This window comes from Streptomyces sp. NPDC037013 (assembly GCF_055607265.1).
This window is the reverse complement of record NZ_JBVJRV010000007.1, coordinates 397,414-452,233: the sequence shown is the minus strand read 5'-3', so window position 1 is coordinate 452,233 and position 54,820 is coordinate 397,414. Positions and strand designations below refer to the sequence as shown.

Here is a 54,820-nt window from a genome sequence, read left to right as displayed (position 1 = left end):
AGTACCGGTTCTGCGCGACCACCGCCACCAAGCGGAAGGTCACCGAGGCGCTGGTCAAGAAGCATGCCGGGGAGCAGACCCTCGTCATCGGGCAGTACATCGACCAGCTCGACGAGCTCGGCGAGCACCTGGACGCGCCAGTCATCAAGGGCGAGACGACCAACGCGCAGCGCGAGAAGCTCTTCGACGCCTTCCGGCAGGGCGAGATCTCCGTCCTCGTCGTGTCGAAGGTCGCGAACTTCTCCATCGACCTGCCCGAGGCCACCGTCGCCATCCAGGTCTCCGGCACGTTCGGCTCCCGGCAGGAGGAGGCCCAGCGGCTCGGGCGGGTGCTGCGGCCCAAGGCCGACGGGCACGAGGCGCGGTTCTACTCCGTCGTCGCGCGGGACACCATCGACCAGGACTTCGCCGCCCACCGGCAGCGGTTCCTCGCCGAGCAGGGGTACGCGTACCGGATCGTTGACGCGGACGAGCTGCTGGCCGGGTAGTACCGGCGGGCGCGGGCCGCGGCGCGGGCGGCGCGACGCACCTGCCCAGCAGGGGCAGCACCGCGAGGGCGAGCAGCGGGTACGGCGCCGCCGGTGCCTGCTGCCACCACGGCAGCCGGAGATCGAGGTCGCCGTGGTGCGGGAGCAGCCAGAAGGACCGGGCCGCGAAAACGAGGGCCACGGCGGCGGCTGCGCGCATCCTGCCCCCGGCGATCAGCACGGCGATGAGGGGGACGCACCACACCCAGTGGTGGGACCAGCTGATGGGGGAGATCAGCAGGGCCGTGAACGCGGTCAGGAGCACGGCGGCCGGCTCCCCCGAGGCGCGCCGGACCAGCAGGAGACCTGCGGCGGCGGTGAGCGCGGCGGGCACCGCCCATGCCGCGCCCGGCGCCGTCTCGTGCAGGACGCGGGCGATCAGGCCCTGCAGCGACTGGTTGTCGACGATCCACGCCTTGCCCACCCGGCCCGTCTCGAAGAGCCGCCGGGTGAAGAACTCGACGCTGGCCGAGGGCAGGACGAGCGCGCCGAACAGCACGGTCCCGGTGAACGAGACGAGCGCGGTGACCGCCTCGCGGACATGGCCGCGCACGAAGAGGTGTGCGATGAAGACGGCCGGGGTCAGCTTGATGCCGGCCGCGACGCCGACCGCGAAACCCTTGCCGACCGCGCCGGGCGGGCGGGTGAGGTCCCACAGGACCAGGCAGGCCAGCGCGAGGTTGATCTGCCCGAACAGGACGGTCTGGAAGACGGGTTCGAGCCAGAGGGCGAGAGCCGTGGCGGCGCAGAGGAGCGGCGCGCGGGTGCGCAGGCCCGCGAGCCGGCAGGAGAGGTGGACCAGCAGGGCGAGGAGGGCGATGTTGCCGGTCAGGAAGACGGCCTTCAGCGCGCCGAGGGGGAGCCACGTCGTCGGTACGAAGAGGATCGCGGCGAACGGCGGGTAGGTGGCGGGCAGTTGCCACTCGGTGACCGTGAACCCGTACAGATCACTTCCGTTGGCGACGGCCGCGCCCTCGGCCCGGTAGACCAGCGTGTCGGCCATCGGGACGTGCCGGAGGGCGCAGAGGGCGGCGAGCGCGGCGACGGAGACCGCGAGCAGGACGCCTGCTGCCGGAAGTGAGGGTGCGGTCACGGTCCGTGTTTTCACGGGCGTGAGACTAGTGGAACGCGACCGGCTGGAGACGCCGCCCTGCCGGGGCTCCGGTCAGGGGCGGGGTGCGCCGCCGGGGGCGGTCAGCGGCGTCGTACGCCGGCTTCCTCCGCGTACTCGCCGAGGACGACGACGCCGAACGCGGCGCCCACGAAGGCCTTGGCGGCGCGCAGGGCGCCGCCCACGCGGTGCGGGTGGGAGGTGTCGTGGGATCCGGTGGCGGAGCCCGTGGAGGAGGGGGCGGACGCGGGGGTGAAGGTTGCTGCGCTCATGTCTCCATGGTGGTTTCCGGGGGCCCGCCGCGCATCGGCCTGTGGTGCAGGCCGCCTCTCACCCTCCGGTGCCCCTTAAGGGTTGATCCCCTACACCTTGAGTCGGAGACCGCCGGGCGGAAGGTGGAGGCCCGCTTCGGGCCCGACCGGGCGCGCCCGGGGGTGGGGAGGCGGTACCGTCGGAGGCGCTGGGCACAACCGCGGCGCGTCGAACGCAGCCGCCCCGGAGGGGACTTCGTGGGGATCGAGAGCGATCAGCTGGTCTACGACTATCTGAGCCGGGTCGGAGACCTGGCACAGCAGCGGCAGTTGTCCTCCGGCGACCGGATGAGACTCGTCTCCGACCTGCGCGACCGCATCGACCGCGGCCGGTCCGGTGCCGCCGACAGCCCCGCGTCCGTGCGCCGCATCCTCGCCCGCCTCGGCACCCCGGAGGAGGTCGTCGAAGCGGCGGGCGGTACGACGGGCGGTCCCAAGGGCGGCACCACGGGCGGCGCACCGAACGGGCCGGGCCGGCCGGAGGCGCCAGGAGCGGCGGGGGCCCCAGGAGCGGCGGAGGCGGCAGGTCTACGGAGCGAGTCGGCGGAGCCGGGCCCGGGCCCCTCCCGCCCCGCCGTGCCGGTGCAGCGGAACCACCGCTCCCGGCCGCGCCCCCGCCCCCGCCCCCACGGGGAGTCCGGCGAGAGCCGCGATCCCGGCACGGAGAGCGGGCCGGGTCGGCTGCGGCGCATCGTGCCCCGGCCCCGCCGCGCCGCCCCCGAGCCCCCCGCCCCGGTGGAGTCCGACGGGCCCTCGCCGCCGCACCTCGCGGGCACCGACGAACTGGGCCCGAGCGGTTCCGAACCCGACTGGTGGCGGGTGGACAGCACCCCGTTCGGCGTCGCCGACACCGTCCCCGGCTTCGTCGGCGGCGTGGAGATCCCCGAGATACTCAAACCCCCGCCCTCTCCCGACGACGCCCGCGCCCGCCTCACCAAGCGGAACCCCGCGGCGGCCGACGAGGACGAGGACGCCGAGTACGCGTACGACGACGAGGAGGAAGTCGACGGGGAAGGGGAGGAGGACGCGGCCGGGGGCCGGCGGCGCCGGTGGTGGCCGCGCGGAGCCCGGGCCGGCGCGGGGCCCGCGTTCAGGAATCCGCTGCTCCTGCTCGCCGCCGCGCTCCTCACCGTCGGTGCGGTCCTCGGCAACCTCCTTGCCCTGGGCGTCGGCTGGCTCATCGCCTACGCCTCGCGCAGGCTCACGCGCGCCGAGGCGAAGTTCGCCGCGCTGGGGCTTCCGGGGCTCGCGGTGGCCGCCGGGGTCGGCTGGCTGTGGGGGCGTACCGACGGGCGGTGGGGCGAGCCGATCGCGGACGGCCACATGAGCGACGCCATGGCCGAGACGTGGCCGTGGGTGGTGCGTGGCGCGGCCGTCGCCTCCGCGCTCTTCCTGCTGTGGAGGTCGCAGCGGCAACGGCCTTGAGGGGCGGGTGTGTTGCCCGCTACTTCTTCGTGAGGTCGGCGCGGATCTCGTCCAGGATCTTGCCGGCCGCGGTGTAGCCGATGCCCTGGATCCACAGCTCGTCGTCGACGGTGTGGACGTTGCCCGACTTCACCGCCCGCATGTTCTTCCACAGGCCGCTGCCCACGGTCTGCGTCTCCTTGGACTTCTTCGGATCGCCGTACGTGGAGCGGAAGATGACGTCCGTGTCGGCGAGGTCGATCTTCTCGGGGGACAGGTCGTAGGAGAAGGCGTCCTTCGCCTTCGCGGAGATGGGGGCGCGGCCGAGGCCGACGTCCTTGAGGATCGTGGCGATGTAGCTCTGGTCGCCGTAGAGGCGGATGTCGGCGCCCTCCATGAAGCGCAGGACGTTGACCTTGATCCGGGCGGCCTTGCCGGGGCCGCCGATGGCCCCGGTGACCTCCTTGGTGTGGGCCGTGTAGTCGGCGACGACCTTTCGCGCCTCGGCCTGCCTGCCCAACGCCCGTGCGTGGACCTGGAAGTTCGCCTTCCAGGGGAAGCCGGTCGTCTCCGTCATGACGGTGGGCGCGATGGCCTTGAGCTGGTCGTACTTGGCGGCGTGCCGGATCTTGGAGGTGAGGATGAGGTCGGGCTTGAGGGCGGCGATGGCCTCCATGTTGGGGTTCATCATCTCGCCGACGTCCTTGATGCCGCTGACCTTCCCCGCGGGCAGGTAGTCCGGGAAGCCGGACTCGGCCTCGACGTGGGTGGAGCCGACGGGCCGCACGCCGAGCGAGAGCGCCGAGTCCAGTTCGGCGGTGTCGAGGACGACGACCCGCTCGGGATGTTCGGGCACGCGCACATCGCCCATGGCCGTCCTGACGGTACGGGTTTTCCCGGCGGCCCCGGAACCTTCGGGGTCCGACGAGCCGCACGCGGCGAGCGCGAGCGCGCCGGTCAGGGCCAGCGTGCCGGTGACGAGCGTGCGGCGGCTCAGCGGGGAGCGGGAGGAGGTCCGGGAGGAGGTCATGAGGACGCCTTTCACGAGGCCTTCGGGGGGCGGGTGCGGCTCGGTGCAGGTGCGACTCGGTGCGGTGAGGCTCAGGTGCGGCTGGCGGGGCGGGTGGTCGCGGACCAGGGCGCCCCGGGGACGACCAGGGGGGAGCCGGTCACCGGGTCCGGTACGACCACGCAGTCCAGGCCGAAGACCTCGCGCACGAGCTCCTCGGTGACCGTCTTGGCGGGGGCGCCCTCGGCGACGACCTCGCCCGCCTTCATGGCGACGAGGTGGTCGGCGTAGCGGGCGGCCTGGTTGAGGTCGTGCAGGACGACGACGACCGTGCGGCCGCGGTCGTGGTTCAACTGGCGTACCAGGTCGAGGACTTCCACCTGGTGGGCGATGTCCAGGTAGGTGGTGGGTTCGTCCAGGAGCAGCAGGCCGGTGTCCTGGGCGAGGGCCATGGCGATCCACACGCGCTGGCGCTGGCCGCCGGAGAGCTCGTCGACGGGGCGTTCGGCGAGCGCGGTGACGTCGGTGCGTTCCATCGCCTCGGTCACCGCCTTCTCGTCCTCGTCGGACCACTGCTGCCACCAGCGCTGGTGCGGCTGGCGGCCGCGGGCGACGAGGTCGGCGACGGTGATCGCCTCGGGGGCGACGGGTGTCTGCGGGAGCAGCCCGATCTGCTGGGCGACCTTCTTGGTGGGGAGCGTGGCGAGGGATTCGCCGTCGAGGAGGACGGCGCCGCTCCTGGGCCTGAGGAGCCGGCCGAGGGCCCGCAGCGTCGTGGACTTGCCGCAGGCGTTGGGGCCGACGATCACCGTGACCTTGCCGTCGGGTATCGCCAGGTCGAGGCCGTCGACGACGGTGCGGTCCTCGTAGGCGAGGGTCAGCTCGCGCGCCGAAAGGCGGGTCACGACGTGCCTCCATTGCGGACGGAACGGCTCCGGACGATGAGCCGGATCAGGTACGGGGCGCCGACCGCCGCCGTCAGGACGCCCACCGGGAGTTCGGTGGGCGAGAAGAGGCGCCGGGCGAGCAGGTCGGCGAGGACGACGGTCAGCGCCCCGATGAGCGCCGAGCAGAGCAGCGGGATCTGCGCGGTGCGGGTGAGCCTGCGGGCGACCTGCGGGGCGAGGAGCGCCACGAAGTCGACGGGGCCGGCGGCGCCGGTGGCCACGGAGGCGAGGGCGACGCCGAGCAGGACGAGGCCGAGCCGTACGCGTCCCAGGCGCGTGCCGAGGGCCGTCGCCGTGTCGTCGTCCAGGGTGACCGCGCGCTGGGCGCGGGCCGCCCACAGGACGCCGGGGAGCAGCACGAGCAGGGCCAGGCCGAGCGGTTCGGCCTCGGCCCGGCCGCGGCCGTTGAGGGAGCCCGTCATCCAGATCTGGGCCTGCTGGGCGACGAGGTGGTCGCCCTTGGTCATGAAGAGCGTCGTCACCGAGCGCAGGGCGATGGCGAAACCGATGCCGATCAGGACGAACCGGGTGGCGTGCAGGCCGCCGCGCCACGCGAAGACGTACACGAGCGCGGCGGCGGCGACTCCGCCGAGCACGGACAGATAGGGCAGGACGGTGTACGAGGTGACCCCGAAGGTCATCGCGCCGACGGTGAGCGCGCTCGCGCCCTGGCTGATGCCGATGAGGTCGGGGCTGGCGAGGGGGTTGCGGGCCACGGTCTGGATGAGCGCGCCCGCCACCCCGAACGCGGCGCCGGCCAGCATGCCCACCACCATGCGGGGTGCGCGCAGCGTGCCCACGACCAGCTCGTCGGGGGAGGGTTGCCCGAAGACGACCTTGAGGGCTTCGGCGGGCGGCACGAAGGACTCGCCGACGCAGAGGTAGGAGAGGCAGGCCGCGGCGAGCAGCAGGGTGAGGGCGGCCGCCACGGCGGCGGACCGCCGGTGCAGGAGGAAGGCGGCGCGGCGCACGCGCAGCACCGCGTATCCGGTGGGGCGCACGCGGGGCCCGGCGCCGGCCCGGGAACGGGACGCGGGGGCCGCCGTGTTCATGCGGCAACCGCCTTCCGGCGTACGAGCGTCACGAGGAAGGGCACCCCGATGAGCGCGGTCATCACCCCGGCGGGTACTTCGCCGGGCGGGAAGACGATCCGCCCGACCGTGTCGGAGACGAGCAGCATGACCGGGCCGATGAGGGCCGCCAGCGGCAGCAGCCAGCGGTGGTCGGTGCCGATGAGAGCCCGGGCGATGTGCGGGACGGCCAGGCCGATGAAGGCGATGGGGCCGGCGGCGGCCACGCCCGCCCCGGTGAGGACGGTCGCGCCGAGCCCGCCGACGATCCGTACCAGCGCGACGTTCTGGCCGAGCCCCTTCGCGACGTCCTCGCCGAGCGCCAGCGCGTCCAGGCCGCGGGCGACCGCGAGGACCAGCACGAGGCCGGCGAGGAGGAAGGGCCAGGTCCGGCCGATGATCCCGGCGTCGCGGCCGGAGAGGGAACCCACCTGCCAGAACCGGAACTCGTCGAGCGCGGCGGCGCGGGTGGTGAGGACCGCGGTCGTCACGGAGACGAGCAGCGCGTTGACCGCGGCGCCGCCGAGGGCGAGCTTCACGGGGGTGGCGCCGCCGCGGCCGCCGGAGGCGATGGCGTGGACGGCGACCGCCGCGAGGCCGGCGCCGGCCAACGCCCACCAGACGTAACCGGTCAGCGTGTGCACCCCGGCGAAGGCGATGGCGAGGACGACGCCGACGGATGCGCCCTGGCTGATGCCGAGGATGCCGGGGTCGGCGATGGGGTTGCGGGTCATGCCCTGGAGGACGGTGCCTGCCAGGGCGAGCGAGGCGCCGACCAGCACGCCGGTCACGGTCCGCGGCACCCGCATCTCGCGGACCACCCCGGCCGAGTCGCCGGCCCCGCCGTGCAGCAGCGCGTCGAGGACGACGGAGGGCGCGATGGCGCGGGCACCGACGGCGAGGCTGAACAGGACGGCGAGCAGCAGGGCCGCGACGGCCGCCGTCAGCACGGCGGCACGTCGGACGGGCACACGCATCGGCTGAGCTCGTTTCACGTGGACGGCAGGAACGCGTGGAGCATGACGCGGCTCGGTAAGGCGAGGCTAAGTCTAGGTGCGGGCCGGGGGGTCGCCCTCGGCAGAATGGCCCCATGAGCTCACACACGCTGACCGTCGGCTTCGACCTCGACATGACCCTGATCGACTCGCGGCCCGGCATCAAGGCCGCCTATCAGGCGCTTTCCGCGGAGACGGGGACGTATGTCGATGCCGACCTGGCGGTGACGCGGCTCGGCCCGCCCCTGGAGGAGGAACTGCGGAACTGGTTTCCGGAGGAGAAGATCCAGGAGACCGGCGACCGCTACCGTGAGATCTACACCACACACGCCATCGAGCCGACCCTCGCGATGGCCGGCGCCCGCGAGGCCGTCGCGGCCGTCCACGCGCACGGCGGCCGCGCGATCGTGGTGACCGCCAAGCACGAGCCCAACGCCAAGCTCCACCTCTCGCACCTCGGCATCCAGGCCGACGCCGTCATCGGCTGGCTGTGGGCGGAGGCGAAGGCGCAGGCGCTGCGCGAACACGGCGCCGCGGTGTACGTCGGGGACCACACCGGGGACGTACGCGGCGCGCGTACGGCGGGCGCGCTCTCCGTGGCGGTGGCGACCGGGCCGTGCGACGCAGCGGAACTGCGCGCGGCGGGCGCGGACGTGGTCCTCGGCGGCCTCGGGGAGTTCCCGGCCTGGCTCGACGCGTACGTGGCGCGGGGCGCCGCCGGGTAGGGCCCTCAGGTGGTCCCGGTCGACCTGGCCCGCCGCCGCTGGAAGGCGATGCCGCGCAGCACGCCGGCCGCGGCGATGAGGAATCCGACGCCCATCAGCATGCACACCGCGTACGCGAGGGACGGAAACGGGTCGGTGCCCAGGAACAGGGGGGCGACGGTGACCATGGTGGCCACGGCCCCGACGAAGAAGACGATTGCTCCGGTCCGGACCAGTCCATCGCCCGGCCCGGCGGAATTCGCTTGGGTTTTGTCACGCACCCGACCAGGGTAGTTCCCAGCGCGAAGGAACAATCCGGGGACGTCTTGTCACCGGCCCCCGGACCAATAGGCTTGGTTCCGGCGGGTCGGGCGACCCGCTGTAGTGCTATCCAGAGCCGTTTTCGCGCCGTCGTACCGGACGGGCGGAGCCGGCATAGACGAGTACGACGAGTACGAGGACGAGGACTTCACGTGCCTACCGGCAAGGTCAAGTGGTTCAACAGCGAGAAAGGCTTCGGCTTTCTCTCCCGCGACGACGGCGGCGACGTCTTCGTGCACTCCTCAGTACTGCCCGCCGGCGTCGACACACTCAAGCCCGGCCAGCGCGTGGAATTCGGCGTGGTCGCGGGACAACGCGGTGACCAGGCCCTTTCGGTGACCCTTCTCGACCCGACCCCGTCGGTGGCGGCCGCCCAGCGCCGCAAGCCGGACGAACTGGCGTCGATCGTGCAGGACCTGACGACGCTTCTGGAGAACATCACGCCCATGCTGGAGAAGGGCCGCTACCCCGACAAGGCGTCCGGAGCGAAGATCGCGGGGCTGCTGCGGGCGGTCGCGGACCAGCTGGACGTGTAGGACCGCGGACGTATAGGACCGCCTGGACGCAGCGGACCACGGGGCGCGCGGTGGCGGCCGGCCGAGACAGGGCCCGGCCGGCCGCTCGTCCCGCTCACGTCCCGTTCACGTCCCGCGCGATTCCCCTCAGGGAAACGCCAGAGCGTCCGGGCCGAGGGGCGGTACGAGTCCCTCGGCCGCGGCGCGCGTCAGCAGACCGCGGACGGCCGCGTAACCGTCCTCGCCGAGATCCGCCGTGAACTCGTTGACGTACAGCCCGATGTGCTGGTCCGCGACGGCCGGGTCCATCTCCTGCGCGTGCTCCAGGACGTACGGGCGGGAGGCCTCCGGGTCGTCCCACGCCATGCGGACCGAGGCCCGGGTGGCGTCCGCGAGCGAGCGCAGCGCCTCGGCGCCCAGCGACCGCTTCGCGATGATCGCGCCGAGCGGGATCGGCAGGCCCGTCGTGGCCTCCCAGTGCTCGCCCATGTCGGCGAGGCGGTGCAGTCCGTAGTTCTGGTACGTGAAGCGCGCCTCGTGGATGACCAGGCCCGCGTCGACCTTGCCGTCGCGCACCGCGGGCATGATCTGGTCGAAGGGCAGCACGACGATCTCGCCGACGCCGCCGTCGGCCAGCGTGTCCGCCGCCCAGAGCCGGAAGAGCAGGTAGGCCGTCGACTTCTCGCTGGGCACGGCGACGGTCCGGCCGGTCAGGTCGACGCCCGGCTCCCGGGTGAGGACCAGCGGCCCGCAGCCCCGGCCGAGGGCGCCGCCGCAGGGCAGCAGCGCGTACGAGTCCAGGACGTACGGCAGCACGGCGTACGACACCTTCAGGACGTCGAGGTCCGGATCCGTCGGGATCGAGGGCGCGGGCGAGGGGGAGGACAGGGCCTGGGATGCCGTGGAGTGCGCGGCCGCCGCGCGCTCGGCGATGCCGTTGGTGATGTCGATGTCCGCGAACGTGACGTCGAGTGCGGGCGCGCCCGGCACCCGGCCGTGCGCCCAGGCGTCGAAGACGAACGTGTCGTTGGGGCAGGGCGAGTACGCGATGCGCAGCGGGCGGTCCAGGGGGGCCGCCGGGGACTCAGTCGGATGGGATGCCATGTGTGTTCCAACTCCTCAGTACCGGCGCGCACTTCCCGAACGCGTCGCTCAGCGCGGCCAGCGCGTCACCGATCCGCCAGGCGGCGCGGTCGCGCGGGCCGACGGGATTGGAGACCGCGCGGATCTCCAGGACGGGCACGCCGTGCAGCGCGGCCGCCTCGGCGACCCCGAAACCCTCCATCGCCTCGGCCAGGGCGCCCGGGTGGCGCAGCCGCAGCCCGGCGGCGCGCTCGGCGGAGCCGGTCACGGTGGAGACGGTCAGGACGGTGCCGGTCGCGGCGCCACAGGCCTCTGCCACCTCCCGTACGAGGGAACGCGGCGGACGGTGGGTGACGGCGCCGAAGCCCAGCTCGGTGACGGGCGTGAAGCCGTCGGGGGTCTCGGCGCCCAGGTCGGCGACGGTGATCTCGTCGGCGACGACGAGCGAGCCGAGCGGGGCGTGCGGGGCGAAGCCGCCGCCGATCCCGGCCGAGACGACCAGGGCGTAGGGGCGGGCCGCGGCATCGGCACGGGCGAGTGCGGTCGCCGTGCCCGCCGCGGCCGCGGCCGGGCCCACGCCGACCGCGATGACATCGGCGTCGAGGCCGGCCTCCGCCAGCGCCCGGGCCACCGGGTCACGTTCGGCGGGGACCGCGGTGGCGACGAGGACGCGGGCGGCGGCGGGCCGGGCTGGGGTTACGGGCGAGGAGGACGTGGTCAGGAGTCCTTCTCGAACTTGAACGACCACAGGCCGGTCGCCTTCGACCCGGAGCCCTTGCCGCCCTCGAGGAGGCTGACGGTCGACTTGCTGCCGCCACCGCCGTACTGCTGGTTGAAGAAGACGCTGCCCGGGATCACCACGTACGTCTTCTTGCTGGCCTCGGTCAGCGGCTGACCGTTCATCAGCAGCGTCCAGCCCTTCTCGGCCATCTCCGGGTCGACGCCGAAGCGGACCTTCTCGTCGGGGTCGATCTTGACCGTCTTGACGTCCTTGTCCTGGAGGCAGGGCTTCAGCTGCGACTGCTTCAGCTCCTTGCCGTCGTTGTAGCAGGAGGCTTCGGTGTGCACCGAGTCGCTGCCGACCGTCACGGTGGCCAGCGGGGTCGGCTTGTCACAGGCCGAGAGGACGAGGAGTCCGGCGGAGACGGCGCCAAGGGCGGCCACGGTGCGGCGGCGGCGCGCCGCGCTGTTCACATTCGCGGCTCCGCCGCGGAGCAGGGAGGTCATGGCGGAAGGCTATCGGGCGCGCCGGGGGGTGCTGTTACGCGGGGGTCGCGGGCGTGCCGTGGGGGGGAGGGGGGTGGGGCTTGGGGGGTGCGTGTGGGGGGCGTGTGTGGGGGTGCGTGTGTGGGCCGAGCGTCCTGGGGGTGGTCGCGGGTCGGGGTGGGGGTCACACCACTCTGGTGCGGCGGGGGCCGCCACCGACGGGCCGGGCGTCCTGTGGGCGGCCGTGGGTCGGGGTGCGGGTCACACCACTTTGGTGTGGCGGGGGCTGCCACCGACAGGCCGGGCGTTCTGTGGGTGGCCGTGGGTCGGGTGGGGTCACATCACTCTGGTGCGGTGGAGGTCGCCGTGGCGGGCGGGGGTCACACCACCCGGGTGCGGCGGGGGCTGCCCCGGCGGGCGGAGGTGAGGAGGCCGCGTACGGTCGAGAGCCAGCCGATGGCGACGATCCCGGCCGCCACCGACAGGCCGAGCGTCCCCACCAGCGGCAGCGCGATGCCGATGCCGCCGCCGATCACCCACGCCATCTGCAGCAGCGTCTCGGAACGGGCGAACGCGGAGGTGCGGACCTCCTCCGGGACGTCCCGCTGGAGCAGCGCGTCCAGGGACAGCTTCGAGAGGGCCTGCGCGAAGCCCGCGCACGCGCCGAGACAGGCGACGCCCACCGCGCCGAAGAACAGCGCCGACATGACCGCCACGCCCAGCACCACCGCGACGACGGTCACGATGATGAGCTCCGGCGCCCGGGACTTCAGCCAGGCGCCCACGGCCGTGCCCAGCGCGTTGCCCGCCCCGGCCGAGACGCCCACTATGCCGAGCGAGACCGCCGCGCTCTGGCCCGCGAGCGGATGCTCGCGCAGCAGGAACGCCAGGAAGAAGATGAGGAAGCCGGAGAGACAGCGCAGCGCCGCGTTGGCGGCCAGGGCGTGGGTCACGGCCGGGCCCACCGTACGCAGCCCCATGCGCTTCTTGCGGCTGTCGTCGGCCGCCTGGGCGCGGGCGTGCAGGTGCAGGTGCTCCTCGTCGGCGGCGAGCAGCGCCTTGCTCTCGCCCTTCGAGGAGTCGACCTTCGGCGGCAGCGAGAACGACAGGAACATGCCGGAAACGAAGATCACGAAGGCGCCGTACAGGGGCCAGCGCGGCCCGAGCGCCTGTAGCCCCGCCCCGATAGGCGCCGCGACGGCGGTCGCCAGCAGGCCGCCCAGGGTGACGCGAGAGTTCGCCTTGACGAGGGAGAAACCGAGCGGCAGCAGCCGCGGCACCACGGCACTTCTGACCACGCCGTACGCCTTGGAGGCGACCAGCACGCCGAGCGCGGCCGGATACAGCTCCACGCTGCCCGTCACGACGGCACCCGACAGGACCAGGGCGAGCAGGGCGCGGGCCAGCATCGCACCGGCCATCGCGGCGCGGCGGCCGTGCGGAAGCCGGTCGAGGAGCGGCCCGATGACGGGGGCGAGAAGCGTGAACGGCGCCATGGTGATGGCGAGGTAGAGCGCGACCCGGCCGCGCGCCTCGTCGGTCGGCACCGAGAAGAACACGGTGGAGGCGAGCGCGACGGTGATCATCACGTCGCCGGCGCCGTTGACCGCGTGCAGCTCGATCAGCTTGCCGAGCCCCGACTCGCCCGCTCCATGGGCATGGGTGGCCTTGCGGATGCCGCGGGCCGTACCGGTGAACGGGAGGTGCAGGGCGCGCCCCAGCGCACGCGCGGTCCGCCTCGCCGGGCCCGGCGAGACGGTTCCTACGGACATCGACCTTGTGGGGGCCACTCCGTCATAGTGCCCTGTTGGGGCGCTGCTAGTGCGAATACTGGCTGTGAGCCGTGGCGTGGGGATTTGTGGCCCGGCACGGCGGCTCTCCCCACCCACCCACCGGTTTGCCCCGCGCCGCGGGGTGGGGGTGGGTCGGACTACCTGGGGCCACCGGGAAGCCCCTGCCCCGCCCACCCGCCCGTTGCCCTGCGCCGCCCTGTTCCGCCGCTGCGCGGCGGGTCTCCCCACCCGCCCACCCGTTTGCCCCGCGCCGCGGGGCGGGGGTAGGTCGGACTGCCTGGGGCCCCGGGTAACCCTCCCTGTCCCGCCTACCCGCCTGCCGGGGTTGCCCTGCGCCGCAGGTGGGGGCGGTGGTTGCTTGGTTGTCTCGGTCGGGAGGCCGATATGGGCGGGTGGGTGGGGAAAACGCCGCGTAGCGGCGACGGGTGGGGGTTGGGTGCTGGGGGAGTGGTGGGGCGGGTGGGTGGGGAGTACGCCGCGTAGCGGCGGCGCGCCGCCGGTTCCGTGCCGGGGGCGTGGGCTCGCCGGGGACGTGACCGCGTGGCGCGCGGATTGGGCCCCGGCACGGAACCACCGGTGGGGCCTCGCAGCGGGATCGCCGGGGGCGTGAGCGCGTGGCGCGCGGATGTGGGCTCCGGCACGGAACGGGCGGCGCGGCCTCGCAGTGGGCTCGCCGGGGACGTGACCGCGTGGCGCGCGGATTGGGCCCCGCCACGGAACCACCGGTGAGGCCTCGCGCAGGGCCGCCCCCACGGGCCCGGAAGGGCCCGAAAGCGCTCGGAGCGGCACGTTCCGAGTACGTCTCGGGGCGCGGCGACGTACGTCGGTGTAGGCCCAGGGGCCAGGAGAAGGTAGCGTGCGTAGCGCGCCTGCGGCGGTTGTTCTTGGCCGCGCGCCTCTCGGTCATCCCGCAGAATGGGTGACGTAGGCGCGCCCCAGAACGTCGGGCGCGGACGTTGACGCGGCCCTCTGGTCCGCTCCGTCCGTACCCCCGCGTAAGGGTGGCGCACTCGTGAGACGGCGTAGGAGAGAAGCGATACTTGTGAGCGCAGCGACAACGCGAAGCCGTACCCCGCGCACCCCGCGTACCCCGGACCGCCTGTGCGCCGAGGCGGTCGGCCTGGCACGTGCCGCGGCCGAGGAGGCCGCCGCGCCCGGTGTGGTCGGTGAGCATGTCGAGGTCGTCGTGGAGGGCGACCGCGTCGTCACACACCTCTTCGAGTGCAAGGAATTCGGCTACCGCGGCTGGCGCTGGGCGGTGACGGTCGCCCGCGCCTCGCGGGCCAAGTTCGTCACGCTCGACGAGACGGTGCTGCTGCCGGGCCCGGACGCTCTCCTCGCCCCGGAGTGGGTGCCGTGGAGCGAGCGCCTGCGCCCGGGCGACATGGGCCCGGGTGACCTGCTGCCCACGGACGCCGAGGATCTGCGCCTGGAGCCCGGTTTCACGGGTGAAGAGGAGCCGCCGCCGAACTCCGTCGTGTCGGAGGAGATGGCCGAGCTCGTCGAGGCGGAGGACGCCGAGGTCACGACCGGGACGCCGGCCGAACTGCCGGTCGTGCCCGCCCGCGGCTCGATCGCCGCGGTCGCCGACGAACTGGGCATGCGGCGGGCGAGGGTCCTCTCCCGTTACGGCCTGCATGTCGCCGCGGACCGCTGGGACGAGGCACACGGCGCGAAGACCGCGATGGCGCAGGCGGCGCCCGCGGCGTGCGTCAGCTGCGGCTTCCTCGTACGGATCGGTGGCTCGCTCGGACAGGCGTTCGGCATCTGCGCCAATGAGTTCGGGCCCGCGGACGGCCAGGTGGTCTCGCTGTCGTACGGGTGCGGTGGGCACTCGGAGGCGGCGGTCATGCCGAAGCCGCCGAGGCCGGCGCCGCCGGTCCTGGACGAGACGCGGGTGGACGTACTGCCGCTGCGTCCGGCGGCGGATTCCGGTTCGGTGAGCGTGGAGGACCCGAGCGAGGACCTCGGCCACTCGTAGTTCCGGCGGCGGATGGCGGGGCTGGTCGGACACCCACGGAGCCCGGCGTACCGGCGCGCCCACACATCGGCGCGACCGCGCCCGGCACAGCTCTCCGCCCTAGGCAGAACACCTTGCCCGCCGCCGAGCCCGGCACCGCTTGGTCTTGGACGTACTGCCGCTGCGTCCCGTGGCGGATTCCGGTCAGGTGGGCGTGGAGGGCTGATCGAGCACCCACGCAGTCCGGCGTACCGGCGTGCCCACGCATCGGCGTGCCGGTGCGACCGAGTCACCGCGCCCGGCACCGCTCTCCGCCTCGGCAGAACACATGGCCCGGGCACAAACGGGCACGCCACCTGCCGGAACGTTCCCGCCCCGTCCCCCAACCACCCGTCATGCCGAAGCCGCCGAGCCCGACTCCGCCGGTCTTGGACGCACTGCTGCTGCGTCCCGCGGCGGATTCCGGTCAGGTGGGCGTGGAGGGCTGGTCGGACACCCACGGAGCCCGGCGTACCGGCGTGCCCACGCATCGGCGTGCCGGTGCGACCGCCTCACTGCCTCACTGCCTCACCGCCTCACCGCGCCCGCCACCCCCCTCCGCCCCCGGCAGAACACCTTCCCCGGGCACAAGCAGCCACGGCACGTGCACCCCGCCCCCGTCCCCGGCCCCACCCCCTGTCCCCGGCCCCACCCCTTGTCCCCGTCCCCGGCCCCACCCCCAACCCCACCCCAACCCCGTCCACCCCCCCCTCCCCCTCCGCGATACCGTTCGCCGCGGGGGAAAGTCCCAGATCGCGTGGGCCGACGCAGAGGAGAGACGACCGTGAGCAAGACCGTGCGGCCGGCAGCCGAAGGTACTGATCCGTTCGGCACCGCCCGGCTGCGGCGCGGGGTTCTCGACGCGTGGGCGGCGGCCCCGGCGCGGTTCCGTGAGGACGCGAACGCCGAAGAGGACCTCGCCCTCGGCGGTTACCGCGACCGCCTCGTCGTGGAGCTCGCCCAGAACGCCTCCGACGCCGCCGCCCGCGCGGGCGTGCCGGGACGGCTGGCGCTGACCCTGCGCGGCGGCGTCCTCGCCGCGGCCAACAGCGGCGCCCCCCTCGATGCCGCGGGCGTCGAGTCCCTCTCCACCCTCCGCGCCTCCGCCAAGCGGCAGGACACCGGCGACGAGACGACGAGCGAAGCGGGAGAGGGTGGCGCGCGCGTCGCCGATGCCGGCAGTGTCGGCCGCTTCGGCGTCGGCTTCGCCGCCGTTCTCGCCGTCAGTGACGAGCCCGCCGTCGTCGGACGCACCGGCGGTGTCCGCTGGTCGCTCTCCGAGGCCCGCGAACTCGCCGCCGAGACCGCCCGGTTCAGCCCGGGTCTCGGGGACGAGATCCGGCGCAGGGACGGTCACGTCCCGCTCCTGCGGCTGCCCCTCGCCGCCGAGGGTTCCGCCCCGGAGGGGTACGACACCGTCGTCATCCTGCCGTTGCGCGACGCCGCCGCCGAGGACCTGGTGGCCCGGCTGCTCGACGACGTCGACGATGCGTTGCTCCTCGCCCTGCCCGGCCTGGAGGAAGTCCGCATCGAGACCGCGGACGGGACGGCGCGCACGCTGCGGCGCCGCGTCGAGGACCCGTACACCGTGGTCGAGGACAGCCGTGACGGCACGACGCGCTGGCGCACCGCCACGGCGCGCGGGCCGCTGGACGCCGCCCTTCTGAAGGGGCGGCCGGTCGAGGAGCGGCTGCGGCCGCACTGGTCCGTGACCTGGGCCGTGCCGGTGGGGCGCGACGGCGGTCCCGAGCGGCCCCGCACCACCCCGGTCGTGCACGCGCCGACGCCGAGCGACGAGCCGCTTGGCGTACCGGCGTTGCTCATCGCGTCGTTCCCGCTGGACACCGCGCGGCGGCATGCCGCGCCGGGGCCGTTGACGGATTTCCTGGTGGAGCGGGCGGCGGACGCGTACGCGGAACTGCTGGCCGCGTGGCGGCCGGTGACCGAGGACATCATCGGGCTCGTGCCGGGACCGCTGGGCCAGAGCGAGCTGGACGGCGCGCTGCGCCAGGGCATCCTGGCGCGGCTGCCCCGTACCGCCTTCCTGCCGCCCGCCCTGCCCCGGCCCGAGGGCGGCGAGGACGAGCTGCCCGAGGCGCTGCGGCCGCGGGACGCGGAGGTCGTGGAGGGTGCCGGGGCCGACACGGTCCGGGTCCTTGCCGAGGTGCTGCCGAGTCTGCTGCCCGCGGGGCTGGAGCGCCGTGCGGAGCTGCGCACCCTCGGGGTGGCGCGGGTGCCGCTGACCGAGGCGATCGACCGGCTGGCGGGGCTCGATCGGGAGCCGGGCTGGTGGCGGCGGTTGTACGACACGCTGGCCGGCGTGGACCCGGACCGGTTGTCCGGACTGCCGGTGCCGCTCGCCGGTACGGGCATGGGGGCGGGTACGGGAGCGGGAGCGGGTACGGGTGTTGCCGGGGCTCCTGCGGGCACCTCCGCGGATTCCGCCCCTGCCCTGCCCCCGGACCTGGGTCCGGACTTGGACCCGGCCCCCCATCTCGACCTGGACGGCCCCTTCCGTTCCGGTCCCTTCGGGTCCGGGTCCGGGTCCGGGTCCTCCGGCGTGCGGACGACCATCGGGCCGCGGCAGGTCCTGCTGCCAGGACCCGACGGCGGCATGGGCGGCTCCGATCCCGCCGTGCTGGCCCGCCTCGGCCTGAAGATCGCCCATCCGGAGGCCGTCCACCCGCTCCTGGAGAAGCTCGGCGCGCTGCCCGCCACGCCCCGGGCCGTCCTCACCACGCCGCAGGTCCGTGCCGCCGTGGCCGCCTCCCTCGACGACGACACCTGGGACGAAGAGGCGCCGGACGCCGAGGAGTTGGCTGAGGTCGTCCTCGCGCTGGTGCGGGAGGCGAATCTCGCGCCCGGCGACGAACCGTGGCTCGGCGCGCTGGCGCTGCCCGACGAGGAGGGCGAGCTCGCCCCGGCCGGTGAACTCGTCCTGCCGGGCAGTGACTTCGCCCGGATCATGCGCGAGGACGAACTGGCGCGGGTCGACCAGGAGTTGGCCGACCGGTGGGGCGAGCAGCCGCTGGCCGCCTGTGGGGTGCTCGCCACCTTCGCCCTGGTGCGCGCCACGGACGTGGTGCTCGACCCCGACGAACTGGAGCCGCGCGAGGGCGACTTCGCCGAGCCGGACGACGCGGGCCTGCTGGACGCCGTGGACGTGTGGTGCGAGGACGTGCTCGACCGGCTGCCTGAGACCCCGGTGCCGCCGGTGGCGACGGAGATCGTGGCGGTACGGGATCTCGACCTGGTCGACGACGACTGCTGGCCGCAGGCTCTTGCGATGCTGTCGCGGCCGCCGCTGCGGGACGCGCTGACCCAGCCCGTGCGGGTACTGCTGCCGGACGGCACGACGGAGACCGTCCGTTCGTACACGGCGTGGTGGCTGCGCGGGCACCCGGTGCTGGACGGGCGACGCCCGGCCGGGCTGCGGGCGGCGGGCGGCGATCCGCTCCTGGCCGGCCTGTACGACGCGGCGGACGCGTCCGGGTTCGGCGACGAACAGGTGCTGCGCGCGCTCGGCGTACGTACGTCCGTCGCCGCGCTGCTGGAGGAGCCGGGCGGGGCGGCCGAGCTGCTCGACCGGCTCGCGGACCCGGAGCGGCCCGTCACGCCCGCGCAACTGCACGCCCTGTACGGGGCGCTGGCCGATCTCGACCCCGAGCAGGTGACGCTCCCGGACGAGCTGCGCGCGGTGGTCGACGGCGAGGTGGTGGTGGTCGACGCGGCGGACGCGGTGGTCGCCGACGCGCCTGACCTGCTGCCGCTGGCCGGTGGGGTGGCGCTGCTGCCCGTGGAGCCGCGCAAGGCGGGCGATCTGGCCGAGCTGTTCCAGGTGCGGCGGCTGAGCGAGACGGCGGCCGTGGAGCCTTCGGGCGAGGGCGTCGAGCATGCGGTGCCGGAGTCGGTGCGGAGCCTGCTCGGGGAGGGGACTCCGGAGACGTACGTCGAGTACGACGAGCTGGTTGCGGGCGGTGTGGAGCTGGACTGGCGCCGCACCCCGGACGGGGCCGTGCACGCGGCGACCCTGGAGGGTGTCGCCGCGGGTCTCGCCTGGGCGGCGGGGCAGTGGCCGCGCCGTTTCGAGGTGGCGGCGCTCCTCGAAGACCCGTCCCGGACGGCGGAACTGGCCCGGGACCGCTGGTTCGACTGACCCCCTCACGGAGTGCAGGGTTCCGCTCCGCCGCCATCCGGGGGCGGGCCGGGGCGGAACCCAGCATTCCGTAAGCCGGTCACATTTTCTTCACTTGTCGTACAACCACGCGCCCCTGTCACGGGTCTGATCTTGCGAGTCAACAGACTCCTAGATCACTGGGACCCCGCGTGACGGCGTGCAACGCACCGCGGGCCCCCTTCTCCACTTGGGGAAACACATGCGCATCCGTGCCACCGTGGCCGCACTGTCCGGCACCCTGGCCCTTTCCGCACTCGCCGTCCCGGCCGCCCAGGCCGTCGACGGCCCGGCCGCCCCGAAGCTGGCCGCCGCTGTCGCCGAGGTCGCCAAGGGCGCCGACGCCCGCGCCGATGTGGGCGACACCAAGGTCACCAAGGTCTCCGTCAACGGCGGCAAGGACGTGACGCTCGGCACCACCGAGAAGAAGAAGTTCACCCTCTCCGTCACCGCGACCGACCCGTCGGGCATCGCGGCCGGCAGCGCCTTCCTCTGGCACGGCCCGGACAAGGACCACGCCGACGCCGTCCTCACCCCGGACGACTTCGTGGGCAAGTGCGTGGTCGTGAACGAGACCACCTCGACCTGCACCGTCACCATCGTCGCCGACCCGAAGATCGACCTCTTCGCGAACACCGCGGCCGGCGGCGGCTGGAAGGTCTACGCCTCCGTGTCGGGCAACGAGGGGGGCGAGGCCGACGTCGACGGCTTCCCGGCCGACGCCCGCGTCCTGCGCGCCGCCAAGCTCACCACCAACGCCTCCCCGGAGCCCGTCAAGAAGGGCAAGACCATCACGGTCACCGGCGCCCTGACGCGCGCCAACTGGGAGACCTCGAAGTACGCCGGCTACACCAAGCAGGACGTGAAGCTGCAGTACAAGAAGAAGGGTGCCAGCAGCTACACCACCCTGAAGACCATCAAGTCCGACACCAAGGGCAACCTGAAGACCACGGTGACGGCCTCGGCCGACGGCTACTACCGTTACGTCTTCGCGGGCACGTCCACGACCCCGTCCGTGACCTCCACGGCTGACTTCATCGACGTCCGGTAGCCGGCCGCCCCGCTAGGCGGGGAAGCGGCGGTCCACCCAGCGGTAGACGAACTCGACGGCCAGTGAGGCCACCGCCGCGATCGCGACCGCCGCCCACGGCATCGTCGTGCCCACCAGCTTCAGCTGGAAGAAGTCCTGGAGCCAGGGCACGGTCAGCACGAGCAGGAAGCCGAGACCCATCGCGCCGATCAGGCCGACCCGCCACCACGTGTAGGGGCGGGCGATGATGGCGAGGACCCACATGGCGATCAGGAACAGCGCCAGGGTCGCCGCACTGGTCTCGGCTTCCCGCGCGCCCGCGCCGTCGTAGTGGTGCCGGGCCAGGATGTACGTCAGGAAGGTCGCGACCCCCGCGATCACCCCGCCCGGGATCGCGTACCGCATGACTCTGCGGACGAAGTGCGGTTTCGCGCGCTCCTTGTTGGGGGCGAGCGCGAGGAAGAACGCCGGGACGCCGATGGTGAGCGTGGAGAGCAGCGTCAGGTGGCGCGGCAGGAAGAGGTACTCGACCTGTGAGCAGACCACAAGCAGCGCGATGATCACCGAGTAGACGGTCTTCACCAGGAACAGCGTGGCGACGCGCGTGATGTTGCCGATGACGCGGCGGCCCTCGGCGACCACCGAGGGCAGCGTCGCGAAGCTGTTGTTGAGCAGCACGATCTGGGCGACCGCCCGGGTGGCCTCCGAGCCCGAGCCCATGGAGACGCCGATGTCGGCGTCCTTGAGGGCGAGGACGTCGTTGACGCCGTCGCCCGTCATCGCGACCGTGTGGCCGTGCGACTGCAGGGCGCCCACCATGTCGCGCTTCTGCTGCGGGGTGACGCGGCCGAAGACCGTGTGGTCGTCGAGCGCCTGCGCCATTCCGTCCCGTTCGGTGGGCAGCTTGCGGGCGTCGACCGTGTTGTCGGCGCCGGGCAGGCCGAGTTTGCCGGCGACCGCGCCGACCGAGACGGCGTTGTCACCGGAGATGACCTTGGCGGCGACGTCCTGCTCCTCGAAGTAGCGCAGGGTGTCGGCGGCGTCGGGGCGCAGCCGCTGTTCGAGGACGATCAGGGCGGTGGCCTCGGCGCCGGCGGCCGGGTCCGGGGCGTCGAGGTCGCCGGAGGCGCGGGCCAGCAGCAGGACGCGCAGGCCCTGCTGGTTGAGCTCCTCGATCTCGGTGAGGGACGGGTCGCCGTCGGGCAGCAGCACGTCGGGCGCGCCGAGCAGCCAGGTCGAGTCGGTGCCGTCGCCCTCGCTGAAGGAGGCGCCGCTGTACTTGCGGGCCGAGGAGAAGGGGAGCGACTCGGTGCAGCGCCACTCGTCGCTGTCGGGGTAGGCGTCGATGATCGCCTGGAGCGAGGCGTTGGGGCGCGGGTCGGATTCGCCGAGGGCGCCGAGGACCTTGCGTACGTACGTCTCGTCGCCGCCGTTCAGGGGGCGCAGCTCGGTGACGTCCATGCCGCCCTCGGTGAGGGTGCCGGTCTTGTCGAGGCAGACCGTGTCGACGCGGGCGAGCCCCTCGATGGCGGGGAGTTCCTGTACGAGGCACTGCTGGCGGCCGAGGCGGATCACGCCGATCGCGAAGGCCACGGAGGTGAGGAGGACGAGCCCCTCGGGGATCATGGGGACGATGCCGCCCACGGTGTAGGCGATGGACTCCTTGAAGTTGTCGTCCTTGACGACGAGCTGGGAGATGACCAGGCCGATGGAGGTCGGGATCATCAGCCACGTCACGTACTTGAGGATCGTGGAGATGCCGGAGCGCAGCTCGGAGTGGACGAGCGTGAAGCGGCTCGCCTCCTCGGCGAGCTGGGCGGCATACGCCTCGCGGCCGACCCTGGTCGCGGTGAAGGCGCCGCCGCCGGCGACCACGAAGGAGCCCGACATCATCTTGTCGCCGGGTTTCTTGACGACGGGGTCGGCCTCGCCGGTCAGGAGGGACTCGTCGATCTCCAGGCTGTCGGTCTCGACGGCCTCGCCGTCGACGGGGATCTTGTCGCCGGGGCCGAGCTCGACGAGGTCGCCGAGGACGATCTCGGAGGTGGAGATCTCGGTGGCCTCGCCGTCGCGCCGGACGGTGGGCTTGGCCTCGCCGATGACGGCGAGGGAGTCCAGGGTCTTCTTGGCGCGCCACTCCTGGATGATGCCGATGCCGGTGTTGGCGACGATCACGAAGCCGAAGAGGCTGTCCTGGATCGGCGCGACGAAGAGCATGATCACCCAGAGCACGCCGATGATGGCGTTGAAGCGGGTGAAGACGTTGGCCCGGACGATCTCGCCCAGCGAGCGGGAGCTGCGCACCGGTACGTCGTTGACCTCGCCGCGGGCGACCCGCTCGGCGACTTCCGCCGCGCTCAGGCCGGTGGCCCGGCCGGTGTCACGGCCCGTGGGGGGCGGCACCGGGTGGACCGGGTCGAGTTCGGCGCCCGCGTCGATATGCGTCATGCATTCGACGGTAAGGGTGGTTGTGGGGCTTCACCCCTTGAATGTCCAGAAGATCCGACCACGGTAGGAGGCGTCCCCTCCCGTGGTCGTACGGATCGGGGGCGCCGCCCGGGCGGTTCTACTGCGGCTGGGAGGCCTTGGCGCGCTTGATGGCCGCGTCGCGGCCCCGCACGTACCAGATGCCGATGAGGCCGAGGCCGCCGCCGGCCAGGCAGGTCCACACCCACCAGGTGGTGCCGCGGTCGTCGAACCAGCCGTAGAACGGGAGCTGGACGAGGAAGAGGACGAACCAGAGGATCGTGCCGCCCGTGATGGTGGCGACGACGGGGCCCTCCAGGGGCTCCGGCGCCTCGTGCTTGGGGGTCCACTTCGCCATGGGTACAGCTTACGAGGCGGCCGCCCCGGCTCGTACACCCGTTGCCCCCCAAGGGTCTACGCGCGGAGATAGCGATTTCTCTCTCATGTATTCATACTGAAACGGCTCGTTAATGGCCGATTGCTTTCGTATGAAATCACAAGTCGATCAATTGTCCTGGTCGACCAGACGCCATTGCTGAACGGTCTTCCCCATCTCTGAGTCCACGAGGTTCCGCATGCCTTCCTCGGCCACTGCCCCGGTCGACGCCAGCAAAGAGCCGCCGCAGCCCCCGAAGAACGGGCTCGACGGCTTCTTCAGGATTTCCGAGCGGGGCTCGACCCTGGCCAGGGAAGTCCGCGGCGGCTTCGCCACCTTCTTCGCGATGGCCTACATCGTCGTGCTGAACCCGATCATCCTGGGCAGCGCGAAGGACATGTACGGGCATCAGCTCGACAACAAGCAGCTGGTCACCGCGACCGTGCTGACCGCGGCCCTCACCACGCTCCTGATGGGCGTCATCGGCAACGTCCCGATCGCGCTCGCCGCCGGCCTCGGCGTCAACACCGTCGTCGCGCTCCAGCTCGCGCCCCGCATGTCGTGGCCCGACGCGATGGGCATGGTCGTCCTCGCCGGCTTCGTGGTGATGCTGCTCGTCGCCACCGGCCTGCGCGAACGCGTGATGAGCGCCGTGCCGCTCGGCCTGCGCAAGGGCATCGCGATCGGCATCGGCCTCTTCATCATGCTGATCGGCCTCGTCGACTCCGGCTTCGTCTCGCGCATGCCGGACGTCGCGCACACCACCGTGCCGCTCCAGCTCGGCGGCGACGGCCACCTCAACGGCTGGCCCGTCCTGGTCTTCGCGCTCGGCGTGCTGCTCACCCTGGCGCTGCTCGTCCGCAAGGTGCCGGGCGCCATCCTCATCAGCATCGTCGTCATGACCGTCGTCGCGATGATCATCAACGCCGTCGCGGAGGTCCCCTCCTGGGGGCTGACCACCCCGGAGTGGCCCGGCAACCCCGTCTCGTCGCCGGACTTCGGGCTCGTCGGCCAGATCAGCCTCTTCGGCGGTTTCCACAAGGTCGGCGTCCTCACCGGCGTGCTCTTCGTCTTCACCGTGCTGCTGTCGTGCTTCTTCGACGCGATGGGCACGATCATGGGCGTCGGCGACGAGGCCGGCCTGACCGACGCCGACGGCAACATGCCCGGCATCAGCAAGGTGCTCTTCGTCGACGGCATCGCGGTCGCCGCGGGCGGCGCCTCGTCCTCCTCCGCCACCACCTGTTTCGTGGAGTCCACGGCGGGCGTCGGCGAAGGGGCCCGCACGGGCTTCGCCAACGTCGTCACGGGCGGCCTCTTCGCCGTCGCGCTCTTCCTCACGCCGCTCGCCACGATGGTCCCGTCCCAGGCCGCCACGCCCGCGCTGCTCGCGGTGGGCTTCCTGATCCTCTCCGGCTCCATCCGGCAGATCGACTGGGCGGACCACACGATCGCCATCCCGGCGTTCGTGACGATGCTGATGATGCCGTTCACGTACTCGATCACCAATGGCATCGGCATGGGCTTCATCACCTTCACCGTGCTGCGGCTGGTGGCCGGGCGGGGCCGTGAGGTGCCGGTCGCGATGTACGCGGTGTCGGCGGTCTTCGCCTTCTACTACCTGATGCCGGCGCTGAACCTCACCTGAGGCGCGGGCCCGGGGCGGTCACGCCGCCCCGTAGAACTTCTCTGTCTCCGCGACGGACGTCTTGAACCGTTCGTCGAAGTCGTCGCGAATGAGCGTCCGGACCACATAGTCCTGGACGCTCATTCCTCTTTTGGCCGCGTGCTGGCGGAGCCGTTCGAGCAGCTCACCGTCTATGCGCAGGCTGAGCACTGGCGATCCCATGCGTGACAGGGTCCACGCGGCCCGGCGGCCGGTGCGTCACTTTCTGGCACCGCCTCACTCGTTCGGGTGAGGAAATGGTTCGGGGGTGGCCCTCTGGGATACCGGGTGGTCTTTAGCCAGGGTAATGAGTTACGCTAACAAACATGCCGGACCTCTCCCATGGTGACGACGCCGTCGCCGTGAACGCCTTGCGCTCCGCTGTGATGCGCCTGTCCCGTCGACTCAAGCACCAGCGGGTCGACGAGTCGCTGAGCCCGACCGAGATGTCGGTGCTCGGCACCCTCGCCCGCTGCGGCTCCGCCACCCCGGGCGAGCTCGCCCGCAAGGAGCACGTGCAGCCGCCGTCGATGACCCGCATCGTCGCCCTGCTGGAGGCGAAGGGCCTGGTCCGGCTCGAGCCGCACCCCGAGGACCGTCGCCAGAAGGTGGTGACCCAGACCGAGACCGCCGAGGCCATGCTCGAAGAGAGCCGCCGCAAGCGGAACGCCTGGCTCGCCTCACTGACCGAGAGCCTCGACGACGACGAGTGGGCCCGGCTGCGTGCCGCCGCCCCCGTACTGGAGAAGCTCGCACACCTGTAGTCCCGCGGCATCCCGCGGGCACTCCCGCCGCCCGCGGGAGCCATCCGCACGCCAAGGAGGCGAACCTACTTTGAGTACGGGATCCGGAGCAGACTCCGCCCCCGCACCAACCGCCCTCGACACCCCTGCCCACCCCCGCAAGACCTCGATGTTCAGCTCGCTGAAGATCCGCAACTACCGGCTCTTCGCGACCGGAGCCGTCGTCTCGAACACCGGCACCTGGATGGCCCGCATCACCCAGGACTGGCTGGTCCTGAGCCTGACGGGATCCTCCGCGGCCGTCGGCATCACCACGGCCATGCAGTTCCTGCCGATGCTGCTCCTCGGCCTGTACGGCGGCGTCATCGCCGACCGCTTCGCCAAGCGGAACCTGCTCTTCTTCACCCAGGGCGCGATGAGCCTCAGCGGGCTCTTCCTCGCCGCCCTCACGCTCAGCGGCCACGTCCAGGTCTGGCACGTCTACGTCGCGGCCTTCTTCACCGGCCTCGTGACCGTCGTCGACAACCCGACGCGGCAGTCCTTCGTCTCCGAGATGGTCGGCCCCGACCAGGTCCGCAACGCGGTCTCGCTGAACTCCGCCAACTTCCAGTCCGCCCGCCTCATCGGCCCCGCCGTGGCGAGCGCGCTGACCGCCGCCGTCGGACCGGGCTGGGCGTTCCTCGCCAACGGCCTCTCCTTCCTCGCGCCGCTCACCGGCCTGATGCTGATGCGCACGAGCGAGCTGCACCACACGCCGCGCAAGCCGCGCGGCAAGGGGCAGCTCAGGGAGGGCCTGAACTACGTCTCGAAGAACCCCGAACTGATCTGGCCGATCGTCCTCGTCGGCTTCATCGGCACCTTCGGCTTCAACTTCCCGATCTGGCTGAGCGCCTTCGCGGACGACATCTTCCACGGCGGCGTGGGGATGTACGGGCTCTTCAACACCCTCATGGCGATCGGCTCACTGGCCGGCGCGCTGCTCGCGGCCCGCCGCGGCACGTCGCGGCTGCGGCTGCTCGCCGGGGCGGCCATCGCCTTCGGCGTGCTGCAGATGGCGGCCGCCTTCGCGCCCGAGCTGTGGATGTTCGTCGCGCTGATCGTGCCGATCGGCATCCTCGGCCTGACGGTGAACGTCACCGCCAACTCCTCGGTCCAGATGGCCACGGATCCGGAGATGCGGGGCCGTGTGATGTCCCTGTTCATGATGGTCTTCACCGGCGGCACCCCGCTCGGCGGCCCGCTCTTCGGCTGGCTCGCCGACGCCTACGGCGTCCGGGTCAGCATGGCCGCCGGCGGCCTCGTCTGCGCGCTCGCCGCGGTCGGCGTCGGCCTGATGCTGGCCCGCGCGGCGAACCTGCGCCTCAAGGTGGACCTGCGCCGCGGCCACCGGCACGTGCAGTTCGTCCCGCGAGAGCGGGAACTGGCCACCGCGGCGTAACGCCGGCCGACCGCCGCCACGACGGGCGTGAGCCAACGCGTGAGGGTGACGTCCGTCCTCTGGTGCCGGTGAGCGGCGACGCGATGGGGTGCGCCCTGCTCGGGCGGAGCCGGAGCTCGGGGTGGGGAGTCGGCCCCCCCGACGACAACGCGGCAGAGGGTGGCGTCCGTCGTTCGGTGCCGGTGGGCGGCGGCCGGTGCGTGCGGCCGCGAGGTGCCGGTGAGCGGCGACGCGATGGGGTGCGCCCTGCTCGGGCGGAGCCGGGAGCTCGGGGTGGGGAGTCGGCCCCCCGACGGCAACGCGGCAGAGGGTGGCGTCCGTCCTTCGGTGCCGGTGAGCGGTGGCCGGTGCGTGCCCCCGCTCGGGCGGAGCCGAGAGGTCGGGGGAGTCGGCCCCCGACGACAACGCGGCAGATGTGCGTGCCGGACCCCGCGCCCCGCGCCAGGACCCGCCGGGGGCGGGCGACTAGCGTCGACGGTCATGAGACTCTTCGCCGCCCTCCTCCCGTCCGAGCCGGCCGCCTCCGAACTGGGCGCCGCCGCGCACGCGTTGCGGCGGTTGCCCGGCGCGGACGCGCTGCGCTGGACGGAGCGCGACAGCTGGCACTTCACGCTCGCGTTCATGGCGGAGGTCGACGAGGGCGCCGTGCCGGACCTCGCCGCCCGCCTGGAGCGGGCCGCGCGCCGCACGCCGCCCTTCGCGCTCGCCCTGCGCGGCGGCGGGCACTTCGGTGACCGGGCGCTGTGGGCGGGGGCGACCGGGGACGTGGCCGCGCTGCGGCTGCTCGCCGGGCGGGCGGACGCGGCGGCCCGCAAGGCGGGGATCGCGATGGAGGAGGGGCACCGCCCCTACCGGCCGCACCTGACGCTGGCGCGGGGGAGCGGCGCGACGCCGCTCGGGCCGTTCGCCGACGCGCTCGGCTCCTTCGAAGGCACCGCCTGGACCGTACGGGAGCTCACCCTCGTCCGCAGCACCCTGCCGCGCAGCGGGGTGCCGGGGGAGCGGCCCCGGTACGAGGCGGTCGGGCGCTGGTCACTGGGAGGCGGCTCGGGGGAGCCGGGCCGGGCCGGTTAACCTCGACGTGTGGACCCGAAAACCAGAAACCGGATCATGGCCGGCGTGCTCGTGCTGATGTTCGTCGTGGTGGCGGTGGCGGCCGCGGTCGGCAACTAGAGCCTGCCGGCCCGCCGCCCCGCGGCCACCAGGCCGAGGATCTCCTCGGTGTGGCCCCCGCCGACGCTCCGACCGGAGCGTGTGGGTCAGTCGCGCGCGAAGTCCGTGGTCGTGAGGGTGAGGCCGATGAAGGTGTGGGTCAGGTCGATCTCCTGACCGAAGTCGACCTTCGTCTCGACGCGATAGTCGCCGTCCTTGGGCTGGGTGTAGAGATGGCATTGGCCCTGGTAGGGGTCGACGACGAGATAGACGGCGACTTCGGCGGTGGCGTACCCGGTCTTCTTGGGGCCGTAGTCATTCGCCCCCGTGCTGCGGGAGATCACTTCGGCGACGAATTCGACGTCGTGGCAGAGAAAGCCGCCCTGCCTCGTGCGTTCGGCGTCTTCGGCGATCAGTGCCACGTCACTGCAGAAGGCGTTGAGCTCACCCGGGTAGTCGATGCGCACGTCCGACAGCACGCGCCGGCGCGGATACTTGGCCCTCAGCTGTTCGACGATGCCCAGGGTGATGTCCCAATGGTTGGCGCGCTGTGGCGTCATGTGCACGGCCCCCTCGACGATGTCGATCTTGTATCCCTCGAGGAAGGGCCCGTGCTCCAGCGTCTCGAACATCTCGTCCAAGCGCGTGGTGTTGTCGTCGGCCATGGCGATCCTGTCGGTCTCTGCGACGGTCATCGTGGCGCTCCTCCCCGGCCGCCCCCGGTCGAGTACGGCCGCGCGGTACAACGATACGCACGGAGCCGCGGTCACGTCCGGTCACGAGCCGCCCAGCCACCCCGCCACCCTGCCGCGTCGAGCCGGGGCGGTGGGTCAGTCGTGGGGGAAGTCGTCCGTCTTCAGGGCGAGGTCGATGACGGTGCCGGTCAGGTCGATCTCGTCGCCGAAGTCGGACCTCGACTCCGTGCGGTACTCGCCGTCCTTGGGGTCGGTGTAGACGTGGCAGCGGGCCTGGTAGGGGTCGGCGATGAGGTAGACCGGCACCTCTGCCCGCGCGTACGCGGCCTTCTTCGGGCCGTAGTCGTTCAGGCCGGTGCCCCGCGAGACGACCTCGGCGACGAACTCGACGTCCTGGTGGCGCCAGCGGCCTTTCTCGTCCGGCTCCGCGCCGTCCTTCAGCTTCGCGAGGTCGGGGCAGAATCCGTTCTGGTCTCCGGGGAAGTCGATGCGTACGTCCGTCATCACCAGGGTGTCCCGACCGAACCGGTCGTCCACGGCGTAGAGCACCCTCCGGATGATCTGCCAGTGCACGTTCCGCCGCGGCACCATGAAGACGGCCCCCTCGACGACCTCTGCCTTGATTCCCTCGGGGACCATCCGCTCGATGAGCTCGAACCATCGGTCCAAGTCCCATTCGGCGTTGTCGTCGGCCATGGCGATCCTGTCGGTCTCTGCGACGGTCATCGTGGCGCTCCTCCCGGGCCGCCCCCGGTCGAGTACGGCCGCGCGGTACAACGATACGCACGGAGCCGCGGTCACGTCCGGTCACGAGCCGCCCAGCCACCCCGCCGCGTCGAGCCGGAACGCCTCCGGTGAGACGACCGTGCGCAGCCCCGCCTCCAGGTCGCCGAGGCGCCGGGCGCCGAGGGACGACGCCCACTCCGCCCGCAGCTCGTCGAAGATCGCCGCCGAGCGCCGGAGCGCGTCGAGCCCGCGCGGGGTGAGGCGGACCAGTTTGCGGCGGGCGTCGCCCGGGTCGTCGGTGCGGGCCGCGTAGCCGACGGCGATGAGGCGGTCCACCGTCTTGCCCGCCGCCTGCTTGGAGACGCCGAGGCGCCGCCCCACCTCGCTGGCCGTGGCGCCGCCGGCGCCGATGGCCTGCATCGCGAAGCCGTGGACGGGGCGCATGTCCGGGTGCCCCTGGCGGGCGAGTTCGGCGTGCAGGCGGTCGATCAGCGTGCGGAACCCCGCGAAGAGGAGCAGCGGGAGTTCGTACCCCGGCGTGTCCGCGGGCACTGACCCCTTGCCGTCATCGACAACCTGGTTTACCTTCTCATCGTCAACCATGTTGTCCATTTTAGGGCCGCGCAGGCCCACAGGGGGTACGCCATGTTCGCCGTCCACACACCCGAAACCGCACCGCCCGCCTCCCGCCCCGCCATGGCGAAGACCGCGGCCGCCTTCGGCAAGGTGCCGGACGCGGTGGCGCGCCTCGCCGAGTCGCCGGAACTCCTCAACGGCTTCCTGGAGTTGAGCGCCTCCTTCGAGCGCTCCACGCTGGAACCCCTCGCCCGCGAGACCGTCATCATGACGATCGCCGTCCGCAACGACTGCCACATCTGTGTGGCCCTGCACACGGGCAAGCTGCGGGCGCTGGGCGCGGGCCCGGACCTGGTCGCCGCGCTGCGCGAGCAGCGCGCGCTGCCCGACGAACGCCTCGAAGCGGTGCGGGCGTTCACGCTGGAGGTCCTCGCCACGGCCGGTGGCGTCGGCGACGAGGAACTGGCGGCGTTCCTCGCGTACGGCTACACCGAGCGCAACGCCCTCGAAGTCGTCCTGGGCATCGGCACGTACACGCTGTCGACGCTGGCGAACCGGCTCACCCGGGCCGTGTGAGGGGTCACCTGGGCGGGGTGATCGCGTGCGCCAGGAAGGCGGTCCAGGCGGCGGGGGCGACGCGGAGGGTGGGGCCGGTTCGGGGGGCGTTCTTCGAGTCGCGGATGTGGATGGCGGTGGGGGATTGGGCGACCTCTATGCATTCGTTGCCCTGGCTGCCGCTGTAACTCGACTTGTGCCAGTCGAGGGCTACCTCCAGGCATTCGCCGCCCTGGCCGCTGCTGTGGCTGCTTTTGAACCAGTTCAAGGTCGTGCTCATAGCGTGCGTGCCACCTCATCAATCAACTTCGCTGACTCAACGGGGCTGAGAGCCTGGGCTCGCAGGATCCCATATCGAGCGAACATGTGGCCCAGCTCGGGCTGTTGGTCGACGAAGTAGCCGTTACTCGGCCCCTCGACGTAAGCGAGCTGGCGGTTGTCACCTGTCTCCAGGAGGATCATGGGGCCGTCCAACCCAGCATGGTCCTCTCGGTCGGTCGGCATCACTTGGATCGAGATGTTGCGCCGCGTCCCCAGCTCGGCGAGGTGGCCCAGCTGCTCCTTGAGCGTCTGCTTGCCGCCGAGCGGGCGGCTGAGTGTGTGCTCCTCCAGGACGAAACCGGTGATCGGCGCGGGCCTACGGTGCAGAACCTTTTGACGGTCCAGGCGGGCAGCGAGCCTGATCCCGATTTCGTCGTCCTCCAGAGGCGGGCATTGGACCTCGAAGGTAGCCAGTGCATACGCCTCCGTTTGCAACAGCCCTGGAATTACGTGATTCGCGTACATGTAGATCGCGATGGCATGCGCCTCCAGGTCCACATAGTCCTCGAACCACGTCGGGTACCGGCGCACCTGCAACTCAATGCCCGCTGCAAGAAGTGCACCTTGTGCACCCAGAACCTCATCCGCGATCTCGACGAGGTTCCCCTTGGGCGGGCGCTCTCCCCGCTCCACCATCGCCACTTGCGACTTGGAGTACCCCACATGATTGCCGAGGCTCTCCTGAGTCATCCCGGCCCGTTCGCGGAAGAACCGCAGCAACGCCCCGAACATCTCCAGGTTCCCCGAACCACGTTCACCGGAGTGCACAACATCCTCCCCAAGTGCACGGCCCCGCACGTCCCTTGCGCAGCCCTGGTCACAGTATGTGAGCAGCCGTAAGCATTTTCCGCATGAACCGGGAAACCTCATCACTCAGGGTCCACGACTGGATCCCCGCGGCGGGCCACGCCCTGCGGCACGCCGGGATCCACTTCGACGCGGTCCGCGTCGGCGGCGTCCTCGGCGAGCTGACCACGTACGAGCTGCAGCAGTTCACCGACTTCCGCGCGGGGCCCGTCATCCGCGAGGCGACCGGCGGGCGTTACTTCTACTTCCTGCTGGCCCCGTGCACGGCCGCCGCGTACGACTGGCCGGCCGGAACACGCCCCCTGAGCCGGGACGCGGGGGGCCTCGCCTACGTGGGCGTGCCCGCGCTCGACGGCTACACGTGGCCGCTTGACTGGCAGTCGTATCCGACGGCCAAGGACCCGTTCGTGGACGGGGCGTTGCTCTACGAAGCGGTGAGGCGGGCGGGGCGCTGAGCGTAGGGGCCGCCGATGCCCCAGGCCTGGGAGAGGGCGTCCGCGAAGGCCGACGCCAGCTTGTGCTCGCCGCTCGCGTTCGGGTGCGTGCCGTCGTACGTGTCGACGTGGATGTCGTACGACGGCGGGCGCGAGGCGAGGAGCAGCGGGGAGCGCGACGTGTCCAGGTCGGCGACGGCCTTGCCGAGGAGTTCGTTGAAGCGGGCGACCTCGGCGGCGAAGGGGGCGTCGGACTCGGCCCGGATGTTCGGTATGACGGGGAGCAGGACCATCCGGACGCCGGGGTTCGCCGTGCGGGCGGCGGTGACGAAGGCGTGGACGTTGGCCGCGGTCTGTTCCGCGTTGGTGTAGAAGCCCAGGTCGATCAGGCCGAGGGAGATGAGGAGGACGTCGGCGGGGTCGCGGGTGAGCGCCCCCGCGATCCGCGGGGCCATGTGCAGCCAGCCCTCGCCCCACCCGGCCAGGTGCCGGCGCGGGAAGTCGGGGGACGCGTCGGCGTAGTCGTGGGAGAGGGGCTCGCCCGCCGCCTTGTCGTAGAGGGCGGTGCGCGGGCCGACCACGGCGGTGCCCTCGGGGCCGAGGGTGGCGCACAGGTGCTGCCACATGCGGAAACGCCAGGTGAGTTCCCCGGCGCTTCCGATCGTCATCGAGTCGCCGATGAACATGAACCTGAGCATCCGGTCATCATCGCGGATCAGGGGCGCCGCCTGCGATGTGAGGCTGAGCACGCCGCCCGCGCGGGCGGATGGCACGCTTGGGCCCATGCGTTCGCTTCGGGCTGTTCCGTCTGTTCTCGCCGGTGCCGTGCTGGCCTTCGCCGTCGCCGTGCCCGCCGCGGCCGACGACCACGACGGGTTCACCATCAAGGACCCACGGATCGTCGAGTCCAGTGGCCTGGCCGCGTCCCGCGCCCACCCGGGCATCTACTGGACGCACAACGACCAGGACAAGGGCGCCTTCCTCTACGCGGTCGACTCGAAAACCGGTGAGACGGTCGCCACCGTCACGATGACCGGCGTGGGCGCGCCGCGCGACGTCGAGGCGATCTCGGTCGGCAGCGACGGGAACATCTACGTCGGCGACATCGGCGACAACCTCAACGGCACCTGGAAGAACGTCTGGATCTACAAGCTGCCCGAGCCGAAGACGCTGAAGGACCAGTCCATCCGCGCCACCCAGTACGTCGTGAAGTACGCCGACGGGGCGCGGGACGCGGAGGCGCTCATGGTGCACCCGAAGACCGGGCGGATCTACATCGTGAGCAAGAACGAGGACGGCGGCGGCCTGTACGAGAGTCCCGAGCGGATGTCGGCCTCGGGCACGAACGTCTTCCGGCGGGTCGCCGAGATCGACCTGTGGGTGACCGACGGCGCCTTCTCGCCGGACGGCGAACAGCTCGCCCTGCGCGGGTACTTCGGGGGCGTCTGGTACGAGTGGCGGGGCGACGGCGAGAAGCCGCGACGCAAGGGCCGGCTGAGCGTGCCGCTGCAGCGCCAGGGCGAGTCCCTCACGTACACGACCGACGGCACGACCCTGATGTACGGCTCCGAGGGCGTGCACAGCGAGGTGGAGCCCGTGGAGGCGCCCGGCGGGGGTGGCGGCAAGGGCTCCTCGTCGGACAACGGGGGCACGGCCCGCGAGGGCGACGATCCCTTCCTCTCCGGGAGCCTCAAGACGGGCGCCATCGTCGTCGGGGGCGTCCTGCTCGTCGTGTTCGGCCTGAAGCGTCTGGGGCGGCGCGGCGGCAGGTGACGGGGAGGGGTCGGCGGTCTCAGGTGCGGGCGCGCCGGGCCACCAGCACGTCCAGGCCGTCCAGGAGGCGTTGCAGGCCGAACTCGAAGTGGTCGAACTCCCCGCCGAAGGCGTCCTCGGAGAGGCGGGCGAGGGTCGGGTAGCGGCCGCTGGCCATGGCCTTCTCCAGGGCGGGCCGCTGCGCCGCCCAGAACGCCTCGTCGCTCACGCCGGTGTTCCGCGCCGCCTCGTCCCCGTGCACCTGGGTGCGGGCGACCCCGGTGACGTACCCCTCCGTCATGACGATCACGCTGATCAGTTCGGGGTCGGTCAGGCCCATCGACTTGATCCGGGACAGGGTGCGGTCGAGGCCCGCGACCGAGCCGGGGCCGAGCACGGGGCGGGCCGGGTTGACGTGCAGCAGCCAGGGGTGGCGGCGGTAGAGGACGAGGGTCTCGCGGGCGTACTCCTCGATGCCCTCGCGCCAGCCGCCGGTCCATGAGCCGTCGTCCGGGGGCGGCGCGTAGACGCGGTCGAGCATCAGGTCGACCAGTTCGTCCTTGCCGGGGACGTAGCGGTAGAGGGACATCGTGCCGGTGCCCAGCTCGGTGGCGAGGCGGCGCATCGAGAGCGCCGCGAGCCCTTCGGCGTCCGCGAGGCGGACCGCCTCGGTGACGATGCGGTCCAGGGTGAGCCCCGGCTTGGGGCCCCTGGTCGGGCGCCCGCCCTCGCCCCACAGCAGCTCCAGGCTCCGGATGATGTCGCTGCCGCCGTGCCGGTCGTCGCCGTTGGTGCTCGTCATGGCTCTCACCTTAATCGCCCGCCGGAAAACTGAGTACGGTGTACCCGAGCCAACTGGGTACGGTGTACTCTCTTCTGGGTACGGCGTACCCAGAGAGATGGGACAGCGATGAACGGCAACGCGAACGGCAACGCGAACGGCTTCGCGGTACGGGCCGAAGGGCTCCAGAAGCGCTACGGGGAGAAGTACGCCCTCAACGGCTTCGACCTGCACGTCGAACAGGGCACGGTGCACGGACTGCTCGGACCCAACGGCGCGGGCAAGACCACCGCCGTACGGATCCTCTCCACCCTCCTGCGCCTCGACGGCGGCCGCGCCGAGGTGGCCGGCGCCGACGTGGCGCGCGAACCGGCCCTCGTCCGCAGCCGCATCGGCCTCACGGGGCAGTACGCGGCGGTCGACGAGGTGCTCACCGGGCGGCAGAACCTGGAGATGTTCGGCCGCCTCTTCCACCTCGGCCGCAGGCGGGCGGCCCGGCGCGCCCAGGAGCTCCTGGAACAGTTCCACCTGGAGGAGGCGGCGGGGAACGGCGCCGGGCAGTACAGCGGAGGGATGCGGCGCAGGCTCGACCTCGCCGCCTCGATGATCCTCGCGCCCGCCGTCCTCTTCCTCGACGAGCCGACCACCGGCCTCGACCCGCGCAGCCGCCAGGAGGTGTGGGACGCCGTCCGCGACCTGGTCGCGGGCGGCACCACCGTGCTGCTCACCACCCAGTACCTGGAGGAGGCCGACCGGCTCGCCTCCCGCATCACCGTCATCGACCGGGGGCGGGCCATCGCCGACGACACCCCCGACGGCCTGAAGAACACGGTGGGCGGCAGCCACCTCGACGTCGTCGTGCGCGACCCGGCCGACCTGCCCGCCGCCGCCAAGACCGTGGCGCGTGTCTGCGAGGGCGAACCGGTCACCTTCGACCTGGAGCGGCGCGTGCAGGCCTCGGTGACCGACCGGGTCGGCGCCCTGACGGAGGTGGCCCGCACCCTGCGGGACGAGGGCGTCGCGGTCGAGGACATCGGACTGCGCAGGCCGAGCCTGGACGACGTGTTCCTGCGGCTCACCGGCGAGACCCACGCCACGGAGACCTACGCCACGGAGACCCACGCGACGGAGGCCGCCGCATGAGCGCCACTCTCACCACCGGCACCGGCACCGGGCCGCGGGCGCACGGGCGGCTCTTCTGGGCCCTCGCCGACTGCTGGAACGTCACGCGCCGCTACCTCACCCACTTCCGGCGCCAGCCCGTCAACATCGCCTGGCAGCTGGGCTTCCCCATCATCAGCGTGCTGCTGTACGGCTTCGTGTTCGGCGAGGCGATGAAGGTGCCCGGCGGCGGCGAGGACGGCGACTACAAGCAGTTCCTGATGCCCGGCATGTTCGTGATGACCATGGCCTTCGGGTTCACGAACACCGCGATGGGCGTCGTCACGGACTCGACGAAGGGCGTCATCGACCGCTTCCGCTCGATGCCGATGGCCCCCTCCGCGGTGGCGTCGGGGCGCGGCCTCGCCGACCTCATCGTCGCCTGCGCGGAGCTGACCATCCTCGCGCTGACCGCGCTCGCCATCGGCTGGCGCTCCAGCGCGGGCCCGGCCGACACCCTGCTCGCCTTCGGGCTGCTGCTGTTCCTGCGGTTCAGCCTCATCTGGGTCGGCGTCTACCTCGGCCTGGTCGTGCCGACCCCGGAGGCGGCGGGCGGCCTCTACGCGGTGGCCTTCCCGCTCACGATGATCTCCAGCATCTACGTGGCGCCGTCCCTGATGCCGGACTGGCTCGCCCCGGTCGCCGCCTGGAACCCCGTCTCCTCGACGGGCACGGCCGCCCGCGAACTCTTCGGCAACCCCGGCGCGGACGGCGGCAGCTGGGTCGAACAGCACGCCGTGCTGATGGCGCTGGTCTGGCCGGTGGTGATCTCGCTGGTGTTCCTGCCGCTGGCGGCCCGGAGGTTCAGGGGTTTGAGCCGTTAGGGACGCATGGAACCGCGCGACCGGCCACGGCAAACCCGTGGCTGGTCGCGCGGGGCATCCTCAGAGCTTGTCGATGACGTAGTCGATGCACTTGGTCAGCGCCTCGATGTCCGCCGGGTCGATTGCCGGGAACATCGCCACGCGCAGCTGGTTGCGGCCCAGCTTGCGGTACGGCTCGGTGTCGACGATCCCGTTGGCCCGCAGCGCCTTGGCGACCGCGGACGCGTCGATCTCGTCGGCGAAGTCGATCGTGCCGATGACCTGCGAGCGCTTCGCCGGGTCGGTGACGAACGGCGTCGCGTACTTGGACTCCTCGGCCCAGCCGTACAGCGTGCGCGAGGACGCGGCGGTGCGGCCGGTCGTGAACTCCAGGCCGCCCTGCGAGTTCATCCAGTCCAGCTGCTCGGCGAGGAGGAAGAGCGTGGCGAGCGCCGGGGTGTTGTACGTCTGGTTCTTGCGGGAGTTGTCGATCGCCGTGGGGAGCGAGAAGAACTCCGGGATGTGCCGGCCGGAGGCGTGGATCCGCTCGGCGCGCTCGATCGCGGCCGGGGAGAACGCGGCGAGCCACAGGCCGCCGTCCGAGGCGAACGACTTCTGCGGGGCGAAGTAGTAGACGTCCGTCTCGGCGATGTCGACGGGCAGGCCGCCCGCGCCGGACGTGGCGTCCACCAGGACGAGGGAGCCGGCGTCGGCGCCCTCGACCCGCTTGACCGGCGCCGCGACGCCGGTGGAGGTCTCGTTGTGGGTGAAGGCGTAGACGTCGACGCCCGCCTCCGCCTTCGGGTCGGGGTGCGTGCCCGGCTCGCTCGCGATCACGGTCGGCTCGGCCAGCCACGGGGCGAGCTTCGACGCCTTCGCGAACTTGGAGGAGAACTCGCCGAAGTTGAGGTGCTGCGACTTGTTCTCGATCAGGCCGTGCGTCGCCACGTCCCAGAACGCGGTGGAGCCGCCGTTGCCGAGGATCACCTCGTACCCCTCGGGGAGGGAGAAGAGGTCCTTGATGCCCTCGCGCACGCGGCCGACCAGGTTCTTGACCGGGGCCTGCCGGTGGGAGGTGCCGAGGAGGGAGGTGCCGGTGGCGGCCAGGGCGTCCAGCGCCTCCGTACGCACCTTGGAGGGGCCCGCGCCGAAACGGCCGTCGGCGGGCTTCATGTCAGCGGGAATCTGGATCTCAGCCACGAAGGGGAGCCTAGCGGCTCGGGGCGCGGCGTCTTGGTGGTGTCCGTCGGCTGAGATCCTCGGTCACCCGGGGTGGACGTCTCGGGGCTCCGCCCCGGGCCCCGCTCCTCAAACGCCGGAGGGGCTGGATTTCCCGCCGGAGGGGCTCAGGATCACCGGCAGTTCGTACAGGTCGTTCTGTGTCACCACCGGCTTGTTGCGCAGGGCCGTGGGCGGGACCGCTAGCGCCAGGTCAGGGAAGCGCGCGTACAGCGCGGGGAGCGCCACGCCCGCCTCCAGGCGGGAGAGGGCGGCACCGGGGCAGACGTGGGGGCCGTGGCCGAACGAGATGTGGCGGTTGGGGGACGTGCGCGTGATGTCGAAGTCACCCGCCGTGGGGCCGTGGGCCCGCTCGTCGCGGCCTATCGCGCCGTACGAGACGATCAGCGCGTCACCCTCGCGGATCACCTTGTCGCCGACGGGCACGTCCTCGGTGGCGAAGCGGATCAGGACGTGCGAGGTGGGCGTGGAGTAGCGCAGGGTCTCCTCGATCACCGCGTCCCAGCCGGCCTCGCCGGAGCGGACGAGCGCCAGCTGGCCGGGGTGCGCGCAGAGGTTGACGACGGCGTTGACGATGAGGGAGATCGTCGTCTCGTGGCCCGCCGCGATCATCAGCTGGAGGGTGGAGACGATCTCCTCGTCGGTGAGGCGGTCGCCGTCCTCGGAGGCGAGGATCAGCGCGCTCGTCAGATCGTCGCCCGGCTCCGCGCGGCGGGCCGCGACGACCCGGCCCATCATCTGCGCCAGCTCCGTGAGGGTCGCCACCACCTCCTGCGGCGGGGTCTGCGTGGAGAAGAACTTGTCGAAGAGGACCTTCAGCCGCGGGTGGTCCGCCTCGTCGACACCCATCAGGTCGGAGATGACGTACATCGGGAGCGGATACGCGAACTCCGCCTTCAGGTCGACCACGTGGGAGCCGTCCGCGGGCAGCTTGTCGAGGAGGGCCTCGGTCAGCTCGGTGATCCGCTCCCGCATGCGCTCCACCCGCCGCGGCGTCAGCGCCTGCGCGACCAGCGTGCGCATCCTGCGGTGGTCCTCGCCGTCGACCGTCAGCATGGAGCGGCCGGGGTTGGCGAGGCCGATCAGCGGCCAGTCGGCGGGGATCTCGCCGCGCCGCCAGGCGCCCCAGGCCCCGATGTCCTTCACCAGCCGCCGGTCGGTGAGGAGCCGCCGGGCCTCGGCGTGGTGCGTGACCGCCCACACCGGGACACCGCCCGGCAGCTCCGCCTCCGCGAGCGGGCCCGCCGCGCGCAGCCGGGCGCTCTCGCCGTCGAGGTCGGTGACGAACGGGTCCAGGGCGATGCGCGTCATCTGGGCTCTCCAAACGCTGAGGTCGGGGTCGGGGTGAAGGTCACCGGCAGATCCGTCAGGCCGCGCAGCCAGGGCGAGGGGCGGCGGGTCAGGGCGTCGGCGGAGACCGCGAGGTCGAGGTCGGGCAGGCGGTCGAGGAGCACCTCGATGCCGGTCCGCGCGATGACCTCGGCGACCTCCTGGGCGGGGAAGGGGCAGCGGTGCTCGCCGTGGCCGAAGGAGAAGTGGGCGCTGTTGCCGCCGGTCAGCGCCGTGCCGTCGGTGCGGACCTGTGGGTCGGAGTTGGCGGCGGCGAGACCGAGGAGGAGCAGGTCGCCCGCGCCGATGTGGCGCCCGCCGAGCCGGGTGTCGCGGGAGGCCCAGCGCCCGGCGACGTTCTGGGTGGGCGTGTCCTCCCACAGGACCTCGTTCATGGCCTCGGCGACGCTGTGCCGGCCGCCGAAGAGGGAGGCGGCGAACCGGTCGTCGGTGAGCATCAGGCGCAGCGAGTTGCCGATCCAGTCCGCGGTCGGCTGGTGGCCCGCGGCCATCATCACCATCAGGTCCTGGGCGATCTCCTCGTCGCCGAACGCCTCGTCGCCGTCGGCGAGTTGGGTCTCCAGCATGTACGAGGCGACGTCGGGGCCCGGCTCCGCGTGTTTGTCCGCGATGAGCCGCATCATCGAACCGGCCAGGTGCTGCTGGCCCGCGAGCGCCCGCTCCCGGCCGTCGATCATGTCGTTCATGGCGGTGACGAGGCCGGGGCCCTGCTCGTCGGGGAAGCCGTAGATGCGGGCGAGGACGCGGACCGGGAGCAGCATCGCGTACTCGGCGATGATCTCCGTGGTGCCCTTGCCGCAGAAGCGGTCGATGAGCTCGTCGGCGAACTGCTCGGCGTGCGCCCGCAGTTCGAAGGGGTCGATGGCCTCAAGCGCGTGGGCGATCATCGCGGCGCGCCGGGTATGCCGCTCGCCGACGGTGTAGAGGATCGAGGGCTGCCGGTGGCCGATCATCGGGAGCAGCGGCCAGTCGGCGGGGATCTGCGGCCACTGGTTCCACAGCTCGGAGTCGCGGCTGTACAGCACCGGGTCGCCGGTGACCTGGTGCAGTTCGCGGTAGCCGAGGACGAGCCAGGCCGGTATGCCGCCGTCGAGCAGCACGGGCGCGACGGGTCCGTGGTCGCGCCGCATCTCCCGGTAGAGCTGGGCGGGTTCGGTGCTGAACCGCGGTCCGGAGAGCGGGACGGGGCCGGCGGCGGTGGCGTCGGCGCCGGTAACGGGGCAGGTCACTGGGGGGTCTCCCGGGAGGCGTTCCGCTGGGCCGCGTACAGCGACCTGAGGTGTTCGACGAGTGTGATCAGCACGTCCTTGCTGGACTCCCGGGACCGGGCGTCGCAGTCGACGAGCGGCACACCGGGGTCCAGGTCGAGCGCCTCGCGCAGCTGCTCGGGGGTGTGCGCGGGGCCGCCGAAGTCGTTGCGGGCGACGATGAACGGCGTGCCGTGGTGCTCCAGGCGGTCGATCGCGTACCAGGAGTCCTCCAGGCGGCGGGTGTCGACGAGGACGACCGCGCCGAGCGTGCCGGAGAAGAGGCGGTCCCACAGGAACCAGAAGCGCTCCTGGCCGGGGGCGCCGAAGAGGTACAGGATGTTGTGCGCGTCCAGGGTGATGCGGCCGAAGTCGAAGGCGACGGTCGTGGACGTCTTGGCGCGCAGCCCGTCGAGGCCGCCGGTCTCGTCGATGCCGCGCCCGGCCTGCGTCATCGTCTCCTCGGTGTTGAGGGGACGGATCTCGCTGACGGAGCGGACGAGGGTGGTCTTGCCGACGCCGAAGCCCCCGACCACGACGATCTTCAGACCGTTGTCGGCGGTGGCGGTCAGCTCCCGGCGCGCGGACGTACGTCCGGATGTCTGCGTACGTTCAGAGGTTGCGGAGTCCAACGAGCACCTGCTCCAGGATGTCGGGGTCGGGAACGCTGTGGCCGGCGGCGGCCGCGCGCGGGTGGCGGGCGCTGATCCGGCCCGCGTCGAGCAGGTCGGAGAGCAGGATGCGGGTGATGCTCACCGGCAGGCCGAGCTCGGCCGCGACCTCGACGACCGCGGTGGGCAGCCCGCACATCCGCAGGATGGCGGTGTGCTCGGACTGCATGCCGGGGACCGGATCGGACTCGGCGACGACGAGGGTCACCAGGTCGAAGGGGGTGTCGGGCGCCGACCGGCTGCGTCCCTGGGTGAGGGTGTACAGCCGGTCGGGGGTGTCGTCCCGGCCGGGGCGGCTCATGAGGCGGGCAGGGTGCCGGGGCCGCCGTCCGTGCGGGGCGCGGCGCGCAGGTGCTCACCGAGCTGCTCGACCAGCTCGCTCATGGTGTGCCCGACGAGCCCGGCGTCGGCGTCCTCGTCGGCGATGACCGCAAGGTGGGCGCCCTCGCCCGCCTCGACGATGAAGAGGATGCCGCCGTAGAACTCGGCCATCGCGGAGCGGACCCCGCCGCTGCCGTCGCCGAACTCGGCGGAGGCGCCGTGCGAGAGGGACTGGATGCCGGCGGCTATCGCGGCGAGCTGGTCGGCCTGGTCGACGGAGAGCTCGGGGGTGCGGCACAGCTTCAGGCCGTCCCTGGAGAGCACGAGGGCGTGGCGGGCGCCGGGGGTGCGCTCGAGGAGCCCTACGAGCAGCCAGGTGAGCTTTTCGTCGGTGGTGCTGCCGGGGTTGGTGCCGGTGGTCATCGGGGGGTGTCGCCTTCCGGGTGCGGGGGAGTTGCGGTGGCGTCCGGGGCCTCGGCCGGACCGGAGGGGTCCGGCGCGGCGGGCCGGACGGCCTGGCGGAAGCTGCTGAAGCGGGCCGCGGTGCCCGCGGCGGTGCGCGGCCGGATCCGGGTCTCGCCCGTGTCGCTGTCGGCGCGGGCCCGCTCGGCGGCGGCGAGGGTGCGGCCGCGGGGGCGCTTGGGCAGCGGGGCCTCGGAGGGGGCGGGGGCCGTCTGCCCGGGGTTGGGTGCCGTTTCCCTGGTGCCGGGGGCCGACTGCCCGGTGCCGGCTGCTGATCCGTGGGCGGGCAGCGGGTCGCGGTCGATGTGGTCGAGTCCGGCCGGCGGGGCGTCGGAGGTGTCCGGGGCGGTGAGGGCGGGGGCCGGGGTGCGGGTGGCCGCCGTCAGGGCGGGGGCGGCGGCCGGGCGGGGTGCCGCGTCCGAGGGGCGGGAGAGCAGCTCCTGGGGTATCAGCAGGAGCACGCCCGTGCCGCCGCGCGCCGAAGGGCGGAACGAGACCGTCAGACCGTGCTTGCGGGCCAGCCTGCCGACGACCGCGAGCCCGAGCCGGGTGCCGGAGAGGCCGCCGAGCCCCTGCGCCTCGCCGGAGACGGCGTGCTCGGCGCGGCGCTGCTGCACCGGCCCCATCACCAGGCCGCTGTCCTCGACGGAGATGATGACACCGGCCGCGACCTCCTCGATGTAGACGTGGACTTCGGAGGTGGGCGGGGAGAAGTTCGTGGCGTTGTCGAGGAGTTCGGCGAGGGCGTGCATGACGCCCTCGGCGGCGTGGCCCGCGACCGCGACCTCGCTGGCGGAGTGCAGGCGCACCCGCTGGTAGCCGCCGATGCGGCCCATCGCGCCGCGCAGGATGGACTCCATGATGATGGGCCTGGCCCAGCGGCGGCCCGAGCGGGCGCCGGTGAGGACGGCCACGGAGTCGGCGATGCGGCCGGCCTGCGCGGTGCGGTGGTCGAGGTGGAGGAGGTCGGTGAGGACGTCCTCGTCGGCGTGCCTGCCCTCCATCTCGCGCAGGTCGGCGAGCATGCCGGTGGCCAGCGCCTGCATGCGGCCCGCCGCGTTGGCGCAGGCGGCGAGGGCGGCGGCGCGCTCGGACTCGGCGCGGCGGGCGCGCACGGTCAGTTCGGTCCGCTCGCGGGCGAAGTACTCGGTGAGCGCGGTGCGCTCACGGGCGGCCTCCTCGGCGCGGGCGGCCTGCTCGCGCGCGAGGCGTTCGGTCTCCTGCCGGGCGGCCTCGGCGGCGCGGCGCAGCAGGGAGTTGGCGCGTACGGCGTGGAAGGCGACCGTCACGGCGGCGGTCAGCGCGACGGCGGCGGCACCGGAGCCCCAGGCCAGCGGGGGCCGGGCGGAGGCGGGCGCGAGGGCGACGGCCGCTCCGGTGAGCGCGGCGGTGAGCACGGCACAGGCCAGCAGGACAAGGGCGGTCGGACGCAGCGGAGGGCGCTCCGTCCCGGGTCGCGCTAGGGGGGTTTGCGCGGTCATCAATCGGGGTCCTCGGTCGGAAGCGACACACTCTGCTCAAGCTCTGCTCAAGTGGAGATCACTATAGGAGAGTTGTCGACCGAGTTGGGAATCTTCCCGTCCGGACCATGAAATAACGGGTGGGGCGGGGTGGCCGCATGGGGCCGGTGCGGGGGCATGCTGGACGGCATGAGCGATCTCCACGGTGACCTCGGCGGCCCCGTACGCAACCGGCGGGAGCAGGAGCCGGCCGACGACCCGGAGGGTCTCGCGCGGGACCTGCGCGCCGCCGTCCGCGGCGAGGTGGACCTCTCCGTCACCGCGCGGGCCCTGCACACCATGGACGCCTCCAACTACCGCCGGGTGCCCGCCGCCGTGGTCGCCCCGCGCGACGCCGACGATGTCGCCGCGGCCCTCGCGGTCTGCCGCGAACGCGGCGTGCCGCTCGTGCCGCGCGGCGCCGGCACCTCGATCGCCGGACAGGCCACCGGAACCGGCGTCGTCCTGGACTTCACCCGGCACATGAACGCCCTCGTCTCCCTCGACCCCGCGACGCGTACGGCCGTCGTCCAGCCGGGCCTCGTCCTCGACGACCTGCGCGCGGCCGCCGCCCCGCACGGCCTCACCTTCGGCCCCGACCCCTCCACCCACAGCCGCTGCACCCTCGGCGGCATGATCGGCAACAACTCCTGCGGCGCGCACTCGGTGGCCTGGGGCACGACCGCCGACAACGTCGCGGCCCTCACGGTCCTCGACGGCCCCGGCGAACTCCGCCGCATCGCCCGTGGCTGGGACGGCGCCCCCGCCGCCCTGCGCCCCCTGGTCGACGGCGACCTGGCGCTGCTGCGCACCGGCTTCCCCGAACTCCCGCGCCGCATCTCCGGATACGCCCTGGACGCGCTGCTCCCCGAACGCGACCCCGACCTCGCCCGCGCCTTCTGCGGTTCGGAGGGCACCCTCGGCGTCGTCACCGAAGCGGTCGTACGTCTCGTCGACGCGCCCCGCGTCCGCGCACTCGCCGTCCTCGGGTACGCCGACGAGAGCGCGGCGGCCGAGGCCGCGGCCGGACTGCTGCCGTACGGCCCCCTGACGGTCGAAGGCATGGCCGCCGACCTCGTGAGGGGCGCCGGCGGCCTGCCCAGGGGCGGCGCGTGGCTCTTCGTGGAGACCGGCGGCGCGACCCCTGCCGAGGCCCGCGCGCACGCCGACACGATCGTGCGGGCCGCCGCGGGGGAGACCGTGGACGCCCTCGTCGTCGACGACCCGGCCGGGCAGCGCGCGCTGTGGCGGGTGCGCGAGGACGCCAGCGGCACGGCGACCCGCATGCCGGACGGCACGGAGGCCTGGCCCGGCTGGGAGGACTGCGCGGTGCCGCCCGCCCGCCTCGGCGCCTATCTGCGGGAGTTCAGGGCGCTGCTGGCCGGCCACGGACTGCGCGGCACCCCCTACGGGCACTTCGGGGACGGCTGCATCCACGTCCGCGTCGACTTCGACCTCCTCGGCCGCGAGGGCATCGCCCGCTTCCGCCGCTTCTCCGAGGAGCTCGCCGACCTGGTCGTCGCGCACGGCGGCTCACTCTCCGGCGAACACGGCGACGGCCAGGCCCGCGCGGAACTCCTGCCCAAGATGTACGGACCGGAGCTGGTCTCCCTCTTCGAGCGCGTCAAGGACGTCTGGGACCCGGCGGGCCTGCTCAACCCGGGCATGCTGGTGCGGCCCGCGCCCCTCGACGCGGACCTGCGGTTCGCGCCGCTGCCCCGCGAGCCCGTCGACGTCGCCTTCGGCTACCCGCACGACGGCGGCGACTTCACGGCCGCCGTCCGGCGGTGCGTCGGCGTCGCCAAATGCCGTACGAAGACGCCCGCTTCACCGGCGGGCGTGATGTGCCCGTCCTTCCGCGTCACCGGCGAGGAGGAGCACTCCACGCGCGGCCGCGCCCACCTGCTGCACGAGATGCTCGCCGGCGAGGTGGTCACCGACGGCTGGCGCTCCACCGAGGTCAAGGACGCGCTCGACCTCTGCCTGTCCTGCAAGGGCTGCCGCTCGGACTGCCCGGTCGGCGTCGACATGGCCACGTACAAGGCGGAGTTCCTGCACCACCACTACCAGGGCCGGCGCAGGCCCGCCGCCCACTACTCGATGGGATGGCTGCCGCGCTGGCTGCGGGCGGTCGCGGCGACGCGCACCGCCCGCCTCGTCAACTCCCTTGCCCGTGTGAGCCCGTTGGCGGCGGCCGCCAAGCAGCTCGGCGGGATCGCGCCGGAGCGTGCTCTCCCGGAGGTGGCGCCCCGCACGTTCCGGCAGTGGTGGCGCGGGCGGGACGGGCGGCGGTCCGGGGCCGGCGCGCACGTCGTGCTCTGGCCCGACACCTTCACCGACCACCTCGCGCCCTCCGTGGGGCGGGCCGCGGTGGCGGTCCTGGAGGACGCCGGGCTCACCGTCACGGTGCCGCCGCCCGGGGTGTGCTGCGGCCTGACGTACGTCTCCACCGGCCAGCTCGACCGCGCCCGTACCGTCCTGCGCGCCACTCTGGACCGCGTGGAACCCCTGCTCGACGCCGGGACACCGGTCGTCGTCCTGGAGCCGAGCTGCGCCGCCGCCCTCCGGTCGGACCTCACCGAACTGCTCAGCGACGACCCGCGCGCGGCCCGGCTCGGCGCGGCGGTCCGCACGTTCGCGCAGGCCCTGGAGGAACTGGCCCCGCACTGGCGGCCACCGCACGTCGGCCGCCCGGTCACCGGCCAGACCCACTGCCACCAGCACGCCGTCCTCGGCGACGCGGCGGAGCAGCGGCTGCGGGAGAAGGCGGGCCTGACGGGCGAGTTGAGCGGCGGCTGCTGCGGGCTCGCCGGGAACTTCGGCTTCGAGAAGGGCCATTACGAGGTCTCGAAGGCCTGTGCCGAGGAGCAGCTGCTGCCCTCCGTGGCGGCGGCGGGCGAGGACGCGGTGGTCCTGGCGGACGGCTTCTCCTGCCGGACCCAGCTCGACCAGTTGGCGGGGGTGCGGGGGCGGCATTTAGCGGAGGTGTTGGCGGAGGGGCTTGGGGAGGGGCGCGGCGAAGGGGTCGGTGGCGGGTCGGCGGGACGTAGGTCCGGGACGTAAGTCTGGGACGTGAGTCTCTGGCATCGGTGACTTTCGCGGGTGGGGGCGAGGGGCCCGGTCCGGCAGGATCGAGGTGGTCCTTGATCATCTGTCGAGGCGTCAGCTGCCTTGCGCAAGCGGGAAGTCTGGTGTGCCGTCGTGCCGGAAGAGCCGGGGAAGTCCGTGGGGTCGGGGGAACCCGAGGGGTCGGAGGGGTCAGGAGGGCGGGGAGGGGCGCAAGAGGCGGTCTCGTCCGGCCCGCCGGTCGCGCCGTCCCCAGCGGGGCGTCCTGAACTGGTCATGCGCGACCGTCGCGGCTCCATCCCCATGGGCCTGCTCTTCCGCGACGACACGGCCGAGCTGCCCAAGCCGCCGAAGTCCCCGACCAGGAACGGCCGTCCGGAGGCCCGGGGTGTGGAGGCCCGGCCCAAGGGCCAAGCGCGGCCGGAGGGGCTCCAGCCAGGAAAACGACCCCCCGTGGCCGCACCGGCGCGGCGGGCGCCCGCTCCGCCCCGGCCCGACCGGGGCGGGACGGAACGGCGCGGGCCCGCCTGCTCCGGATGGTGGGCGCTGCTCGTGGCGGCGCTCGCCGTCGCCGGGGCGGGCGCGCTGATCTGGTCCGGGGGGCTGCTCCCCGCCCGGATCGGCGCGGTCCTTCGCGTGCCCGAGCACCCCCGCACGGGGCTCGACGCCCCCCGCTGGGCGGCCGTCGGCGGCTGCGGCACCCTCGTTCTCCTCGCCCTCGGCGGCCTCACCCGGGGCCGGGTGGGCACCGCGTGGGTCCTGTCGCGCTTCGGCAGGTACCGGGGCACCGTGCGCCGCACCGGACTCCTGTGGATCAGCCCGTTGACGCCGCGCAGGCGCGTGGACGTACGGCTGCGGCACTGGCGCGGTGAGCCGATGGCCGCCGTCGACGCGCGGGGCGTCGAACTGCGGGTGGTCGTCCTGGTGGTGTGGCAGGTCAAGGACACGGCGCGGGCGCTCCTCGCCGTCGACGACCACACCGCGTACCTGCGCGAACAGGTGGAGGCGGTGACCGCCGACGTGATGTCGCGGCTGCCGGCCGACTCCTTCCACGAGCCCGCGGACGGCACACCGACCCTGCGGGACGCCGGTGCCGTCGGCGACGCGCTGACGAGGGAGCTTGCGGCGGAGTGCCGGGCCGTCGGCATCGAGGTGTTCTCGGCCCGGCCCACGCGCCTTGAGTACGCGCCGGAGATGGCCGCCGCGATGCGGCGCCGCCGGCTCGCCGCCCTCGACGCCGAGCACCGGGACGGCGTGCTGGCGTCGGTGCTCGACGCGGTGGACGACACCGTCCGCGGACTCACCGAGAAAGGACTGGTCGCACTCGACGACTACGAACGGAAGGCGCTGGTCAAGGACTTGACGGTGGCCTTCTGCACGGCGCGCGGAAGCGCCGTCGACACCCACTGAACCGTACGCAAGGAGAGGGCCGGAGTGCAGACACCCCGATTCAGCGAAGAAGTGCCCGACGACTGCGCCTGCGGACACTGCGCCGGGCCACCCGCCCCGGGCGCCGCGGGCCCCGCCGGGCGGGGGCGGTGCGGCGGCGTGCGCGGAGCCGTGGCGGCCGCCGTCGGCGCGGCCGTCCTGGTGGGCGCGGCCGCCGGCACCGCGTCGGCCGAACCCGCGCCGAGCCGCGCGGGCTGGGACGGCAGCCGGTACTGGTACAAGGACGCCACCGGCTGGTGGCGCTGGACCGCGCACCGCGACAAGTACCTGGCGCGCGGCGGCAAGGGGTCCGTGGCCCCGCCGGGCAAGGCCGTGACCCGGTCCGCCCGCCGGTCCGCCGGGGCCGAGCCGGTCTTCCGGGGCCGGCAGGGCTGGGACGCCGGCGACCGCGTGTACTGGTACCAGCGGGCGGGTCACTGGTACTGGACCAGCCACAAGGACAAGTACGAGCGGCGCACCGGCCGTTCCGCGAAACCGGCACCGGCACCGGCGCCCGCGCCGGGCGGGTCGGCCAGAGGTACGGGCTCGGGTACAGGCACAGGAACCGGCACCGGCACGCCGACCCGGTACGGCACCGAGGCCGCCATCTCGTACGCCATGCGGCACCTCGGCGACCCGTACGTCTGGGGCGGCAACGGCCCGCACGGGTGGGACTGCTCGGGTCTGGTCATGGCCGCCTACCGGAGCGCGGGCATCACGCTGCCGCGCGTGGCCGACGCGCAGTACCGCGCCGCCGCACCGATCACGCGGGACCAACTCCGCCGCGGCGACCTCGTGTTCTGGAGCGGCGACGGCACCCCGTCAGGCATCCACCACGTGGCGATCTACCTGGGCGGCGGCACGTACCTGGAGGCGCCGCGGCCCGGCAAGACCGTCCGTGTCTCGTCCTTCGACCGGTACCGTCCGAACCTGTACGGGCGGGTCCGCTAGGAGAGCCCCTGGCGCGCGGCGAGGCGTTCCATCAGGGCCGCGCTGCGCGCCAGCACCTCCCGCTCGTCCTCGGTGAGTTCGCCCTCGATGGCCAGGGCGAGCCAGCCGGCCCGGCGGCCGCGCTCCGCCTCCAGCGCGGCCCGCCCGGCGTCCGAGAGGTCGATCAGGGACTTGCGGCCGTCCGTGGGGTGGGCCCTGCGGGTGACCAGGCCCTGGTCGAGGAGGAGGCCGACCGCGCGGGCCATCGACTGCGGGCGTACACGCTGATCGGCCGCGAGGTCGCTGGTCGTCATGGCGCCGTCGCGGTCGAGCACGCCGAGCACGGCGACCTGGCCGTGCGGGATGACGTCCTCGCGCTGTACGCGCCGGGTCAGTTTGCCCATCGCGGTACGCAGGTCGGCGGCGACGGCGGCGGCTTCCGGGGTGGGCATAGGGCACTTTAACCCGGAAACGCCGCTGCACAGCGGCACTGAACAGCGCATCTGAACAGCAGTCCTGAACAGCAGTCCTGAACAGCACGACTGAACAGCGGCGCTTAACAGCAAGGCTGTATAGTTTTCGGCGTCGGGCCGAGCGCCAGCGTCGTCGCAGCCGTGGCCCGGCAGTGACAAGGGAAGGAACTCCCATGCCCGCACGCACCCGTGAGGCCACCGCTCTCCGTGCCGTCACCGCTCGCGCCGTCCTGGACAGCCGCGGCAACCCCACCGTCGAGGTCGACGTCCTCCTCGCCGACGGATCCCTGGGCCGCGCCGTCGTCCCCTCCGGCGCCTCCACCGGCGCCCGCGAGGCGGTGGAGCTGCGCGACGGCGACCCCCGGCGCTGGCACGGCAAGGGCGTCGACCGGGCGGTGGCCCACGTGAACGGCGAGATCGCGGACGCCGTCACCGGCCGCGACGCCGACGACCAGGCCGGCCTCGACGCCGCGCTGACCGCGCTCGACGGCACGCCCACCAAGGCGCGGCTCGGCGCCAACGCCCTGCTCGGGGTCTCCCTCGCCACCGCCAAGGCCGCCGCCCGCTCGCACCGGCAGCCGCTCTACCGCCACCTCGGCGGCGCCGACGCGCGGGTGCTGCCCGTGCCGATGATGAACATCGTCAACGGCGGCGCCCACGCCGACAATCCGCTGGACTTCCAGGAGTTCATGATCGCGCCGGTGGGCGCGGAGACCTTCGCGGAAGCCGTCCGGATGGGCTCCGAGGTCTTCCACACGCTCCGCCGCGACCTGCTGGCCGCGGGGCACTCCACTGCCGTCGGCGACGAGGGCGGCTTCGCGCCCGCGCTCCGTACGGCCGAGGAGGCGCTCGACTTCGTGATGGCCGCGATCGAACGTGCCGGGTACCGGCCCGGCGCGGACATCGGTCTCGTCATGGACCCGGCGTCGTCCGAGTTCTACCGGGACGGCGCGTACGTGTACGAGGGGGAGGGCGTCCGGCGCACCCCCGCCGAGCAGGTCGACTACCTCGCCGCGCTGATCGACGCCTACCCGGTCGTCTCGGTGGAGGACCCGATGGCCGAGGACGACCTCGACGGGTGGCGCGCGCTGACGGCGCGGGTCGGGGCCCGCTGCCAGCTGACCGGGGACGACGTGTTCTGCACCGACGAGGCGCTGGTGCGGGAGGGCATCCGTACCGGCGTGGGGAACGCGGTCCTGGTCAAGGTCAACCAGATCGGGACGCTGACCGAGGCGCTCGGGACGGTGGGCGCCGCGCGGGCGGCCGGCTGGGCGGCGGTCATCTCCCACCGCTCCGGCGAGACGGAGGACACGACCATCGCGGACCTGGCCGTCGCCACCGGGTGCGGGCAGATCAAGACCGGCTCCCTCTCGCGGTCGGACCGCACGGCCAAGTACAACCGACTCATCCGCATCGAGGAGGAGCTGGGTAAGTCGGCGGTGTACGGCCGCGCGAGCGCCTAGGGCGTGGCCGCAGGGGCGCGTCGTTCGGCCGAAGGGCGTGGCCCGCGGTGTCTGGGCCCGCGGTGTCTGGTGCGTGCGATCGCAAGGCGGAGTGTCGCCCTCGTACCGGACGTACTCGGGCGGGCCCGACAACGCGGCGAGCGCGCGTGCCAGGCGTCGCGGGCCAGACGCGACTTCGCGGACGCCTAGGACCCGTCAGGCCGCCGCGCCGCGCCGTCCGCGGTGACCTCGTGCGCCAGTGCCACCAGCGCCGCGACGGCCGGGTGGCGCGAGGGGGAGTCCCGCCAGGCCAGGACCACCAGGAGTGGCGGGGCGTCGGTGAGGGGGCGGTAGGCGACCGCGGGGTGCCGGTGCAGGCCGGGCGTCGCCGCGGTCGTGACGCCCACCGCGCGGTCCGCGGCGATCGCCGCGAGCCAGTCGTCGGTGTTGGCGACGGTGATCGTGGAGGTGGGCCGCGCGCCGGGCGGCCACAGGTCGAGCGTGGTGGTGCCGGAGACCGGGTTGAGCGCGATCGTGTGGTGCGCCAGGTCCGCGAGGGTGAGGGCGGCACGGTCCGCGAGGGGGCTGTCGGCGGGCACGGCGGCCACCCGGTCCTCCGTGCCGAGAACTTCGGTGACCAGGCCCGGCGCGTCGACCGGCCCGCGCAGCAGCGCGACGTCGACCGCGCCGCGGACCAGCCCCGCCGTGCGGTCGTCGATGCGCAGGAGCTCCAGCGGTACGTCGGGGTGGGCCGCGCGCCAGCGGCGCAGCAGCGGTGTGGTGGAGGGGCCCGCCGCCGCCCAGGCGTGCCCGAGGCGCAGCGGCCGCCGCACCGAGCGCCCGGCGTCCAGCGCGTCCTCGAACGCGGCGACGGCGGCCGCCGCCCTGTCCCGGAACGCGTGCCCCGCCGCGGTGAGCGTCAAATGGTGCGTAGAGCGGTCCACGAGCCGCACGCCGAGCGCGTCCTCCAGGGCGGCGAGCGTGCGGGAGGCGGCGGGCTGGGTGACGTGCAGCCGGGCGGCGGCGCGGGTGACGCTGCCTTCCTCGGCGACGGCGAGGAAGCAGCGCAGATGGCGCACCTCGACGGAGCCGGTGCCGCCGCCGCGGTCGCTCATACCGGTCGGATCAGTCATGTCCGCGGAGCATAACGACAGCACAAGCGGCATTTCACAAGCCGTGCCGGGCGCCGTAGCTTCGATATGTGGACGTGGGTTGCGTACAGCAGCGAAACGGCAGCACAATCCTGTTCCAGTGCACTACCTTAGACGGTGGAGTCCAGGAAAGTGGACTACCGGACTACCGGCGGGTGCGGCACCGCCTCACCGCTCCAACGCCTCCCCCGTACCACCGCATCGCCGCACCACCGCGTCACCGCATCAGGAAAGGCTCGCCCGTGAAGGTCTCCCGCAGCGATCAGGCAGCGTCCACGGCTCCGGCCGTCCCCGGGGCGGGGGTGACCCCGGAGGCGGAGGTGACCCCCGAGACGCGGCAGCCCGGCGTCCGCGGGCGGTTCGGCGCGCTGGGCCCGGTCGGGCTCGTCCTCGCGGGCGGGATATCCGTGCAGTTCGGCGGCGCCGTCGCCGTCAGCGTGATGCCGAGGGTCGGGGCGGTCGGCATCGTGGCGCTGCGGCTCGTCTTCGCCGCGCTCGTGCTGCTCGTCGTGTGCCGGCCGAAGGTGCGCGGCCACTCCCGCGCCGACTGGGGCACGGTCGTCGCCTTCGGCATCGCCATGGCCGGGATGAACGGCCTCTTCTACCAGGCGGTGGCCCGCATCCCCATGGGTCCCGCCGTCACCCTTGAGGTCCTCGGGCCGCTGGCGCTCTCCGTCCTCGCCTCGCGCCGCGCCGTCAACCTGATCTGGGCGGGGCTCGCGCTCTGCGGCGTCTTCCTGCTCGGCGGCGGGGGCGGCCTCGACGGTCTCGACCCGGCCGGTATCGCCTACGCGCTCGGCGCCGGCGCGATGTGGGCGACGTACATCCTCTTCAGCGCACGCACCGGACGGCGCTTCCCGCAGGCCGACGGCCTCGCCCTCGCCATGGCCGTCGCGGCGGTGCTCTTCCTGCCGCTCGGGATCGTGGGGGCCGGGGCGAAGCTGGTCGACCCGGTCACGCTGGCGCTCGGCGCGGCCGTCGCGCTGATGTCGTCCGTCCTGCCGTACACCCTCGAACTCCTCGCGCTGCGGCGGCTGCCCGCGCACACCTTCGCGATCCTGATGAGTCTGGAACCGGCCATCGCCTCGGTCGCCGGGTTCCTCGTCCTGAGCCAGGCCCTGTCCGTCTCCGAGGCGCTGGCCATCGCCCTGGTCATCGCGGCGAGCATGGGCGCGGTGCGGACCCAGGTGGGGCGGGGCCGCCGGGGTCGCGCGGAGGACGCCGCCACCGGGCCGACCGTGGGGGCCTCCGGAGCTGTGGCACCGTCCGCAGCCGTCGAGTCGTCCGCAGCCGTCGAGCCGTCCGCATCCGTGGAGCCGTCCGGAAAGTAATGCAAGCACGCTTGATTGTTTCTCCGAGCGCTGCCATGCTCCCAGGCACCCCCCTCGGCCCCCTGCGAGCGGGGGAGACCACAGTCGTGCCCCGAGGGGAGCGTTCCGTGCCCGATGCCCTGCCCGTGCTCGACGACCTGCGCGCCGAGAGCGAGGAACTCGACCGCCTGGTCGCGGAGGTGAGCCGGGAACGGTGGTCGCTGGCGACCCCCGCGCCCGGCTGGACCGTCGCCCACCAGATCGCCCACCTCGCCTGGACCGACCGCGCCGCCCTGCTCGCCGCCACGGACCCGGACGCCTTCGCCGCCGAGGCCGAGAAGGCGGCGGCGGCCCCCGACTCCTTCGTGGACGACGGAGCCGAGGAGGGCGCCGCGCTGCCGCCCGCCGAACTCCTCGCCCGCTGGCGCACCGGCCGCGACGCCCTGTGGCAGGCCCTGAGCGCGGCCCCCGCGGGCACCCGCCTGCCCTGGTACGGGCCGCCGATGGCCGTCCCCTCCATGGCGACGGCACGGCTCATGGAGACCTGGGCGCACGGCCAGGACATCGCGGACGCGCTCGGTGTGCGCCGCGCCCCGACCGGCCGGCTGCGGCATGTGGCGCGGATCGGCGTGCGGACGCGTGACTTCTCCTTCGCCGTACGGGGACTCGGCGCCCCGCAGGAGGAGTTCCGGGTCGAGCTGACCGCGCCCGGCACGGACGAGGTGTGGGCGTACGGGCCCGAGGACGCCGCCCAGCGTGTGGCCGGCCCCGGCCTCGACTTCTGCCTGCTCGTCACCCGGCGCGCCCACCGCGCCGACCTCGCCCTGCGCGCCGAGGGCCCCGACGCCGACCGCTGGCTGGACATCGCGCAGGCCTTCGCCGGGCCGCCCGGCACCGGACGGCCGCCGAAGGGGGGCGCGGCATGACACCGCCCGGCGCGACACCGCCGCCCCTGCGGATCGGCAACGCCTCCGGCTTCTACGGCGACCGCTTCGACGCGATGCGCGAGATGCTCACCGGCGGCCCCCTCGACGTCCTCACCGGCGACTACCTCGCCGAGCTGACCATGCTCATCCTCGGCCGCGACCGGCTCAAGGACCCCGCCAAGGGCTATGCCAAGACCTTCCTGCGGCAGCTGGAGGAGTGCCTCGGCCTCGCCCGCGAGCGGGGCGTCCGCATCGTCGCCAACGCGGGCGGCCTCAACCCGGCCGGACTCGCCGACGCCGTACGGGAACTGGCCGGGCGGCTCGGCCTCGGCGAGACGCGGGTCGCGCACGTCGAGGGCGACGACCTCGGCGCCCGCTTCCCCGGCGCGCTCACCGCCAACGCCTACCTCGGCGGCGCCGGCATCGCCGCCTGCCTGACCGCCGGGGCCGACGTCGTCGTCACCGGCCGCGTCACCGACGCCGCTCTGGTCACCGGGCCCGCCGCCGCGCACTTCGGCTGGGGGCCCGAGGAGTACGACCGGCTCGCCGGCGCCGTCGTCGCCGGGCACGTCCTGGAGTGCGGCACGCAGGCCACCGGCGGCAACTACGCCTTCTTCACCGGGCACGGCAGGGGGCCGGACGCGGTGCGCCGGC

Annotated in this window: 52 protein-coding genes and 1 pseudogene (2 of these 53 running past the window's edge); 23 read left to right on the top strand and 30 right to left on the bottom strand. The window is 73.1% G+C overall.

Annotation, left to right across the window (positions count from 1 at the left end; genetic code table 11):
• Positions 1–488, top strand: partial view of a DNA repair helicase XPB gene (locus ACZ7DY_RS27435; RefSeq protein WP_471139484.1) — the end only. It extends 1,153 nt beyond the left edge of the window; only the last 488 of its 1,641 coding nucleotides appear in the window; the start codon falls outside the window, past its left edge; it ends in the stop codon at positions 486–488.
• A gap of 55 nt (positions 489–543) precedes the next feature.
• Here ACZ7DY_RS27435 and ACZ7DY_RS27430 read toward each other — a convergent pair.
• Positions 544–1,587: pseudogene (locus ACZ7DY_RS27430) on the bottom strand (glycosyltransferase 87 family protein); the annotation flags it as partial.
• 134 nt (positions 1,588–1,721) lie between these two features.
• Positions 1,722–1,910 carry a hypothetical protein gene (locus ACZ7DY_RS27425; protein ID WP_471139481.1) on the bottom strand — a complete coding sequence of 63 codons (189 nt, stop codon included), beginning with the start codon at positions 1,908–1,910 and terminating at the stop codon, positions 1,722–1,724.
• Between the two features lie 237 nt (positions 1,911–2,147).
• On the opposite strand from ACZ7DY_RS27425, the gene ACZ7DY_RS27420 reads away from it, so the two are divergent.
• On the top strand, positions 2,148–3,374 hold the full coding sequence (locus ACZ7DY_RS27420) for a hypothetical protein (RefSeq protein WP_471139480.1): 1,227 nt from the start codon (positions 2,148–2,150) through the stop codon (positions 3,372–3,374).
• Positions 3,375–3,393: 19 nt separating this feature from the next.
• Here ACZ7DY_RS27420 and ACZ7DY_RS27415 read toward each other — a convergent pair whose 3' ends face one another.
• The 4 genes from ACZ7DY_RS27415 to ACZ7DY_RS27400 form a co-directional block, all read right to left on the bottom strand.
• Positions 3,394–4,383 carry an ABC transporter substrate-binding protein gene (locus ACZ7DY_RS27415; RefSeq protein WP_471139477.1) on the bottom strand — a complete coding sequence of 330 codons (990 nt, stop codon included), beginning with the start codon at positions 4,381–4,383 and terminating at the stop codon, positions 3,394–3,396.
• 71 nt (positions 4,384–4,454) lie between these two features.
• Positions 4,455–5,267 (bottom strand): ABC transporter ATP-binding protein, encoded by an 813-nt coding sequence (locus tag ACZ7DY_RS27410; RefSeq protein ID WP_471139475.1) that lies wholly within the window; start codon positions 5,265–5,267, stop codon positions 4,455–4,457.
• Positions 5,264–6,361, bottom strand: coding sequence for a FecCD family ABC transporter permease (locus ACZ7DY_RS27405; RefSeq protein WP_471139474.1), 1,098 nt, complete (start codon positions 6,359–6,361; stop codon positions 5,264–5,266). Before ACZ7DY_RS27405 ends, ACZ7DY_RS27410 begins: the two co-directional genes overlap by 4 nt.
• On the bottom strand, positions 6,358–7,356 hold the full coding sequence (locus ACZ7DY_RS27400) for a FecCD family ABC transporter permease (RefSeq protein ID WP_471139472.1): 999 nt from the start codon (positions 7,354–7,356) through the stop codon (positions 6,358–6,360). Before ACZ7DY_RS27400 ends, ACZ7DY_RS27405 begins: the two co-directional genes overlap by 4 nt.
• A gap of 113 nt (positions 7,357–7,469) precedes the next feature.
• Here ACZ7DY_RS27400 and ACZ7DY_RS27395 point away from each other — a divergent pair, with 113 nt between their 5' ends.
• Positions 7,470–8,099, top strand: coding sequence for an HAD family hydrolase (locus ACZ7DY_RS27395; RefSeq protein WP_471139471.1), 630 nt, complete (start codon positions 7,470–7,472; stop codon positions 8,097–8,099).
• Between the two features lie 5 nt (positions 8,100–8,104).
• Here ACZ7DY_RS27395 and ACZ7DY_RS27390 read toward each other — a convergent pair whose 3' ends face one another.
• Entirely contained in the window at positions 8,105–8,359 is a 255-nt protein-coding gene (locus ACZ7DY_RS27390; RefSeq protein WP_471139469.1) for a hypothetical protein, read from the bottom strand.
• Between the two features lie 192 nt (positions 8,360–8,551).
• Between ACZ7DY_RS27390 and ACZ7DY_RS27385 the strand changes: the two genes are divergently transcribed.
• Positions 8,552–8,935, top strand: a complete 384-nt coding sequence (locus ACZ7DY_RS27385; protein WP_016642928.1) for a cold-shock protein — start codon at positions 8,552–8,554, stop codon at positions 8,933–8,935.
• Positions 8,936–9,061: 126 nt separating this feature from the next.
• On the opposite strand, the gene ACZ7DY_RS27380 is transcribed toward ACZ7DY_RS27385, so the two are convergent.
• From ACZ7DY_RS27380 to ACZ7DY_RS27365, 4 genes are all read right to left on the bottom strand, one after another.
• Positions 9,062–10,018, bottom strand: coding sequence for a 1,4-dihydroxy-6-naphthoate synthase (locus ACZ7DY_RS27380; protein ID WP_471139467.1), 957 nt, complete (start codon positions 10,016–10,018; stop codon positions 9,062–9,064).
• Complete coding sequence (locus ACZ7DY_RS27375; protein ID WP_471139915.1) at positions 9,999–10,718, bottom strand: futalosine hydrolase; 720 nt, start codon at positions 10,716–10,718, stop codon at positions 9,999–10,001. Before ACZ7DY_RS27375 ends, ACZ7DY_RS27380 begins: the two co-directional genes overlap by 20 nt.
• Complete coding sequence (locus tag ACZ7DY_RS27370) at positions 10,715–11,224, bottom strand: DUF2771 domain-containing protein (RefSeq protein ID WP_471139465.1); 510 nt, start codon at positions 11,222–11,224, stop codon at positions 10,715–10,717. The genes ACZ7DY_RS27375 and ACZ7DY_RS27370 overlap by 4 nt, the downstream gene beginning before the upstream one ends.
• A gap of 359 nt (positions 11,225–11,583) precedes the next feature.
• Positions 11,584–12,975: an MFS transporter gene (locus tag ACZ7DY_RS27365; protein WP_471139464.1), complete on the bottom strand. Its 1,392-nt coding sequence runs from the start codon at positions 12,973–12,975 to the stop codon at positions 11,584–11,586.
• A 1,063-nt stretch (positions 12,976–14,038) separates the two neighbouring features.
• Here ACZ7DY_RS27365 and ACZ7DY_RS27360 point away from each other — a divergent pair.
• The 3 genes from ACZ7DY_RS27360 to ACZ7DY_RS27350 all read left to right on the top strand — a co-directional run bounded on the left by ACZ7DY_RS27360 (position 14,039) and on the right by ACZ7DY_RS27350 (position 20,220).
• Positions 14,039–14,977 carry a DUF3027 domain-containing protein gene (locus ACZ7DY_RS27360; protein WP_471139463.1) on the top strand — a complete coding sequence of 313 codons (939 nt, stop codon included), beginning with the start codon at positions 14,039–14,041 and terminating at the stop codon, positions 14,975–14,977.
• Between the two features lie 802 nt (positions 14,978–15,779).
• Positions 15,780–19,151, top strand: a complete 3,372-nt coding sequence (locus ACZ7DY_RS27355) for a sacsin N-terminal ATP-binding-like domain-containing protein (protein WP_471139462.1) — start codon at positions 15,780–15,782, stop codon at positions 19,149–19,151.
• Between the two features lie 220 nt (positions 19,152–19,371).
• Positions 19,372–20,220: a calcium-binding protein gene (locus ACZ7DY_RS27350; RefSeq protein ID WP_471139461.1), complete on the top strand. Its 849-nt coding sequence runs from the start codon at positions 19,372–19,374 to the stop codon at positions 20,218–20,220.
• A gap of 12 nt (positions 20,221–20,232) precedes the next feature.
• Here ACZ7DY_RS27350 and ACZ7DY_RS27345 read toward each other — a convergent pair whose 3' ends face one another.
• Entirely contained in the window at positions 20,233–22,647 is a 2,415-nt protein-coding gene (locus tag ACZ7DY_RS27345; protein ID WP_471139460.1) for a cation-translocating P-type ATPase, read from the bottom strand.
• Positions 22,648–22,765: 118 nt separating this feature from the next.
• Entirely contained in the window at positions 22,766–23,023 is a 258-nt protein-coding gene (locus ACZ7DY_RS27340) for a DUF2530 domain-containing protein (protein WP_471139457.1), read from the bottom strand.
• Positions 23,024–23,240: 217 nt separating this feature from the next.
• Here ACZ7DY_RS27340 and ACZ7DY_RS27335 point away from each other — a divergent pair, with 217 nt between their 5' ends.
• On the top strand, positions 23,241–24,689 hold the full coding sequence (locus tag ACZ7DY_RS27335; protein WP_471139455.1) for an NCS2 family permease: 1,449 nt from the start codon (positions 23,241–23,243) through the stop codon (positions 24,687–24,689).
• Positions 24,690–24,707: 18 nt separating this feature from the next.
• Here the strand turns inward: ACZ7DY_RS27335 and ACZ7DY_RS27330 are convergent, their stop codons facing one another.
• Positions 24,708–24,890: a ribbon-helix-helix protein, CopG family gene (locus ACZ7DY_RS27330; protein WP_471139453.1), complete on the bottom strand. Its 183-nt coding sequence runs from the start codon at positions 24,888–24,890 to the stop codon at positions 24,708–24,710.
• A 143-nt stretch (positions 24,891–25,033) separates the two neighbouring features.
• Here ACZ7DY_RS27330 and ACZ7DY_RS27325 point away from each other — a divergent pair, with 143 nt between their 5' ends.
• The 3 genes from ACZ7DY_RS27325 (at position 25,034) to thpR (ending at position 27,962) form a co-directional block, all read left to right on the top strand.
• Positions 25,034–25,471 (top strand): MarR family winged helix-turn-helix transcriptional regulator, encoded by a 438-nt coding sequence (locus tag ACZ7DY_RS27325; RefSeq protein ID WP_471139451.1) that lies wholly within the window; start codon positions 25,034–25,036, stop codon positions 25,469–25,471.
• Between the two features lie 70 nt (positions 25,472–25,541).
• Entirely contained in the window at positions 25,542–26,888 is a 1,347-nt protein-coding gene (locus ACZ7DY_RS27320) for an MFS transporter (RefSeq protein ID WP_471139449.1), read from the top strand.
• A gap of 480 nt (positions 26,889–27,368) precedes the next feature.
• A complete protein-coding gene (gene thpR / locus ACZ7DY_RS27315; RefSeq protein ID WP_471139447.1) occupies positions 27,369–27,962 on the top strand; it encodes an RNA 2',3'-cyclic phosphodiesterase in 594 nt (197 codons plus the stop codon).
• 185 nt (positions 27,963–28,147) lie between these two features.
• Here thpR and ACZ7DY_RS27310 read toward each other — a convergent pair whose 3' ends face one another.
• The 3 genes from ACZ7DY_RS27310 to ACZ7DY_RS27300 form a co-directional block, all read right to left on the bottom strand.
• Positions 28,148–28,735, bottom strand: a complete 588-nt coding sequence (locus tag ACZ7DY_RS27310) for a Uma2 family endonuclease (RefSeq protein ID WP_471139444.1) — start codon at positions 28,733–28,735, stop codon at positions 28,148–28,150.
• A gap of 135 nt (positions 28,736–28,870) precedes the next feature.
• On the bottom strand, positions 28,871–29,461 hold the full coding sequence (locus tag ACZ7DY_RS27305) for a Uma2 family endonuclease (RefSeq protein WP_471139441.1): 591 nt from the start codon (positions 29,459–29,461) through the stop codon (positions 28,871–28,873).
• Positions 29,462–29,542: 81 nt separating this feature from the next.
• A complete protein-coding gene (locus ACZ7DY_RS27300) occupies positions 29,543–30,064 on the bottom strand; it encodes a MarR family winged helix-turn-helix transcriptional regulator (protein ID WP_471139439.1) in 522 nt (173 codons plus the stop codon).
• 42 nt (positions 30,065–30,106) lie between these two features.
• Here ACZ7DY_RS27300 and ACZ7DY_RS27295 point away from each other — a divergent pair, with 42 nt between their 5' ends.
• Positions 30,107–30,613: a carboxymuconolactone decarboxylase family protein gene (locus ACZ7DY_RS27295; protein ID WP_471139436.1), complete on the top strand. Its 507-nt coding sequence runs from the start codon at positions 30,107–30,109 to the stop codon at positions 30,611–30,613.
• Positions 30,614–30,617: 4 nt separating this feature from the next.
• On the opposite strand, the gene ACZ7DY_RS27290 is transcribed toward ACZ7DY_RS27295, so the two are convergent.
• Positions 30,618–30,872, bottom strand: a complete 255-nt coding sequence (locus ACZ7DY_RS27290; RefSeq protein WP_471139435.1) for a DUF397 domain-containing protein — start codon at positions 30,870–30,872, stop codon at positions 30,618–30,620.
• On the bottom strand, positions 30,869–31,681 hold the full coding sequence (locus tag ACZ7DY_RS27285) for a helix-turn-helix domain-containing protein (RefSeq protein WP_471139433.1): 813 nt from the start codon (positions 31,679–31,681) through the stop codon (positions 30,869–30,871). The genes ACZ7DY_RS27290 and ACZ7DY_RS27285 overlap by 4 nt, the downstream gene beginning before the upstream one ends.
• Before the next feature lie 83 nt (positions 31,682–31,764).
• On the opposite strand from ACZ7DY_RS27285, the gene ACZ7DY_RS27280 reads away from it, so the two are divergent.
• The gene (locus ACZ7DY_RS27280) at positions 31,765–32,175 is read left to right on the top strand and encodes a hypothetical protein (RefSeq protein ID WP_471139430.1); all 411 of its coding nucleotides are present in this window, start codon (positions 31,765–31,767) and stop codon (positions 32,173–32,175) included.
• On the opposite strand, the gene ACZ7DY_RS27275 is transcribed toward ACZ7DY_RS27280, so the two are convergent.
• A complete protein-coding gene (locus ACZ7DY_RS27275; protein WP_471139428.1) occupies positions 32,145–32,852 on the bottom strand; it encodes a GDSL-type esterase/lipase family protein in 708 nt (235 codons plus the stop codon). The genes ACZ7DY_RS27280 and ACZ7DY_RS27275 overlap by 31 nt on opposite strands.
• Positions 32,853–32,937: 85 nt before the next feature.
• Between ACZ7DY_RS27275 and ACZ7DY_RS27270 the strand changes: the two genes are divergently transcribed.
• Complete coding sequence (locus ACZ7DY_RS27270; protein WP_471139426.1) at positions 32,938–33,927, top strand: TolB-like translocation protein; 990 nt, start codon at positions 32,938–32,940, stop codon at positions 33,925–33,927.
• Positions 33,928–33,946: 19 nt separating this feature from the next.
• Here ACZ7DY_RS27270 and ACZ7DY_RS27265 read toward each other — a convergent pair whose 3' ends face one another.
• Entirely contained in the window at positions 33,947–34,708 is a 762-nt protein-coding gene (locus tag ACZ7DY_RS27265) for a TetR/AcrR family transcriptional regulator (RefSeq protein ID WP_471139424.1), read from the bottom strand.
• A gap of 108 nt (positions 34,709–34,816) precedes the next feature.
• On the opposite strand from ACZ7DY_RS27265, the gene ACZ7DY_RS27260 reads away from it, so the two are divergent.
• Positions 34,817–35,830 (top strand): ATP-binding cassette domain-containing protein, encoded by a 1,014-nt coding sequence (locus ACZ7DY_RS27260; protein WP_471139422.1) that lies wholly within the window; start codon positions 34,817–34,819, stop codon positions 35,828–35,830.
• Positions 35,827–36,672, top strand: coding sequence for an ABC transporter permease (locus ACZ7DY_RS27255; RefSeq protein WP_471139420.1), 846 nt, complete (start codon positions 35,827–35,829; stop codon positions 36,670–36,672). The genes ACZ7DY_RS27260 and ACZ7DY_RS27255 overlap by 4 nt, the downstream gene beginning before the upstream one ends.
• Before the next feature lie 60 nt (positions 36,673–36,732).
• Here ACZ7DY_RS27255 and serC read toward each other — a convergent pair whose 3' ends face one another.
• The 7 genes from serC to ACZ7DY_RS27220 all read right to left on the bottom strand — a co-directional run bounded on the left by serC (position 36,733) and on the right by ACZ7DY_RS27220 (position 43,422).
• Positions 36,733–37,851 (bottom strand): phosphoserine transaminase, encoded by a 1,119-nt coding sequence (gene serC, locus ACZ7DY_RS27250; protein WP_471139419.1) that lies wholly within the window; start codon positions 37,849–37,851, stop codon positions 36,733–36,735.
• A 108-nt stretch (positions 37,852–37,959) separates the two neighbouring features.
• Positions 37,960–39,201: a cytochrome P450 family protein gene (locus ACZ7DY_RS27245; protein ID WP_471139416.1), complete on the bottom strand. Its 1,242-nt coding sequence runs from the start codon at positions 39,199–39,201 to the stop codon at positions 37,960–37,962.
• The gene (locus ACZ7DY_RS27240; protein WP_471139413.1) at positions 39,198–40,469 is read right to left on the bottom strand and encodes a cytochrome P450; all 1,272 of its coding nucleotides are present in this window, start codon (positions 40,467–40,469) and stop codon (positions 39,198–39,200) included. The genes ACZ7DY_RS27245 and ACZ7DY_RS27240 overlap by 4 nt, the downstream gene beginning before the upstream one ends.
• Positions 40,466–41,119 (bottom strand): GTP-binding protein, encoded by a 654-nt coding sequence (locus tag ACZ7DY_RS27235; RefSeq protein WP_471139412.1) that lies wholly within the window; start codon positions 41,117–41,119, stop codon positions 40,466–40,468. Before ACZ7DY_RS27235 ends, ACZ7DY_RS27240 begins: the two co-directional genes overlap by 4 nt.
• Entirely contained in the window at positions 41,100–41,459 is a 360-nt protein-coding gene (locus ACZ7DY_RS27230; RefSeq protein ID WP_471139411.1) for a DUF742 domain-containing protein, read from the bottom strand. Before ACZ7DY_RS27230 ends, ACZ7DY_RS27235 begins: the two co-directional genes overlap by 20 nt.
• A complete protein-coding gene (locus tag ACZ7DY_RS27225) occupies positions 41,456–41,902 on the bottom strand; it encodes a roadblock/LC7 domain-containing protein (protein WP_471139409.1) in 447 nt (148 codons plus the stop codon). Before ACZ7DY_RS27225 ends, ACZ7DY_RS27230 begins: the two co-directional genes overlap by 4 nt.
• Positions 41,899–43,422, bottom strand: a complete 1,524-nt coding sequence (locus tag ACZ7DY_RS27220; RefSeq protein WP_471139406.1) for an ATP-binding protein — start codon at positions 43,420–43,422, stop codon at positions 41,899–41,901. Before ACZ7DY_RS27220 ends, ACZ7DY_RS27225 begins: the two co-directional genes overlap by 4 nt.
• A 168-nt stretch (positions 43,423–43,590) precedes the next feature.
• Between ACZ7DY_RS27220 and ACZ7DY_RS27215 the strand changes: the two genes are divergently transcribed.
• The 3 genes from ACZ7DY_RS27215 (at position 43,591) to ACZ7DY_RS27205 (ending at position 48,885) form a co-directional block, all read left to right on the top strand.
• Positions 43,591–46,503 carry an FAD-binding and (Fe-S)-binding domain-containing protein gene (locus tag ACZ7DY_RS27215; protein WP_471139403.1) on the top strand — a complete coding sequence of 971 codons (2,913 nt, stop codon included), beginning with the start codon at positions 43,591–43,593 and terminating at the stop codon, positions 46,501–46,503.
• Positions 46,504–46,782: 279 nt separating this feature from the next.
• Complete coding sequence (locus ACZ7DY_RS27210) at positions 46,783–47,916, top strand: SPFH domain-containing protein (RefSeq protein WP_471139401.1); 1,134 nt, start codon at positions 46,783–46,785, stop codon at positions 47,914–47,916.
• 24 nt (positions 47,917–47,940) lie between these two features.
• A complete protein-coding gene (locus ACZ7DY_RS27205; protein ID WP_471139398.1) occupies positions 47,941–48,885 on the top strand; it encodes a C40 family peptidase in 945 nt (314 codons plus the stop codon).
• Here ACZ7DY_RS27205 and ACZ7DY_RS27200 read toward each other — a convergent pair.
• The gene (locus tag ACZ7DY_RS27200) at positions 48,882–49,316 is read right to left on the bottom strand and encodes a MarR family winged helix-turn-helix transcriptional regulator (RefSeq protein WP_471139396.1); all 435 of its coding nucleotides are present in this window, start codon (positions 49,314–49,316) and stop codon (positions 48,882–48,884) included. The two genes, ACZ7DY_RS27205 and ACZ7DY_RS27200, sit on opposite strands and share 4 nt — an antisense overlap.
• A 194-nt stretch (positions 49,317–49,510) precedes the next feature.
• Between ACZ7DY_RS27200 and eno the strand changes: the two genes are divergently transcribed.
• Positions 49,511–50,800: a phosphopyruvate hydratase gene (gene eno, locus ACZ7DY_RS27195; RefSeq protein WP_471139395.1), complete on the top strand. Its 1,290-nt coding sequence runs from the start codon at positions 49,511–49,513 to the stop codon at positions 50,798–50,800.
• A gap of 185 nt (positions 50,801–50,985) precedes the next feature.
• Here eno and ACZ7DY_RS27190 read toward each other — a convergent pair whose 3' ends face one another.
• Complete coding sequence (locus ACZ7DY_RS27190; protein WP_471139392.1) at positions 50,986–51,912, bottom strand: LysR family transcriptional regulator; 927 nt, start codon at positions 51,910–51,912, stop codon at positions 50,986–50,988.
• 338 nt (positions 51,913–52,250) lie between these two features.
• Here ACZ7DY_RS27190 and ACZ7DY_RS27185 point away from each other — a divergent pair, with 338 nt between their 5' ends.
• From ACZ7DY_RS27185 to ACZ7DY_RS27175, 3 genes are all read left to right on the top strand, one after another.
• Positions 52,251–53,261: an EamA family transporter gene (locus tag ACZ7DY_RS27185; RefSeq protein WP_471139391.1), complete on the top strand. Its 1,011-nt coding sequence runs from the start codon at positions 52,251–52,253 to the stop codon at positions 53,259–53,261.
• Between the two features lie 107 nt (positions 53,262–53,368).
• Positions 53,369–54,166 (top strand): TIGR03084 family metal-binding protein, encoded by a 798-nt coding sequence (locus ACZ7DY_RS27180; protein WP_471139389.1) that lies wholly within the window; start codon positions 53,369–53,371, stop codon positions 54,164–54,166.
• On the top strand, positions 54,163–54,820 hold the beginning of the coding sequence (locus ACZ7DY_RS27175) for an acyclic terpene utilization AtuA family protein (protein WP_471139388.1). The gene runs 1,064 nt beyond the window's last position; 658 of the gene's 1,722 nt are visible here — the first part of the coding sequence; the start codon lies at positions 54,163–54,165; the stop codon falls past the right edge of the window. The genes ACZ7DY_RS27180 and ACZ7DY_RS27175 overlap by 4 nt, the downstream gene beginning before the upstream one ends.

What these genes read in the sequence shown, in the direction of transcription:
- ACZ7DY_RS27425 (WP_471139481.1), bottom strand. Translation starts at nt 1,910, where the DNA reads ATGAGCGCAGCAACCTTCACCCCCGCGTCCGCCCCCTCCTCCACGGGC.
- ACZ7DY_RS27415 (WP_471139477.1), bottom strand. Translation starts at nt 4,383, where the DNA reads ATGACCTCCTCCCGGACCTCCTCCCGCTCCCCGCTGAGCCGCCGCACG.
- ACZ7DY_RS27405 (WP_471139474.1), bottom strand. Translation starts at nt 6,361, where the DNA reads ATGAACACGGCGGCCCCCGCGTCCCGTTCCCGGGCCGGCGCCGGGCCC.
- ACZ7DY_RS27400 (WP_471139472.1), bottom strand. Translation starts at nt 7,356, where the DNA reads ATGCGTGTGCCCGTCCGACGTGCCGCCGTGCTGACGGCGGCCGTCGCG.
- ACZ7DY_RS27395 (WP_471139471.1), top strand. Translation starts at nt 7,470, where the DNA reads ATGAGCTCACACACGCTGACCGTCGGCTTCGACCTCGACATGACCCTG.
- ACZ7DY_RS27380 (WP_471139467.1), bottom strand. Translation starts at nt 10,018, where the DNA reads ATGGCATCCCATCCGACTGAGTCCCCGGCGGCCCCCCTGGACCGCCCG.
- ACZ7DY_RS27370 (WP_471139465.1), bottom strand. Translation starts at nt 11,224, where the DNA reads ATGACCTCCCTGCTCCGCGGCGGAGCCGCGAATGTGAACAGCGCGGCG.
- ACZ7DY_RS27365 (WP_471139464.1), bottom strand. Translation starts at nt 12,975, where the DNA reads ATGTCCGTAGGAACCGTCTCGCCGGGCCCGGCGAGGCGGACCGCGCGT.
- ACZ7DY_RS27350 (WP_471139461.1), top strand. Translation starts at nt 19,372, where the DNA reads ATGCGCATCCGTGCCACCGTGGCCGCACTGTCCGGCACCCTGGCCCTT.
- ACZ7DY_RS27345 (WP_471139460.1), bottom strand. Translation starts at nt 22,647, where the DNA reads ATGACGCATATCGACGCGGGCGCCGAACTCGACCCGGTCCACCCGGTG.
- ACZ7DY_RS27340 (WP_471139457.1), bottom strand. Translation starts at nt 23,023, where the DNA reads ATGGCGAAGTGGACCCCCAAGCACGAGGCGCCGGAGCCCCTGGAGGGC.
- ACZ7DY_RS27335 (WP_471139455.1), top strand. Translation starts at nt 23,241, where the DNA reads ATGCCTTCCTCGGCCACTGCCCCGGTCGACGCCAGCAAAGAGCCGCCG.
- ACZ7DY_RS27330 (WP_471139453.1), bottom strand. Translation starts at nt 24,890, where the DNA reads ATGGGATCGCCAGTGCTCAGCCTGCGCATAGACGGTGAGCTGCTCGAA.
- ACZ7DY_RS27325 (WP_471139451.1), top strand. Translation starts at nt 25,034, where the DNA reads ATGCCGGACCTCTCCCATGGTGACGACGCCGTCGCCGTGAACGCCTTG.
- thpR (WP_471139447.1), top strand. Translation starts at nt 27,369, where the DNA reads ATGAGACTCTTCGCCGCCCTCCTCCCGTCCGAGCCGGCCGCCTCCGAA.
- ACZ7DY_RS27310 (WP_471139444.1), bottom strand. Translation starts at nt 28,735, where the DNA reads ATGACCGTCGCAGAGACCGACAGGATCGCCATGGCCGACGACAACACC.
- ACZ7DY_RS27305 (WP_471139441.1), bottom strand. Translation starts at nt 29,461, where the DNA reads ATGACCGTCGCAGAGACCGACAGGATCGCCATGGCCGACGACAACGCC.
- ACZ7DY_RS27300 (WP_471139439.1), bottom strand. Translation starts at nt 30,064, where the DNA reads ATGGTTGACGATGAGAAGGTAAACCAGGTTGTCGATGACGGCAAGGGG.
- ACZ7DY_RS27295 (WP_471139436.1), top strand. Translation starts at nt 30,107, where the DNA reads ATGTTCGCCGTCCACACACCCGAAACCGCACCGCCCGCCTCCCGCCCC.
- ACZ7DY_RS27290 (WP_471139435.1), bottom strand. Translation starts at nt 30,872, where the DNA reads ATGAGCACGACCTTGAACTGGTTCAAAAGCAGCCACAGCAGCGGCCAG.
- ACZ7DY_RS27280 (WP_471139430.1), top strand. Translation starts at nt 31,765, where the DNA reads ATGAACCGGGAAACCTCATCACTCAGGGTCCACGACTGGATCCCCGCG.
- ACZ7DY_RS27275 (WP_471139428.1), bottom strand. Translation starts at nt 32,852, where the DNA reads ATGCTCAGGTTCATGTTCATCGGCGACTCGATGACGATCGGAAGCGCC.
- ACZ7DY_RS27270 (WP_471139426.1), top strand. Translation starts at nt 32,938, where the DNA reads ATGCGTTCGCTTCGGGCTGTTCCGTCTGTTCTCGCCGGTGCCGTGCTG.
- ACZ7DY_RS27265 (WP_471139424.1), bottom strand. Translation starts at nt 34,708, where the DNA reads ATGACGAGCACCAACGGCGACGACCGGCACGGCGGCAGCGACATCATC.
- ACZ7DY_RS27260 (WP_471139422.1), top strand. Translation starts at nt 34,817, where the DNA reads ATGAACGGCAACGCGAACGGCAACGCGAACGGCTTCGCGGTACGGGCC.
- ACZ7DY_RS27255 (WP_471139420.1), top strand. Translation starts at nt 35,827, where the DNA reads ATGAGCGCCACTCTCACCACCGGCACCGGCACCGGGCCGCGGGCGCAC.
- ACZ7DY_RS27245 (WP_471139416.1), bottom strand. Translation starts at nt 39,201, where the DNA reads ATGACGCGCATCGCCCTGGACCCGTTCGTCACCGACCTCGACGGCGAG.
- ACZ7DY_RS27230 (WP_471139411.1), bottom strand. Translation starts at nt 41,459, where the DNA reads ATGAGCCGCCCCGGCCGGGACGACACCCCCGACCGGCTGTACACCCTC.
- ACZ7DY_RS27225 (WP_471139409.1), bottom strand. Translation starts at nt 41,902, where the DNA reads ATGACCACCGGCACCAACCCCGGCAGCACCACCGACGAAAAGCTCACC.
- ACZ7DY_RS27220 (WP_471139406.1), bottom strand. Translation starts at nt 43,422, where the DNA reads ATGACCGCGCAAACCCCCCTAGCGCGACCCGGGACGGAGCGCCCTCCG.
- ACZ7DY_RS27215 (WP_471139403.1), top strand. Translation starts at nt 43,591, where the DNA reads ATGAGCGATCTCCACGGTGACCTCGGCGGCCCCGTACGCAACCGGCGG.
- ACZ7DY_RS27210 (WP_471139401.1), top strand. Translation starts at nt 46,783, where the DNA reads ATGCGCGACCGTCGCGGCTCCATCCCCATGGGCCTGCTCTTCCGCGAC.
- ACZ7DY_RS27200 (WP_471139396.1), bottom strand. Translation starts at nt 49,316, where the DNA reads ATGCCCACCCCGGAAGCCGCCGCCGTCGCCGCCGACCTGCGTACCGCG.
- eno (WP_471139395.1), top strand. Translation starts at nt 49,511, where the DNA reads ATGCCCGCACGCACCCGTGAGGCCACCGCTCTCCGTGCCGTCACCGCT.
- ACZ7DY_RS27190 (WP_471139392.1), bottom strand. Translation starts at nt 51,912, where the DNA reads ATGACTGATCCGACCGGTATGAGCGACCGCGGCGGCGGCACCGGCTCC.